This is a genomic window from Novosphingobium sp. G106 (assembly GCF_019075875.1).
Classification (GTDB): Bacteria; Pseudomonadota; Alphaproteobacteria; order Sphingomonadales; family Sphingomonadaceae; genus Novosphingobium.
The window spans coordinates 339556-382550 of the sequence record NZ_JAHOOZ010000002.1 but is presented as its reverse complement, the minus strand read 5'-3'; the positions used below and the strand labels follow the sequence as shown (position 1 = coordinate 382550).

The following is a 42995-nucleotide window of genomic DNA, read 5'->3' as shown; positions in this document are numbered from 1 at the left end:
AAGCCTACAAGCGATCCGTCTGGGCTGGTAAGAACGAATACCCGAATGTTGCCAGCTTGGGTGAGCTTGTTTGCAGTTTTTTTGAAATAATTGTCGACTTGCTCGACCCGACACGAAAAAAGCCGCTCGATCATGTTTGGATGGATCGAGCGGCTCGATGGTGGATTTTCCACCCGCCTGATTATCTGTCACTTGCTTTCGATCGTCCTTTGTGACGCGCGAAGGCGGCGCGAAGGTTCTCAGTGGGAGCAGCGGGGCGATCCAGGGCGGCAAAGAAGGCCTCGTGATCGACTGGCTCGAGCATCGTATGCTCATGAGCGGAAATCGTTTCCATGGCAGCCTTGTAGGCCGCGTTCATCGTGAATACCGAATCGTCTACACCTGAAAGAGCAGCTGCCTTTTGGATGGTTTCCTTGATGCGCGGCTTGGTCCGAAACGACATTCGTTCAGAACTGCGCTCTTCAATCCCACCTATGCTGTCGTGGTAGGTCAACATGGAAATTCCTTCTATTTCGACAAATATGTACGCCATAGAGGCGCACCTTGCAAGGTCATGTACGCCACGCCGGCGCACATTCAGCTAAGGTGAGCAATTCGCCTATGAGCCGCGTTCGGGCCGAGCCATTGATGTGCCCAAGCGCCGTAGTCGCGTGTCTGCTTGTCAGCCGGCCGTGAGCCAGCAACTGCGCCTCTTGGGGCTGGAGCGCGATCGAACCCGGAGCTAGCCGAAACAGCCTCCGGGATCCCTCGTTCCAAACTAGCCGAGGCCTCAATTTGATGCGCGCGTGGAGGTAGCCGAGCAGAGCCTCGACGCTCAGACCCCGCCGAACCGATCGGTCAACCGGACACTCGCGTCAAACCCGCTCGCGCGAAGAGGCTCCAGAATGTCGAACGCTTCCTCTTTCGAATGCGCAACGATGCCAATCCGTTTCTAGGAACGAGCTCTCTTTGTGATCATTCCGCAGCCCTCCGCGAATAGAATCAAGCAGCGCCTTCGGTGTAGAGGCAGGATTTGGGGTTTTTGCGGAAATGGTGAGCCCGATAATGGCTTCAGCAGTCACATCGATCACCATCGTAGCTAGCGGCCGCCGCGGTGTGCCGTCTCCGAAGTTCACCGGCATATCGAGAACGGTGTGGTCGACCAGAAGCTCGAAGCCGGCCTTTATGTCATCGGTGAGCAGGCTGGGTCGGGTCCGTCGGACGTGAAGCCCGATCGTGCAGCGATCAGGCATCGCAATACCGAGAGTATGAGCCTTTGCCATGATCCGATCGACAATCAGATTAGGCCGCGCGCGACCACTGTCGGAGATAATGTCGGCCATGAGTTTGAGTTGGTCCTGTTTGAAGCGCGTAGGCTTGGGACGCGAGGCTCCTGCGCCAGCGACTACTTCTGGGCGAGGACTCGCTCGCCAAGCGCGGACCATATTGTAGAACTGGGCATGGCGTAGGCCCAATTTGGCAGCTTCTGCTTCGGCCGCGGCTCGACCAGGCTTCGCGATAAAACGTTCGATGGCTTCGATTCTGCGCGAAACCTCGGCACGCCGTGCTGGCTCCACGAAGGTCAAATCGTGGTCAGTGGGCATAAAGCCTCCTCATTTCGGGATCTGGGGGTGTTTGGATTGGTGTTGATGCAGCGTGACGTGGCAATGCCGTGATTGGGGCATTTCAAGCCTGTCGGCCGGTCAGTGCAAAACTGTCCGCGCGATGCCGCCCGTCTTGCCTTCATACGCCGGACAGCGACCTCGGCTTTAGCCTGGAAGAGAGTAGGGCACTGCTCGACCTAGCAGCCCAGCGCGAACGCGATTGCGGCGAGATCGACGCACTCGCCAGCCGTCACCTTGTCGAGGTTGATCGAAAGATCGCCGCCGTCAAACAGGAGAGCAAGATTGCCGGTGGCGCTTCTTCGAATGGGCCTCAGTCATTTAGTGTTCAGGCGAGCGGGATAGTATTTGCCTAGGATCAACCGGAGGATTCTTGATGCCTAAGCTCCGTACTGCCCTGATCGCCGGCGGCGCCTCGCTGCTATTCGCCGGAGCTGCCTTTGCTGCTGCCGAAAAGCTTCACACTATGAGTGTCGCCCTGCCTGATGGCTCGGTCGCGCATATTACCTACGTCGGTGATACCGCGCCCAGGGTCGCGATCGACCCGGTGGATTCACGCCAAGCAATCGCCTACGACCCCTTCATGCAGATGGAGCGTGACATGGCAGCGATGCAGCAGCGCAGCGCCCAGCTCATGCAGCGGACCGCAGAGATGCAGCGCAGCGCCGATACGCAGCATCCCGAACAGATCCTGGTCTCGGGCAACCTACCGGCGGGAAACACTTACAGCTATACCTCGATCACGTCGTCGAATGGCAAGAATTTCTGCACTCAGACCGTTCAGTGGAGCTCTGACGGCAAGAACGCTGAGCCCAAGATAACCCGCGCTAGCTCCGGTGATTGCGATTCGGCGAAAATGAAAACCCCGGTTCCTGCCGCAGCAGCATCGGGTGAAGCACCCGTGAAGCCCGACCCGCATTCGATCTAGCCCCCCGGCGACCGAGCAGAGCATAGCAGAGCTGGTTCAGAGCATTAGGAAAGCGAAGAGGTGTCCGGCCACCGCGAGATCTTGCTCGTTAGGAGTGAGATCGAGGGTGGTCGTGCCGCCATTCGAGGCCGAGTGGCCACAGAACGACCGCGACCAGCGCAGCAACGGCGAGCGTCATACGCAGGAATTCACTGGCCGCGAGTTCCTCCCGCTCCAGGAGCAAAAGCAGGGCCAAGCCGAAGGGAACCCCCGAGTTCAGGGTGGCGGACAAATTTTAGAACAGTCCAGCAAAACCAGCTAAACAGCGCCGCAGCCATGAGACTGCCAAAAACCAAGCCGAGCTTGAGCGATGATCGAAAGCATCATCATGGCGGGCATTCTCACAAATCGGGTCCTGCACGCCTCTTACATATGTCGTATTACGATATATTCAAGGCCAAAGTCGCTGATTTCACAGGTGCATTCACAGCGCCAGATAGCGATCGCTGCATCAGGCCTCGAGTTGCTCGAAAATCGTTGCCAGCAGCGGTTTGAGCCTTTTAATCTCGTCGCGATGAACGCCAGAGAGTTCGTCCAGGATCGTGTAGGCCCGCTCGGTGAGACGAAGAAGAGCGCGGCGCCGATCATTCTCAGCCGTCTGCCGTCTCACCAGCCCCAAGCCTTCCAACCGATCGATGAGCCCGGTCGCACTATGCGGCTTTAGAATCAGGCGCTCGGCGACGTAGCCGACCGTCGCTTTGGCTGGGTCGACGGCGCGGATCGCCAACAAGGCCTGATGCTGTCGCGGTGTCAGGCCAATGCCACTGGCACATTCCTCGCTGAAGGCCTGAAACCGCCGGATCGCATAGCGGAAGTTGGAGAGCGCAACATAATCCTCGTCGGTTAGTGGCCGGTTCCGCCCTTTCATAAATCGCCTCCGGATTGAATTGTATCGCATTGCGATATAGTGGCCCTACATCTTCCGCAACAGGACCGAGCCAGCCCTATGCCATCTTCTTCTGCCCATTCTATCGAGAGCCATCGGCTCGCGGACCATAGCGTTGATCTGCGGATGCCGCTTCTAGCTATGATGGCGCTGGTTGTTGGCACGGGCGGCGCCGTCGGGGCGTGGATTCTTGTAAAACTCATCGCAGTGGCCACCAATCTATTTTGGTTTGGGCGGCTATCAGCAGACAATGTCGTCATCACCGATGCCTCAGTCGGACTTCTGGTAGTCGCGATCCCAGTCCTGGGCAGCCTTATTGTTGGCCTGATGGCGCGGTTCGGTTCCGACAAGATCCGGGGGCACGGTATCCCGGAAGCCATTGAGACAATCCTGTTTGGACAAAGTCGCCTGTCGCTGAAGGTCGCGCTGCTCAAGCCCCTCTCGTCAGCGGTTTCGATCGGTAGCGGCGGACCGTTCGGCGCGGAAGGGCCAATCATCATGACGGGCGGTGCGATCGGATCGCTGTTCGCGCAATGCTTCCATCTGAGTGCTGCCGAGCGCAAAACGTTGCTAGTCGCCGGCGCCGCCGCGGGCATGACCGCGATATTTGGGACGCCGCTAGCGGCTATTCTTCTCGCCGTCGAAGTGCTGCTTTTCGAGTGGAAGCCCCGCAGCTTCGTGCCGGTAGTCGTAGCGGCTATGGTGGCCTATGCATGGCGCCCCTACTTCATCGGATCAGGCCCTATGTTTCCGACGACCGCCGGCCTGGTGGATGGCGGTTTGGGTCTCGTGGCCTCCGCTGGGATCGGGGTCGCTGTTGGGCTCGAAGCGACGCTACTCTCGACGATGCTCTACCGCATCGAAGATCTGTTCCATAAGCTCCCTGTCCATTGGATGTGGTGGCCGGCGATCGGCGCGATCGTCGTCGGCATCGGTGGCCTCATCGACGCCCATGTGCTGGGCGCGGGGTATGCCAGTATCGAGGGCGCTCCTCACGGCCTCACTGTCGTTGAGAGTCGTTGTCGCTCTGCTTGTCGTGAAGGCTGCCGTCTGGCTGGTGGCATTGGGATCGGGCACGTCAGGCGGCGTGCTCGCTCCATTGCTCATACTTGGCGGTGCCGCAGGTTTTCTGATCGGTCAGTTCCTGCCGGGCGATGCCGGCTTCTGGGCGATGATCGGCATGGCCGGCATTATGAGCGGCGCGATGCGTGCGCCAATGACAGGAGCAATATTCGCGGCCGAACTCACCGGACATTTCCAGGCCCTTCCCTACACCATCGTGGCCGCGACGGCCGCCTATGCCATCAGCGTGCTGTTGATGCGGCGCTCGATCCTGACGGAAAAGATCGCTCGGCGCGGACGTCACATCCTGCAGGAATACACGGTCGATCCGCTCGAACTACTCCAGGCAGACCAGATCATGACCCGAGCGCCGGAAACGCTGCCTGGGACAATGACCATTTCGGAGGCCTTGGCCTTTTTCACATCGGAGGCGCGGCACCGCAGCTATCCCGTCGTCGACGGCAACGGCCGTCTGGTAGGGCTCGTTTCACGAACCGATGCGCTACAGTGGCAAACAGATCGGCGTCAGGCCGATAGCACCCTCGCCGACGCCGTCTCCGATGCAGCCCAACCGGTAGCGTACCCCGACACACCATCGGGCGTCGTTGCGGACCTGATCATTGAAACGGGAATTGGCCGCATTCCGATTGTCGCGCGGCACACTCATCAGGTTGTAGGCATTCTGTCGCGCCAGGACCTTCTCAAGGCGCGCGGCGCGAACAGAATGGCCGAAACGGACCGCGATCGCTTCGTGCGGCTCGGCACCGAGCGTCCCGCTTAGCGCTGACAACTCCGATATCTCGGTCGTCCAAAGCTGGCCCGAGAAGGGTGGAGAACGAGTCATTTATTCATTAAAGTGTAAGGACCATTTGAGCCGGGCATCAACGTGATAGGATGGGGACTTGCTTCGACGATAACTTGCCAGAGCGCGCTGCCGCGATTTTCAAAAACCGCCGGAACGAGGGGCATTCCATGTGGCTCGGTGCAGGACAGATGGCGGCGTGCTCCAGGCCATTTTTTCAACGCGTTGAGTTGTCTGATCGTCCGGTCAAGCTCGGCCGCCTTGTCCGACAGCGGCACACGGTCGATCTGCGCCGAAGGCCCGCTGCCGAACATCGCGCTGATCTGATCGAGCGAAAATCCTGCCAGGCGACCAAGTGTGACCAGCGAGAGCCGGCCGAAGACATCTTGGCCATAGGTGCGCCTGAGACCGCGACGCCCCAGCGATTCTATCAGGCCCTTCTCCTCGTAGAACCGCAGGGTCGAGGCCGTGATTCCCGATCGCTTCGCCACCTCGGAAATTTCGATCAGTTTCACGCTTGACCTCAAGTCGGCTTGAAGTGGCATCGTGCTGCGATCCGTCATTCGACACAAGGACAATCGCTATACAACAGGCCCCGAGCGCGACGCGCCAATCATCAACGGGAGGGCGTTGGCCGGCCTTTCCCTGACGACGCTGATGTCGTCGCTCGCCACCGGTACCGCCAATGTTGCGCTGCCGAGTTTGGCGCGTATGTTCGCGGTGTCGTTTCAGGCGGCGCAGTGGATCGTGCTAGCCTATCTGCTGACCGTTGCCGCAATGGACGTCATCGCCGGGCGCGTCGGAGATGTCGTAGGACGGCGCCGGCTGTTACTGGCCGGCACGACGGTTTTCGCGGGCGGATCATTGCTGTGCGGCCTCGCGCGAAGCTTCGAATTAGGCGCGGTGATCGGGCTCGATCCCGCGAGCGCCGGCCTCGCGCTTTTTGCCTTTGGTTTATCCGAGTTGCCGGATGGGCCTCACCGCGAACTCGTGAAGCTTCTAAGTTCAACCCTTGAGCTCACGCCGCGTCCAGTCGCCGTAAGCGCGGCGAATATGGCTGTGCCACATTCGCGAGTTCCGCGAGAATGCTCGAGATTTTACCCTAGGGTATGTTCTCGACGTCGATCAGCAGCGCTATACGGCCATCAGGCGCCCTGCTGGCTAATTGTTCCGTGACCATGGGTCCCCCTGCCGAAAATGAAATGAATGTCTGCGCATCCGCAGCAGCCTACGGTCGCTTCGACAGTCTTCCAATAGAAGACCCTTCCCGGTCACTTAGGAGAAGTGCCTGAGAGTGGCCGAGGCCTTCCGACCGCTGACACCATCACGGCCGAAATGGCGTCTAGCATTTGCTCTGGTACATAGGGCTTGGGAACCAGAATGCTCTGCGGGACTCCGAATGCGGGCCAATCCGGAGCACTGTCTCCCGTCGCGTAAACCACAGGGATATCCGGTCGCAATTCCCGAGCTCGCCTCGAAACCTGCCATCCGTTCGGCCCCGAACCAAGACGCACGTCCGTGATTATACCGGCTATCTCTCTGTGACGGTTGTCCAAAACCGTGATGGCTTCTGCCCCGCTGGTCGTCGGCAACACCACATATCCACTCGCTTCCAGTGCGTCCTGGATTGCCATGAGAATGAGCGGCTCGTCTTCCACGACCAACAACACCATTACTTCAAACACCAGATTGCCCCCCGGCCCCGCCGCCGTTTCTCGCAGTTCGGATTTATATCGGATTACGACCTATTTCGGCGCCGTTGGTTCCCAAGTCAAGGCCGTCAGAGCGGTCGCGACCGCAAACTGAACAATAGCGGAGGCTCGTGGAGGAAACGCGGCCGAGACGATTGTGCCCGCAGCAATTCGTCATCGGCCCCCGGATTCGAGCACTTTTGCTCAATCTTTGACGTCGCGGGAGACTTGGCGCGTGATCTGCAGCTCCGGCCGCGCATATCGCAAGGCTGCGCGCTCTGCCGCCAACTCGCCCTCTGCATAGTTGTGGCCGGCGAGAATCAACGACATTAGGTTTTGCGGCAGAAAGACCTGATCGAGACGCCGCGCCCCAAGGCTTGCCCAACAGGGCACAGCGTGCAGAAGCGTAAAATAGCGCGCGGTTTCAAACCCCTCTTCAAGTGCCACGCAGGGAGACTCTCCTCCCTCCCACTTGCCATGCCCCCTTCCCCGGCCGGCCCGGCATGAGTTTCATGCTGTAATTGCCAGTCTTTGGATTAAGAAAAATGCGCTGAACCGCGGTCAGTCGGTTCCCTTAGCGCACCGCTACGAGCAACGCGGGATGAAACGTATTCCAGGGTTTTAAGGCGGTAGGGACGACGCGCATGGAAGCGTAGGTCATCGATGGCCGGTTAGAGATGCCGCAATGTCAGACGGCGCTCGGCGATTGTCCCTGTGATGGAAATCCCCTCCTCCCATAGCCGCGCCACGTTACCGGCTCCATGCACGGCCGCGTCACGGTAAGAGAAGTGTTGCTGATTGGAATCCGACACAGCTCGCGCAGGATTTTTTTGCGGTTGCAACCGGCAATGCATGCAACAAAAATGCCGCGATCGCCCTGGCGTATCGATGGACTTGGCGTGCTATCAGCGTGCGCTTGGCACAAACACCTCGCTGTCCGGCCGTGCCACGGCCCGCCCAGAGCAACTACGGGATCGATGAGTACCTGAGTTTGTCGTCTGGCTGTAAGCGGAATGATCTCTCTCCTGCTTACCAGATCTCACCCATCACCCTTTTCCTGCTTGCAGCCCGACTGACATCTGGTCGCGTATCGATGACCCGCAATCTTCCAGGCGTGAGCGTAGGTAAACCAGACGAAGCCCGCATGCGGAAACGACTTCTCGCGAGCACGCACGGGTCTTTTGGTCGCTGTGGATCTTGTCGCCTGCGCTTCAATTGCACTTTAGGAGCATCTGGAGGCGCTGGTTAAGCCAGCGGACCGCTTGTAGCCCCCCGCCAATTTGCATACGACTGGGGATGAATATGAGGCCCCTACTCGATGTGGCTCAAGACCGATCTATACTTGTGCGGATTTTGCGGCGCTGCTTGATTCGCCTTGATCAGTCCGCGATCCCAGGGATGGTCCGGGACTCTCGGCTCAGGGGCAGCACTGTCCCTGCTTGATGGCGAAAGAAGCCGCTCATTTGACTAACCACGTGTGTTTTGGCATAGCTGTCCAGGATTAGGGGGCGTTTTTCGGCCTTTTTCACGAACCGTGGCCAATTTGGGTTGAAAAGGGGGACATTTCCCATGCTGTCGGGTCAGATTCTCGATGCGATGATCACCTCCTGCGAAAACGCGAAGACTGTCCTGCGGCAAGCTGCCATCGACCCGTCCGACAGGAAAACTCTCAATATTTCAATGGGTGCATCGGTCGCCGCCGAGTTTCTGGGGCGAACACCCGAAGCCCTTTCCAAGGCAGAGGCTCGTGGACGCCTTCCAACACCTAAGACCTCCGCCAATGGACGCCGATATTACACCGTCGATGATTTGATCGCGATTCGCGAGGCGCTCGGCATCAAGATGGGCAAATTGCCGTCCGAGCGAGCCGTCGTCGTTGCAGTACAGAATTTTAAAGGCGGCGTGAGCAAGTCGACCACCGGCAAGCACCTTGCCGATTATCTAGCCCTGCGTGGTTACCGGGTGCTCGTCGTGGACTGCGACCCCCAAGCCTCGATGAGCGTTATGTTCGACGTCAATCTCGAGGCGTTGGTCGAAGAAACCCATACGCTGTCGAACTTCCTGTCGCCGCGCATTGATGAGGCGGATTCGCTCCGCAAAACAATCCAGAGGACTGCCTGGCCCAATATCGACATCTGTCCGGCGAACCTGGGCCTTCAGGACACCGAGTGGGAACTGACCGCGACGATCGAAGAAGGACCAACGGCAATCGCCGGCGCCTTCCGCATGCTGCGGATCGGATTGGAAGAAATCCGCCAAGATTACGACGTCGTCATTCTCGACCCACCGCCTGCCATGGGGTTCCTCGGCGTCAACACTCTGACAGCGGCCGATGGCTTGCTGATTCCCGTCCCCGCCAGGCAGCTCGACTATCTCTCCACGATCCATTTCATGCAAACCTGCCGAGAGGCGATGGATCTCGTCTCCAAGTTCGACACGTCGATCGATTACGGCTTCATTCGGGTCGTCTGCACGATGTTTCAGCCGAGCCGCACGAACGAGGCGCAGATGCTCCAAGTCATGGAGAAGACTTACGCCGGACAAATGATCTCAACGCCCATTCTACTCTCCGAAGAGATCAAGAATGCCGGCCTTTCGATGTCGTCGGTTTACGAAATCAACAAGCCATATGGCTCGCACCAGACCTATGTCCGTTGCCGAGACAATCTCAACATGGTTTTTCGGGAGATCGAGAAAGACATCTGCAAGCAGTGGCCGTCGCGGATGGCGCAGCTAGGCACCGATAGGTTGACGGAGGCGGCATGACAAGCGCGGGGGGCAGACGGCGTAGTCTTTTGGCGAACGCCATTGAAAGCATCGGCACGACACCTGCCCCGACACCGCCGGCGGATGCGCCCGTCGCGGCAGAACTCGTTGTGCGAGAGAAGCCCGCAGACGAAGCGGCTACCTCATCGTTTCTAGAACGGCGTGGGATTGCGTTCGACGAGATCGCACGGACAGTGAAGCGGCTGACCATCCGTCTCAAACCATCGGAATGCTCAATTTGGCCCGGCAATGCGCGGGATCATGCCGCGCTCAGCTATGATCGCTGCGCCTCTCTTATCGAATCCATCAGAGAGGAAGGGACCAATCGTGAGCCTGTGGTCGTTCGGCGCACTCCGAACGCCGAGCAGCCTTACGAGTTGATCGTCGGCACACGCCGGCATTTCTCGGTTTCTTGGCTGCATGCCAACAACCACACCGAAATCGAGCTCGTCGCCCGGATTGAAACACTCGACGACGAAGGCGCTTTCCGGCTCGCAGATCTGGAAAATCGGGAACGCGAGGACGTCACCGACCTCGAGCGGGCCCGAAATTATCTGCATGCCGTCGGAGCCTATTACAACGGCGTCAGGACCCAGATGGCTGACCGCCTCGCTATACCGAAACAGAATCTCCACAATTTGTTGCAACTCGCGGAACTTCCCGACGGAGTCGTGAACGCCTTTGCCGAACCTGGTGATCTCAAGGTCCGTCACGGCATGCGCCTTTCGCCGCTCCTCAAGGACGAACGCTATCGCGACGCCATCCTGGCCGAAGCAGCTCTCCTGACGGAGGAGCAAGCGAAGCTACGGGCTGCCGGAGCCGACAAGATCGAAGGCAGCAGGGTCTGTGAGCGCCTGGCGACCGCAGTGACAAGCGCAAGGAGCGCGCCGGCGCCAAAAGCAAAGCCTGCTCTGAGGGCATCTTCAGGCAAGGAAATCGGACAAATTCTCGCCGACACCAAGGCGAAGGGCATTACCATCAATATCAACCCGAAATGCGGCGAGACGGCCGACGAGATTCTGGACGCCCTGCGCCCCGCCATTGAAGGTGCGCGGTTTGCCCAGAAAAAGGGATAAATCCACTTTTACGTCTTATTTTCAAATACTTATCTTGTAGTAAAACGCGTTTTACCCGCGTTGCAGGACGTGAGATGTCACAGGAATTCCGTGAAGATGGTCAAGTCGATCTCTTTCTGCCGCAGCTCACGGCACTGCCCCTTCGCGACCAGCGTGAGACGATGGAGCGGCCATTCTTCTCTCTGTCGAAACGCAAGCGCCTGAAGCCGATCGACTATATCAGTCCCGATCGAAAGATTACGGTCCACGTCTCGGCCAACTCCGAATATGGCCTTGCAACGATCTATGACCTCGACATCCTCATCTACTGCGCGTCGGTCCTCATCGAGCACAAACGTCGTGGTACCAACGACATTCCGCAAACCTTAAACGTCGTACCTTACGACATGCTCAAAACACTGAAGCGCGAGGTTGGCGGTAGAGCCTATGACTTGCTGGGCAATGCCCTCGATCGGCTTCAGTCGACCACAGTGAAGACCAATATTCGTTCTGGTGACGCCGTGGAGACCACGTTCTCCTGGATTGACAGCTACAGCCAGCTCAAGGATCGCGCCGGCAACGTACGCGGCATGCGCATCACCCTCGCAAAATGGTTTTACGACGGCGTCCTCATGGAAGGCGGCGTGCTTGCCATCGACCCTGCCTACTTCTCGTTGACAGGAGGAAGAGAGCGCTGGCTGTACCGCGTCGCGCGCAAGCACGCCGGCGGTGCCGGTACGGATGGTTTCGCGATCTCCATGCCCACACTATTCGAGAAATCGGGCGCGGAGGGCGATTACCGCCGCTTCAAGTTCGAGATGACGAAGATCGCAAAGGAGAATGCGCTCCCTGGCTACGCCTTGGAGATTGAACTGCGCGGCGAGGCCGAGCCCTTGTTGCGCATGATCAGGCGCGACATCCCGGCAGGAGCCCCCTCCCCTGCCCCGCCCTCCGCTTTACGCGAAAAGCCCATCGCCTCCGCGCAGAGCAAGATGGACGCCTCGCCCGTGGTTGGGTTTCCGGAATATGGTCATATAGCGCACAGCGCCTTTAGCGCGATCGCGCGGGCAAACCTACCCGAGCCACAGCGTGATCACGGGCTCGTAGCCGACGACTTTCGTTCGTTCCTGAGGCAACGCGGGATTGCATACGACACGAAGAACATCACCCAAATCTTCGCGACGTTCTGCTCAAAACAACGCGCCGCGACCTGACAGAGGCTCAGTACTTCGGGAACGTACGAACCGCGTCCAAACCAGGTTCAGGATCACGTTCCTGAAGTACCGTCTTTCGATGAGTCCGACGTTGTACGCGCCGAACCTACGAATGCCACAGTGGCCGAGGCTCGGCACTCTCAAATCCAGCTAGTCAGCGCCGCACTTATCCTGGAGATGCCTCCGCCGGGGATTCTCACATAGTCATGTTGGTCTTGATCGCCGCCGTAAGCACGCGGCCGACGCGCAGGATGCGGTATCATCGAAAAAGCTTCCAAATCGGCCACATGTCAATAACCGGGTACATTAGGAACGGGCATCCGAGCAGAGCGCGCGCCGACAATTCCAGACATGAATTGAAGCGTCCCAAATGGACCACCGATGTCGGCATCGCCGCTGGTCGGGCAGGGGAGGGCGGTTGCGCTATTGCCAGGCCCATCCGAATCGCCTCATCCAAGCAGCGGCGTTCCTGAAGTACCGAGACAAAGCCAGACCTCACCCGATCAACAAAGCTGGGTCGCGGCTCGATGCCGCAAGATCTCCCCACTCGATCGAAAGCAGCATGTCGCCCGACCCTCCATCGTTGGGCAGCGAAACGGCGTAATAGCCATAGAAATTGCGAGCTCGGACTATGTCAGACCGGCCGGAAGGCCGTGCCGGCGGTACCGATGTTATGGATACCTCCTATCCATACAGACGACCCGTTCCCAAAGTACCGTGAGGGAATCGTCGTAATGCCCTAATTGCCCATTTACGACTATCAATGCCGCCATATCCGCGGCCTGACAGGACGCCTGCTGCCCGGATGAGATGGAGCGCTGAAAATACCCAAAACCCCCGCAATTCCGCGACTTCTAGCAGAGTAAAACGCGTTTTACCGCGGCTCGTACCCCGTCTGATGAGCGCAAAGCGGCACGGTATTTCAGGAACGGATCACGGTACTTCAGGAACCGAATCACGGTCCAACAGGAACGCTACATTGGGTATTTCAGGAACGCTAAGACGGTATTTCAGGAACAGCCATGTTGCCTCGACTCGCGATGATCCCGTGAGTCGCTCTAGCTGCGTCCACAGCTTAACCTTGTATCCTATCTTCTAAAGGAATTAACGGCGCCTACGGCGAATCCTCTCTATTGAAGATATTGGGATAGGGAGAAGGGCGCTTGACCGGGGAAGTTGGATCCCATCTTTCGATCCTTCCCCAAAGCCAGTGAACCACAGCTAAGGTCAGAGGGCTGATGTATGCCACAGAAACGGCTCTACGGCTTGCTCAGGCGATCGAGGACGCCCCTACCGCCACGCCTGCCCTAAGTGTCGCGAAGCGACGTAGCACCTTCCGGAGTGCCGCCAATCCCGAAGTCATGAAAAGACTCTGTCAGCACAGAGCGGTTGATCGAACGCAAACCACATCGCCCAAAGATCGGGTCATCGCGCTCAAGCCCAGCATCGCCGCTTGCCACCGACCGCGGCGACGGACGCATTCGATCACTACTTTCTGGGCCAGCTCACGGGCGCGAAGAATAGAGGTCTGCGGGGAAGCCAAACGGCCTACCGCGCCCGGTTTGTCGCCAACCCGTTCCGTCTGGCACCGTGCGCTGCTGGTGTTGGCACACAGCGAGCGACAGAGCACCTCGGATCGCTTCGAGCGTCTTGTTGCCTTGCCGGCGTTAGCTTTGCTCGGGTCGAGCCCGAATGTGCTGAAGGCGAAGGCTCGTTGCCCCGAGGCAACCGTACCATAGTCTGTACCCGTGGGCCTGGTCATGCGACGGGTCGCTCGTTGAGAGGCCGCGCTCGGAACCACAAAAGGACGTTTTTGCCGAATTTTGCCCTCAGAATCCCGTAGAGCGCGTTGGCGAGGTCGCCGCACCCTTGCCCATCTGAGGCTGCGTTTTCGCGCTGTAAGGGGCCTTTCCGGGAACGTCTAAAATAGATTTATAAATCAAATTGTTAGGGTGATTTTCGGGCTGTTCCGCTGTTTGGACGCGAATTGCTGCTCCTAGCGGCGTCGGCAGGCCGCAAGGTTAGTCGTCTTCCTCGGCATCAGCCAGGGGCACGCCGCTGCGATTCAGCAGCGCCTCGATGCCCGCCATCGCGGCATCGTACTCACCCAATGCCGCGGACGAGAAAGCAAAGCCAGCTGCTGGCTCGCTGACATCGGGTGCCGGGTGAGCACTGAGGTTGACTGAATAGAGGCACACGCCCGCGAGGGTGGTGCGCTCGAGTACACCGATGTCACCCAGCGCGGCGAGCATCGTGCGGACGCCAAGTCGGGTGGCGCCCAGCAACGTTTCGATCTGCGCCGAGCGCAGCGGCCCAAAGCCTGCCAGCAGTTCAAGCAGCGCCGGTGCGCGCGAGGTGCGCCGGCGACCAGGTTGGAGGTCATCGATGCGCCGACTAAGCTGGCCCGCTTTGACCAGGCTACCGCCCAGGCTTTGCGCGACCTCGCGCAGTGCGCCCGCCACGATGATGCGCGCTTCGCCCGGCCCGGCCGCATCTGGCGAAGCATCAAGGCGGATGAGGCCGGGGAAGGGGAGGGCGTGGGCGAGGAGCCCAGCGGCGCGCCAGTGTTCGCCCCAGAGCATTTCGAGAGCCCAGCGCGGGGAGGGCAGCGCTGCGCGCTCGACGGTCAGCCGCATTGCGCCGAGGCTGATCGGCACGAGGGCGCGTTCGGGCGGCGCGAAGCGGATATGCGCAGCGACCGCGCGGTGAAGCTGCGCCAGCGCGGGCAGTGGTAGCGGCGAGGGTTCAAGCGCTTCGATCAGGTTGCGTGCCCCGGTGACCAGGCTGTGAGCGGCGGCGTGCCCGGTCTCTGCGTCTGGCACGCTGTCCTCATGATCCTGGGGCGCCAGCAGCGCCGCGGAGAACTTGGCGGCGAGCGCGGCGAGGGGCTCCCAGCTGCTGTGCGCGAGCTCGGTGAGGATCGCCTCGCACACCGCCCGGGGCGCGCGGAGGTGGCGCGGCGGGGCATCGGACAGCGTCGCGAGGCCGGCGCACCAGGCGTGGAAGCGCTGATCGGTGAAGCTATGCCCCTCCTGGCGCAGCGCGGTGATGAGCAGGGTCCGCAACTGCTGGCCGGCGAGCAGGCGCAGCGTCCGCGGCCGCGCCGCGCCGAGCGCGCCATCGAGGCGGCCGAGCGCGAGCAGTGCCTCCGTCTCGAGCGTGGGAACATCGCCGGGGTAGGCCATGGCTGTCCTGTCCGATAAAACGCTGGAAAATCAATGCATCGCTACGGATGTATAGCGAACATCAGAAAGCTATACAACAACAGGAACTACGGAATTCATGCACTATCGCTAATGGGATATTATCGATAGTGACGTCGCCACAGCAATTGCGTATCAGACGTCCATGCCCGTGAATTCTCCCTCTTCTCGATCCGTCACCACCATGCCGGGAATCGCTGGCGAGCTGGTGATGGTCCGTACCGCCGCTGAAGCGCCGCTGCCGCGCCGGCATGGGGATCGGGCTGCGAACCGCGTCGCGCAACTGACCGCGCTGCTTGTTGGCCTCATCGGCCAGGGCGGAGCAATCGACCGCCTCGCCTTCCGCAAGAGCCTCGAGGCGCGCGCACCGGCGAGCGTCAAGGCGCTCGCCAACGATCTTGCCTGCTATGCGGCGTTTTGTACGCGCGCGCGGGGGATCGGCCTGCCCGCGAACGAGGCGCGAATCGTCGCTTACCTCGAAGATTGCGAAAGCCGGAAGCTTAAGCCGGCGACGGTTGGCCGCAGGCTCGCCAGCTTGGCGGTCATCCACGGGCTGCTCGGCGTGACGAGCCCGACGCGCGGGAGCATCGTGCGCGATGCGCTGCGCGGGTTTCGGCGCCGGGTGGGGGTGGCTCAGCGGCAGGCGGGGCCATTGCGATTTGGTGAGGGTATCGGCGCCGAGCCCGCCAAGGGGTTCACCTTGAGCGCATTGCTGCAGGCCTGCCCGGGAACGCTACCCGGGTTGCGCGATGCGGCGCTGCTCTCGCTTGCCTACGACACCGGGCTGCGCGTCTCGGAACTGGTGCGGGTGACGTGCGACCATCTCGCCACCCAGAGCGATGGCTCCGCGGTACTCACCGTGCCGCGCTCAAAGACCGACCAGGAAGGGCAGGGGGCCTACGCTTGGCTGTCGCCCGACACGATGCGGCGCGTTGCAGCATGGTGCAATGCCAGCGCGATTCGTGAAGGGCCGCTGTTCCGTCGCATCGGCGTGGTACGGACGAAAGCGCGCGAAGCCGAGCCACCCCGGTCGTTACCGGCGCCGCCAGGCTTTCAGTGGCGGCTGTCTGTCGGCGCGCGAGTGGGCGCTGAAGCGAAATCCGTGCTGGCGTCGACAACCTATATCATCGGCGAGGAAGCGTTGACGCCGGCGGCGGTGCGACTGATCATCAAGCGCACCGCCATGCGCGCCGCCGACGAGCATCTGGTCAATCTCGTCGGCAAGGAACTCGTCGCGGCGATTGAGGCGCTGAGTACGCATTCGCTCAGGGTCGGCCTCACGCAAGATCTCTTCGCCAGCGGCGAGGATGCTGGCCCTATCGCCCAGGCACTGCGGTGGACATCGACGTCCACCGCACTGCGATACGGCCGAAAGCTTGCACCGGCTTCCAATGCGACCGCGCGGATGCTGCGCGAGGTTAGGGGATGACGGCCACCATTCCGGCCGGGACTTGCCCTAGGAAGGCACTCACGGTCATCTTCCTCGACTGACGAGGGCAGGGGAGCGCCCTCCAGACTCCAGACCTCTCGGAGGGTGTGAGGGAAGACAAGTGTGAGTCCCACAAGTGGATAGCCCCGAAGTACCGCGTCAGCGTTAAGTGCCACCTACACTTTGCCACTTCCCGAACGCATCGGCAACATCCCGCCTGCCGAGGCCGAAGAACAATATTATGCTGCCGCGGACAACATCGATATGACAGCGTGCCTCACAACCCAATGCCTCCGGCAAACCCGGCGCGGTTCACTTTGCGGTGATTGGCCGCAGCATTGAACTCGGCCATAAGCGCTGAAAGCCGCAAATCGGACGCAAGCTTCCAGAGGGCGTGGAGCGGCGCATCGGATGCGAGCTCCTTGCCGATCCGGACCCGACGCTTCATTGCAGCGCGATCGAATACGCCCAGGAACAGATTGTCCGTCGTTTTGAAGTAGTAGTGGACCAACGCCGGCTTGATCGAAGCCTGCGACGTCACGCGACGGGTGCTGACCGACGCATATCCTCCGTCGACCATCAGATGCTCGGCGCTCAATTGCCTGCTGGTGGGCAATGCGATCTCCGATTTGTCCATCCTCGCCGTAGCATTCCGCTTACGAGCCGCTTCACCGGTTCAAGCGACTCCGTGGGGGAACGCATCTGTTCCTCGGGCTTCCGATCCCCGATCATAGCTGGAAGCGCTAACGATCAGGGACCTGGCCTCTGTCGCCGGTCAGCTCCCGAAGCGATACTTGATCCGGATACCCCACATCCTGGGCGCGCCGAATATCGCCGTTTCGTAACCTTGTGAGAGAGTGCTGCCGGTAGCGACCGGGTAGATCTGGTTGGTCACGTTGGTTACGAACGCCGACAGGTCGATCGGCTGGCCCAGGAACTCGTTCCAGTTCAGGTTGAGGTTGACGAGGTTGGTCGCCGGCAGGCGGCCGAGGTTGGCGTCCCACAGCGGGATGTTCGCGGTACGAAGCTGAACCGAGTTGGTGCCATCCAGAAATGGAACGAACGCATCGTCGGCGCGGCTGAAGTACTGGGCGCTGGTGTAGACGTAGGTCGCGCTCAGGGAAATCCTGCCCAGGTGTTCGCTGACCGGCAGCGTATAGGTTCCCGTCAGGGTCACGCGGTGCTTTGGCGAGAGCGATAGAGGTCCGCCGACGATCTGGTTCTGCGTGAAACCTGCGAAGACGGATGAGAGCGCCGGCGGGATCGTGGGTGGGACGAAAGACTTGAGTTCGGTGTCGAGATAGGCGTAGCCGAGATCGAAGCGCAGGCTGTCGAAGAAGGTTGCGGACGAATCCACCTCGATGCCGCTCAGCCGCGACTTGCCGGCATTGACCACCGCGGTCGAGCCCGCGAAGCCGCTCCCCAGCACCGGGCTCACCCCGACCGAGAGTTGCTGATTGCTGAAATCGTTGTAGAAGCCGGTGATATTGAAGTAGCCGCTGACAGCGCCATGGAAGCTGGCTTTAGCGCCCAGTTCGTACGTGTCGACCTTCTCGGGATCCCAGGCTTCGAACCCGAAGTTGTTCGGGTTGATGCCGCCGGTGCGGTAGCCGCGTGCGTACTTCGCGTAGAACAGCAGGTCCGAAGCGGGCTTGTATTCAAGGTCGACCATCCAGGTCGGCGCATGCGACTTGTTCAGCGGATAGGTGTACAGGCACTGGTTGATATCCGTCACCACCTTGCCCGTGCCCGGCGTGGCGCCCGGGTTGTTCAGCGGATCCGAGCAGCGCAGGATCTGCGGGACGCCCGCCGCCGGAACGGCTAGATTGAGGCGGGAACTGCGCGCGCTCACCTTGGTAGTGTCCCACGTGTAGCGCAGGCCTGCGGTCATGCTCAATTGATCGGTGAGCTTGTAGGTACCCTGAGCATAGAGCCCCTTGCTGTCGAACGATGCCTTCTGGGACGCCTGGGTGATCGAGCCGAAGCCCAGCGGGTTGGTGCAGGCGATATCGCGAATCGAGGTGCAGTTGACGTATGCCCCCGTCCGACCCTGGTTCCAGCCCAGCGGCCGGCTGAGCTCGACGTAGGCGCCGAGCTGCCAGTCGAACCGACCGTCTCCCGTCTTGCCGTGGAGCTGGAGCTCCTCGGTGAAGCCGGATTCGGCCGCCTGGTTGGAGGTCGTATCAAAAACATCCTGGAACGTGACCTGGAATGGCGTCGTTCCAAGGAAGAAATTGTCGCCGTTGAGATTGTTGCTCAGCCTTTCCCGGAACTCTGAATAGCTGGCGATGTTCTTGACCGTCAGATCGTCGCTGGCTTGCCACGTCGTGGTGTTGATCACCTGCCAGGTGCGCTGGTTGACGAAGGGGTTCGGATTGGAAATGTCGGAATCCAATGGGCCGTCGCCCCTCGCGTTTTGCCGGGCGATCTGAGCGCAGGCCGCCTGGGCGTTGATGCCCAGGATGCCGGTGGTCTGCCGCTGGTCGCAGGCGATCAGGCGGCTGCCATATCCGCGGCCGAAGGAATGGCTGTAGGTCGCGACCGTATAGTTCTCGAGGTCCGGGGTTAGATCGGCGACGATGCTGAGGCGCGCGGCGAAATAGTTGACGTTGGCGAAGTCGTCCGCACCCGTTCCCGAGTGGTTCTTGACGTAGCCGTCACGCTTGTTTCGGTCTACCGTGACGCGGACCTTGAATGTATCGGCGAGAGGCACGTTGAGCACCATCTGCCCGCGCATCAGATTGTATCCGCCGGCCGAACCCTCGACCCAGCCCTCCAACCTGTCGGTGGGCTTCTGCGGCACCAGGAGCACCGCACCGCCCGTGGTATTGCGGCGAACAGGGTGCCCTGAGGTCCCTTGAGCACCTGGACGTTCTGCAGGTCCATGAAAGAGCCCACGGGAGCGGTCGCGCCGGAGGTCGTGCCGCCCTGGACGCGGGTGGACACCACGTCGGCGAAATAGACGCCGACCGATGGCGCGGTGCCGCTGTCCTGGACGAAACCGCGGATCGAGAATGCGGCCTTCTCAGGGCCGAACCGCTGATTGACCGATAGCGACGGGGTATAGATGGCAAGGTCGGTCGCGGTCACGACGTTGCGATTGGAAATCTGCTGCTGGTTGAAGACCGTGATCGAGATGGGCACGTCCTGTAGGCGTTCCTCCGAGCGCCGGGCAGTGACGACGATGTCACCGAGATTGCCCGCCGACTCATCCTGGGCCGCCGCTGGCGCGCTCGCGGCGATGACGATGGCGGACGCAGCGCCTGCAAGGCTCGCCTTGGTACGGTTGATACGCATAGTGATCCTCCCCCTTGTCGATGGTGTTCCCGGCGTGGCGTCAGGGCCCGGCGGGTTTGTCGAAGTTCACGGAAACGTGCGTCACGTCGCCTTCGATCGCGCCGCGCGGCGTAGTGTAGTCCGTGACCGGCACACCGGTGTCCCGCCCGATATCGACCGTTTCGCCGAGACCCGATGGGCTTAGGAAGAGGCTTCCGACATGCCCGGCCGCGATGCTCTTGCCGTTGGCGAGAAGGGTGACATCGGCGCCCTTCGCGAAGCCCCGGAAATCGAACCGCATGCGTAGAGTACCGGCGCCCTGAGGCAGCGGATCGGTGGCAGCGATGCGGGTGGTCTGCGCCGGATCGGTCGTGGCGGCATAGACGAAGGTCGGCCTTCCTTTTTCGAGGAACAGGCTCCAACCGCCGAAATGGCTGCCCACGGCGATCACCACGCCGGATGCGTCGGGCTTGGCGGTCGCCACGTCGGCATCGAGCGTGAAGCTGCGGCCGGTCCAGGCAGGATTGCCGCCTGCGGGCGCGCTGACGTCCTTGCCCCAGTAGTCGTAGCGGTCGCGGCCCACCGGGCGCTCGTTCTTGTCGAAGCGTGCGATGCCGAACCTGTGGTCAAGCGGGAACACGTGGTTCTTCTCGGCTTCCTGGCGCCAAAGCGCGATCATGTCGCGAAGGCGGCCGGGATTGCGTTGTGAAATGTCCTCGCCCTGGGAGAAGTCCTTGGTGAGATCGTAGAGTGACCAGCGGGTTTCCGGACGAGGCCCCGCCGGGGGCAGGTTCTCCCAAGTCAGGCGGCCATCGTCCCCGGAGAGGAACCAGCCGTCGTGATACAGGCCGATCTTGCCGCCGACTTCGAAATATTGCGTGCGGGGGTGCGCCACATCGCAAGTGGCGAGGCTCGGCAGCAGGCTCTGCCCGTCCATCGGTTTCTGCGCCACGCCGTAGACACTGCGCGGCGCCGGCAGGTGCGCGGCTTCCAGGATGGTCGGCGCGATGTCAATCAAATGGCCGAACTGGCCGCATATGGCGCCGGGACGGGAGACATGCCCCTTCCACGACATCACCATGCCGTTACGCACTGCGCCGAGCACGGAGGTATACATCTTGCCCCAGCGCAGCGGCGTGTCCATCGCCCAGGCCCAGCCGACGGGATAGTTGCCATAGACCATCGGTCCGCCGAGCTTGTCGGTGTTGGAGACGAGCCATTCTGTGGACTCGACGCCGCCGGTCATCGAGTAGGTCTCGTTGACGGTGCCCTTGGGGCCGGCCTCCATGCTGGCGCCGTTGTCGCCGATGATCAGCGTGACGAGCGTATTATCGAGCTTGCCCATCCGCTGGAGTTCGTTGAGCACCCGACCGAACTGCTCGTCCTGATAGACCAGTTGGGCGGCCGCGACCTCCATCGACCGCGCGGCGAAGGCCTTTTCGCCGGCCGACAGGCTGTCCCATGCTGGGATGGGATCGGGACGCGGCGTGAGCTTCGTGCCTTTGGGGATAAGGCCGGCGACGAGTTGCCGGCGCCAGGTTTCCTCGCGCATCCGATCCCAGCCCTGATCGAACTTTCCCTTGAAGCGGGCGATATACTCCGGCGGAGCCTGGTGTGGTACGTGAGTCGATCCCGGCGCGTAATAGATGAAGAACGGCTTGTCGGACGCAACTGCCTCGTGGTTGTGGAGCCAGCTGAGCGCGTCCGTCGCTAGCCGCTTATCGAGCAGCGCGCCTTTGCCTTCGTCGGGATCGACCCGATTCGTCCCGCGATAGAGATGCGGATCGTACTGGTCACTGTCGGCCGTGATGAAGCCGTAGAAGTATTCGAAGCCGAGGCCTGTCGGCCAGTTGTCGAAGGGCCCGGCTCCGGAATCCTCGCCCGGCGGCACGTTGTGATGCTTGCCGAACATGGCTGTGCTGTAGCCATTCAACTTCAATACCTGCGCGATGGTCGCGGCCTCCGGGGTGATGCGGCCCGTATAGCCAGGATAGCCCGAAGCCAGGTCGCTGACGTGTCCCATGCCGACGTTGTGATGGTTGCGCCCAGTCAACAGCGCTGCGCGCGAGGGCGAGCAGACGCCGGTCGTATGGAAGCGGTTGTAGCGTTGTCCCTGCGCGGCCAGCCGCTCGAAATTGGGCGTGGGCACCGGTCCGCCAAATGCGCTCGACATGGCGAAGCCGACATCGTCGCTCATGAAAAGGAGCACGTTCGGTGCCCCATGGGGCGCACGGACCGGGACCTGCGGCGACGGTGTGGAATCGAGGATGTTGTCGGCGATAACGCCGCTGAAGGGCGAGGGTGGGACGGGCAGGACACTCCGCTCGCTCTGAGCGTGAACCTCGATGCTGCTTGCCCAGGCCAGCACTGTTAGGCAGGCACCCGCCCATTTGCGCATATCAACCATCCTCTGGATCCGCTCGGCGGTTTGCCGACCCTGTCAGGAAAGGATTGCAAAAGGCCGGGAGTACGTCCAATTCATCAGACTACAAATTTGATGAATTGGATTCATCATGTTCGACCTACGTCATCTGCGATATCTCACCGTGCTGGCAAAGCGCCTGAACTACGCACGCGCCGCCGACGAGCTGGGCATTACTCAGTCCGCCCTGAGCCGCTCGGTCCAGTCGCTGGAGCAGGACTACGGCATCCGCCTCTTCGAGCGGGGCCGGGGCGGTGTCTCCGCAACCCTGGCGGGCCGCCAGATCATCGACCGCGCTCTGGGGCTCTTGGCAAATGCGGACGATCTCGAGAGTCACCTTCGCAATACCGCGCAAGGCGATGTCGGCGAGCTGAGCTTCGGCATCGCGCCAGTGCCGGCTCGGGCGCTGCTGGCCAGAAGCCTGCAGGAAAGACTTCGTCAAGCGCCGAAGATCCGGAACAACGTGTTCATCAGAAGCTTCGATGCTCTGCTGCCGATGCTGCTCGCCGGGGAGATTGAGTTCATCGTCTCTCCGATTGTCCTGGTGCCGGACTTCCCTCCTCTGCGTTGCGAGAAGCTGGGGGATTTTCCGGTCAACCTAATCGTGCGGCCTGGCCATCCGCTGCTCAGCGGTGCGAGCTTGGACAACCATTTTCCGTTCCTGCTTTCGGGCCAGAGCGTCATGCCGCATAGCGCGCCCGCCGAGCTGCTCGATGAGAGCGGCGGCGTCATCAACCTCATCGAGGATTTCGACACATTGATCCACGTGACGCGCAATTCCGATGCCGTCTGGCTCACGTCGACCTATGCCGTGGCCGACGAGATCGCCCAGGGCACACTCGCGAAGCTCTCGAAACCAGCTGCCGTGTATGAGGGCCATTTCACCGCCGCCATCTTTTCCCTCGATCGGAGTTCGCCGTCTCCGCTCGCCAAGCTCATGAAGCAGTCGCTTCGCCATAGATTTAACAGCTTGGTCAGGGACCATGCTGCCGGTTGATCGGCGTCGCTGCTCCTTCCAGGTCGCGCTCGGCGCGGAGGACCGGTCCAAAACGTCTCGGTCGACTTTCGCGTTACTTCATATCGGCAGGGGGCTCACTCTAGATCCATCCCGACATGCGGGACGTCACTTTCGATCGCTCCGGTCGCGTAGGAATAATGGGGAACGTCTACGCTGAAGTGCTCCTGTTGGGAGCCGTGCATTCACGCACAGGGGGGACGCGTGAGATATGGTCCACGCCATTCCGATCGGCGGTGCAACGCCCGTTAATTTACGGCACGACCATTACATTTGTCATGTCCTAACGCTATATGAGTGGGATGGGCGATATCCCAATCTTCCTTCGTCTCCAAGCGCACGGTGGTAGTCTCATGACGCGCCTGACCGCCTCGGGACGTGAAAGCCGCTAGAGCGGCGCGTCTCCGAGGCGGAAAGCCGGCCCCCCGGTTGGGCCGCAGATCATTCACCACCATCGACGGATGCCTGCGAACGGAGCAGTTGTGTCCACGGAGAAATCGTATGAATGAACCGCAGGAAAGCGATCTCGCGACGGCTGTTATTTCCAGCCGCAAAGAGATCGAGGGCGCGATGAAGCGATATTTCGCGAAGGAAATTGGCTCGAATCCAGCCTCGCATGCTTACGCAGCAGGGCGGCTGGTCGACATTCTCATAGGATCGCTGGGCCCCAGAACGGATGGCGGTGCAAACGCCGTCGCGAGTGCAATTCCGCCGGCGTACTATACAATGTTCGGCGACGCTCTGATCCCAGTCTTAAAAGACGTCATAGGAAATGTGGCGTCTCCGACGATTATCTCGAAATCTATCGACAGCTATTGGCGCGCAGTTCGGTGTCATCAGATAGCCTGAAGGTCGGAACTTTTAGAAACCTTCGGCCGTTGCCTCCAGCACTAGCTTTTCACGTAGCTAAAAATGAGAAGGGAATTGACTGGTGCTCACCGTCTTGCTTCTAGCCTCGGTTTTTACTGCGCTTGAGGTTGCTCCATCGTTCTTTTCTGATCAAGTTATTGAAGCTAAATCTGCCTACCGTGATTGCATCGCCGATACCTTTGGCAACCGCCCCAGGGATGAGGCCGCGGAGACGACCCTCGCAGTCGCTCTTGAAAATTGCCGCGATATCGAGCTTGCATTGCGGGCGGCGTCTAAGGCCGTTCCCTATGCAAATCAAGGGGATACACTCGCGCTTGTTCTCGATACCCGGATCGAGGGTGAGGAGGCAGGTTTAAGGCAGCGCGAGTTTCGTTGAGATGCTTGTCGCGTTTCTACTATTCAGGCGATGATACTTGAGTTAATAATACATAGTGACCCAAAGACTCTGCACTCTCAGGGTTTTTACTCAGGGGCGACCTAGCAATGGGTCGTCCTTTCTTTCGTCGAACGATTTCAGGCGGCCGTCCTGCCGCCTAAGCAAGCCCCGGTGTAACCTGCTTCTTGACTGAAGCATCGAGGCGATGGCGTTTTGACTAACGCATGCACATACCTGGGGTAAGGTGACCATCGGCGAAGCATTTACTTTGCTCGGGTAAGCGAAAACCGGCTTGGTAAGCTACCGCCCACGCTTCGCTGAACTCACTCCAAACAGCCGTGGAGTAGAGGCTATATGCGGTCAAATTGATCTGGAGGTTCTAGCGCCTTGAACGGCGGAATCGTCTAAGTAAATGATTCATAATTAAATTTAATGTTCAGAGTCTTCGGGGCTGGGCGGGGTTGGTAGGCCGGGGTCCCCGCATGGGAACGCCGGCCATTTGGTTACCTCCGAGACTTTTTTCGCATCATTGCGAACAGGCGGTCTTTAACAGCGAGGCGAAGCTTCTTGAGGCGAAGGAGCTTCAGGCTATCGGGGAGCCTGGCTCGCGTTTCTCTCGTGATCTCCTCGTCCAGGCGACGGTGGATTTCAGTAAGCCGGAAGGCTGCGGATGACATAGTTATCTCCAGCAAGTTGGCCCGCAATAAGCGGAAGCAGAATGTGACTGAGCCGCATCGCGACGTCAGACTGACGGTGGGGCTCGCGCACGATAATCGGGAAGGCGAGATATTCGCATCTCGGTCGAGCTTGACTTGGTAACGGGTGGAAACGGCCTCGTGGAGCCGGCCTCAAAAACTATCTCAAGAGAGGGATGCGAGCACAATCCCGCTGAGATCTCTGCGAGCGTCTCGCCAGAATGTGACTTTCCGACAGATCGGATTTTAGATGTCGCGCCAATTGCTCGAACAGAGCCGAGCCTAGTAATTGCATCGCGTACCGCCTGCGGCGCACCCGTCGCAGGGGCTGCGCTGGTGACAAGGCCAAATAGGATAATGAGTGCCGCGAACGGTCCTCGCGTATCCCACAATTGCGTCATGTTAGGCACTCAAGCACCTTTTCTTTGTTTGATTGAAGCAGCGGGCCATAGGCAAATTTGAACCGTGCAACGGCGTGGTTGGAACCCCCTAACCCCCTCCTTGCCATTTTGAGCGGGGCGCCCTTGATGAAGGTGCTGCCTTCGAATGATGCGTTGCGTACCGGGGCGAGGGGGCTGGTCTCAGTGAAACGCCAGCTTCTCGCAAAATGCCTCGTCAAGGCGCCCGACACCCTTCTTCTGCGCAAGCTTGCCCACGGTCCGCGCCAGTTGCTTGCCCCGGCGGAAAATTTGACCGTCCAGACCACTAAAGCGTGGGTCAGAATAGAAGAAGCGGAAACCTCCGGGCACGCGCACTGCGACCCCGACGGTCTCCTTGTTCGCCTCCACAACGAATTGATTTAACACAATACCTCCTTGCATGCGAACTCCCGGAGATCATTCGACCGCCGGTTTAACGCACACAGCAAGATCTACCGCGCCAACTGGCGCCACTTGGCTTGTTGAGAGGAGCCCTAGGCGAAGGCTTGAGGCACTAAGCGCCTAGGGCATGCAGTCGTGCGGTACTGCTGCCGGGATGGATTTCGGAATTTCGTCTTATGCACATCATAATGTATCTAATATGGGGCTTCTAAATATAAATGCAAACTCAGAGATCCACTGACGTGATGTCGTGGACGACCTCCGCACCAGCGTAGCTGTGCAATGATGTGGTCGTTGTAGGTCCACTTCTAGGAGTCGTTCCATGGAGCAGGAGGTTGTCACCGTCGGATTGGATCTGGCGAAGAATGTGTTTCAGGTGCACGCTATCGCAGCCGATGGCGTAGTGCTGATCCGGCGCAAGCTGCGTCGGTCCGAGGTCATTGGGTTCTTCGCGGAGCTATCCCCTTGCCTGGTCGGCATGGAAGCCTGCGCTTCGGCGCATCACTGGGCGCGCGAGTCGATGGCGATCGGGCGTGAGGTGCGCCTGATGTCGCCGGCTTGTGTTAAGCCTTATGTGAAGCGCGGGAAGACCGATGCGGCGGATGCCGAAGCGATCTGCGAAGCAGTAACGCGCCCGACGATGCGCTTCGTCGCTGTGAAGTCGGTCGAGCAGCAGGCGGTGCTGATGCTTCATAATAGCCGCGATCTCATGGTTCGGCAGCGCACCATGCTGATCAACGCGCTTCGGGGTCACTTGGCTGAGTACGGGATCGTGACGTGCTCTACGCAGAGACGCTGATCGGACGCGACACGATCAGCACTATGCCGCTCAAGACTATGGAGGGCTTTCTTGATCATGGCGTGACGAGCCAGTCTCTGGCTGCGGACGTCGAGGGCGCGGGTCAGATCCTCTCGACGCCCAAGGATCTCGGCATCGATCTTGCAAGTGTGGCAGCTGCTCTGGTCGTCGAGGGCATCGAGAAATTTTGTGGCGCCGCCGGCACGCTTTTTGATGCTATCGCAAGGACATGCCGCGAAATTCATGGTCGAACGGAGCGCGCTGACGAAGCTAAGCCCTTGTTATGTGGGGCAGGTCACCAGCGAGCGCAGTTCATCGAACTAGTCTGGTCACGTGCAGCCGTTCGGTAGCCTTTTCCCGCGAGAATCGCTGCGGAGGTGGTCGATATCTGAAGTACCCATGTGCCGGATGAGATCTAACAGGGAGCGTTCGGTTGGTCGCGTAGCAATTGCTACCCGTGTGTCAACGGGCACCGAACTTTCCCCAGATGTGGGCGCCCAAAATTCCCTACGTTGGCGGTTTTGGACGGAGCGGTGATCAGCCGTATTCGTGATCGGGCTTTCCTTTCATCGGTGGTCGCCCGCGGCGCTTTGGCGGGTGCGGATTGAACGGGGCGCCGTTGCGGACGTTTTCGGGCACGAGCGCCGCGTGCTCACGCATGCGGTAGCTGGAGCCTTCGATCTGGATGACGACGGCGTGGTGCAGCAGCCTGTCGAGCAGCGCGGTGGCGACGACAGGATCGCCGAAGACCTCTCCCCATTCGGCGAAGCCGCGATTGGAAGTGAGGATCATGGCGCCCTTTTCGTAGCGGGCGTTGACGAGCTGGAAGAACAGGTTGGCGCCGCCGGGCGTGACCGGCAGGTAACCGATCTCGTCGACGACCAGCAGCGATGCCCTGGTGAGGAAGCGGATCTTCTCCCTCAGTGTGCCTTCACGCTCGGCTTTGGCAAGCTGCGCGATCAGATCGGCGAGCGGGATGAAGTAGACTGCTTTGCCGGCGCGGACGGCCTCGACGGCAAGTGCTGTAGCGATGTGGCTTTTGCCGGTGCCGGGAGGGCCGAGCAGATGGACGACCTCGGCTCGTTCGATAAAGTCGAGGCCGGCGAGCGCCAGGATGCGGTTCTTATCGAGCGATGGCTGGAAGGAGAAGTCGTAGCCGGCCAGGGTCTTGACCACAGGGAGCCGCGCCATGCGCAGGGCAGCCTTGATCCGGCGGTTCTCGCGCAGCGAGAGCTCTTCGCCCAGCAGCTCATCAAGCGCTTCGATGCCATCGATCTGACCCTGCTCGATGCGCCGCAGGGTGGCATCGAGGATCTCGAGTGCGCGCGGCATCTTGAGCATGACGAGGCTGCGGCGGATGGAGTCGACGCGCGAGGATGGTGCCGCACCGTTCATGGCCGCCCCTCCATCGCCAGGCTCGCGCCGATCGCCTCATAGACCGCCAGCGAACGCAGTGGCACATGGTCGCCGATCCGGCCGATCATTGTCATGGGCCTCTCCGGCGTTCGCGGCTGCGGCCGTCCGGTGCGATGGCGCCGGTCGATACGATATTGCCGGCGCCCTTCGAGCACGGGATGCTCGGCGACGACGATGCCGCGGTCGATGATGCGCACCAGATCCGGCAGCTGCTCGATCTCGACGAGCCGGCGGGTCCGGTCGGGCACGCTGTAGAAGTTGCCGCCAACCGCGACGAAGCCATCATGGGTAACCCGCCGCTCGAGCTTCAGGACGGCGTTGAAGCGATGGTCGGGGAGCCGCTGAAGTTCCCCCTGTTCCTCGGCTAGGGCCTCGGCCACCACGCGTTGGGTCGTCCCGTGCACGCGTGCATTGGCGACCGTATCGAGCCAGTCGATGAGCTGGACATTGAGGTCCTCCATGTTGCGGAAGGATCGCCCCAGGAAGAAGTCCTCGCGGATATAGCGGAAGGGCCGCTCAACCTTGCCCTTCGTTTTTGCGCGATAGGGACGGCAGGCCCTGGGCTGGAAGCGGTAATGCTTCGCCAGCGCCAGCAGCGAGGTGTTGTAGACAATGTGGCCCTGATCATCCTCGCCGGTCACCGCCGTCTTCATGCGGTCGTAGAGGATCTCGATCGGCACGCCGCCCAGCGCCTCGAAGGCCTGCATGTGACAGCGCAGCAGCGTCTGCAGGTCCTGGTGCAGCACATAGCGGGCAAACAGGAACCGCGAGTAGCCCAGCACCAGGCTGAACAACCAGACGATGCGCACCACCCCCGGCTCGTCGGTGAACTCGACGACGAAGCGGGCGAAGTCGACCTGGCCCTGCACACCGGCCTTGGTCTCGAAGCGGACCTCGTAGGGCTTGGGATCGTGCTCGGGCCGGATCGCGGCGAGGTATCGCTTCACGGCGGTATAGGCGCCGGCGTAGCCCATCTCCCGGATCTCGCGGGTCAGCCGCGAGGCCGTGAGTTCGGGAAACGCGGTGACCCGCTCGCGCAGGAACTCCATGTACGGCGCGATCTTGCACGGACGCCCCAACTGGCGCGGGCCGTACGCCGGCACCTCGACGCCGCGCTCGATGTATTTGCGAATGGTCTTGGGATCGCGGCCCGTCCGACGGGCGATGGCGGTCACCGACAGCCCCTGCCGGTGCAGCTCCAGTATCATCATGGCTTCTCCAAGTCGGATCATCGGCGGGCCTCCCGCAGGAGGTCATCGCGCCGATTTTGGCGTTGCCCAATGAGCCGGGGTTAACCCCGGCTCATTGGGCAACCAGGTCCAACAATCAGGGAATTTTCAAAGCCCACTTTTGCGGAGAATTACACGCCCACTGACACCCGTGCTATGCCTTTATTTTTAAACGGTTCGGAGGCTGCTGGCGAAATGCAATAAATGATACCCGACCAATTCATTCGTCGCTCTTCAAGCCATTGGGCGACATGCCATCCTGCGCGGGGCGAATGAATAAGGATCGTCCCGATCAAAGAGAGATTCGCCGCCACCCCCTCGAGATCGGAAAAATTCGTCTCCATCGTCTTATAAACACTGCGGCGCCTGGCTTGGTAACCGTCGTCGCTGAGCATGCCAACAAGATCTCCAGCGGGCTGAGCAGCACTTAGATGCATTATCGTCGCGCCGAAGGGCATCTCAGCGCATATGAGTTTCCGAAGGTCATGCACATCACCCCAAGCGGAAGTGACTTTTTTATATCCGCGAAGGCGCGCCATCCGGGCGGTATGGCCGCCCACCGCGAACACCGGTAGATGAGCGAGTGAAGGGAGGAAGGGGTGATGCCGAACGCCCTGCAGGCTTGTGAATACCAGGGCATCGGGGACAATCATTGGTCCGTTCGCTCGAAGCGGAACTACCTGAAGCGCGGGCGCCAGCAATGGATTGAGGCCTGCGTTCTTGAGATGTCGCGCCGTTAACTGATTGAATGGAGCGGTCCTTGTCACCCAAATTTGATTATCGGGAGCGAACAGCACGAACTGCTCCCCAGAAACAATCGACGGCTTTGGCCACGAAAGATTGCGAGGCGGAATCCCCTAGAACGTCTCTGAGAATCGGAGAAAGTGCATCGCCAAATCGGCTGTAGTAAGTTGCTGAGAATGCATCCGGGGATTCTACGGCTGATATGCCATCCTTGCCATTCAGTACAGCGATCAACAACTCGTATATGTCGCGAACTGCTTGACGATCCTGAACTGATGGAACGGCTTCTGGAGATCCGGCAAAATTCTGTGCCATAGCCTCCTCGAATTCCGCACGTCGTTCGATTAGTAATACTTCGGGAAGAATCTGAATATCATCGGTCTTCATATCAATCTCCAGGCGCTTCGCGGGCCGAAAGAAGGGATACACTGAGAGTGTGGGAGCGGAGAGCGAACTGAGCGCCCTCGGACGCGATGCGACCGCTACCTCTTAGCGGCTGCTACGCACCGAGGGGGAGGAGCCGGATCATAAGGCTACCCCCGTAAGCTTGAAGCCGAACAAAAGATGAATGCCGCATCATGGCAGTGAGCCTATCATCAATACAATGGGAAGGGAACGCACGACCGGATACGCCACCGATTGGACGGCCCCCTGAACTGCTGAACGACCAAAATCTTTGGAGACGTTCGCATGGTCGACGGCGGTGGCTCAAGGCGTAATCAGCAGAAAGAATGTCACTAGCAGGACAACGAATATGCCTTGCCCCAGGCAGCCAAATTGATACGGCGGGGCGTCGTTGGACGATCCTCCCGTCACAAGCTTGCTCCATTGAGCAGGGGGGGCAGGTTCATCAAACGGATTGGCCCGATCGTGGAGAAATGTCACCATGAACAACATCACCCGTCGGGCGTGAGCGCTGGCACCTATGCGTGGATCGCACCAGAAGTCCGCATAGAAAGCGGCCCATCGGGCAAGCTCCTGCGATGCATCTCTGCCACCGCTAACTATGTCCCGTTCTATGGTGCCGGCGGCAGCCTCGGCCTGAGCAATCGGTAGCGGAGTTTGCCGGTTTGTCCTCCAAATAGTCTGCCGCTGGGCTTCCGTCTCGAGCGAAGAGGCCGGGGTCTCCATATATCTCCTGAGACTTTCTTCGAGGTCACCTCGCATTGATCTCGACCCCGCTAGCCGCAGCGCCACAGCTACCAGTTGGTCCTCGGCAAAGGGAGAAGTCTCCAGCCGTCCAATCTCACTGAGATCGTCCGATCCGACCTGACGTAGCCTTGCAGCAGCCCCCGGGGCGGAAGATATCTCTTTGGCGCGGGCAGCTGCAGTCTGCATCAAATCATCTAATAGATCAGGCCGCCTGGACTGACGCCTATTCATTTCGAGCTCCTTAACTTATAGATTTCTGTCAAGCCGCACTTGGGGGCTCCGTCGGTCTTGGCCTCCACGCTGAACCGCCCTTCGAAAGCGGGCGCCCTGTCGGCGTTGCGAACGGAATAACTTTTCCCGTCGCAGAACCGGGGTGATCGATCATCTCCCTCGCTCTCGCAGGGAAAGGGGCATCATCATTCAAAGTAATACTCCTTTTGATAGACTGTTGATCGAACGTTAGGGCCACATTTCCCACGGCGCTCTTATAATCAGAGGCAAACGACGACCTCGCCGACATCGCTTGCTGAAGACAATCGATGCGGCCATGTACTTCGGCAGCGGTTCGTCAAAATTTTGGCCTTTTCCCTTTTCCCATCACCACTCGCGCTGCCTCGAGACACATTACTGCTTAGCTGCTGACCCGGAATGCAGTCGCTGTAGTCAGTGAGGCATTCATCGCGAGCTGCGCGCTGCGGGCGCGAAGAACCGTCGCCATAGCTAACATGATTCTCCTCGTCGGAGCGCGCGCACCTATCCTCGGATCGCTCCAAATCTCCTCGTAAACCGAAGCATAGGCCCAGAGCGTATCCCCCAAATCCTCGGGGGAGACGGTGAGTCGGCGTTCTAGGGTATTTGCATAATCCATCGCCAGTTCCATAGGCAGCCCCTTCGCCTTCACCTCGCTGATGATTGCTCGTCGCTGCGCATCGATCGCTACGGTTGGGGCGGGATTTTGGAACCGATTGAATAAACTATTCCGGACACCGCTCGAGAGACCTAGGTCGCCGGCGACTCGAAGTGCGGTGGCCAGTAACTGCTTGTCAAGAAGAGGGGATATTTCTAAATCAGAGATTCTACGCTCCAATGAAATAGCGCTTATTTCTCCATCGCTAAGAATGCTATCGGCCTGGTTGCCGGCAACATTTAGGAGGGTTTTCATTAGGCGTGATTGCGCAATGAGATTCATTATATGATCCTTTAATGATCCTTGCTGTCTGGCGTCGATATTATTATGAAAGAATTTCGGTGAACATCATCAGTGATGTCGCGGCTAATAGAAACGCGAGGGAGGTAACGGCCCAATATATCCGCGGACGGCGGGTGACCACAAAGGCAGCGCAATATATAGATGATAATATCATAACGAAGATTATGTTCATACCGCTTATTCTTTAAATGAATAACCAATATATCATAAGGTTAGGCGCGTCGTCTATGTTATAGCAGCGCTGCGAAAACTGATATAATTACTATAGAAATAGTTCCCAGGGCCGACGCTAGCATAACTCTGCGGATTTCGCCTCCGTGGAATTCGTTGTTTACGAAGCGGTGAAATTGTTTGCGAGTTTTTGCATCCCCAAAAGCTAAGGCATACTCGATATGGCCTGCCTGCGTGTCGAAGAGGGCATTACTGGCCATATTATCGTGAAAGGCATTCGGGCGATCGGGCGAATTATATGAGAGTCGAATTGTTTGTTGAGTTCTACTCTTGGACAACAATCTATGGCTGTGCATTTCAAAATCCTCGGGAATAAGCGGTTGGAGCGCGGACGAGCCAATTGTCCTGTGAGGTTTCACAGCGCAATCTAAACGAGGATTGCGTGTGAACTCTGCCTCAGGTTTCCTTCGGCTTCGATAGAAGTACCATCGCAGGCGATGCTCTGTTCGCTGATCAATCGTGGGGCAGGCCTCGCATACTCGGCGCTCCCAGTGCACAGGCTTGTGAACTCGGAGGATCCCATTGGCACTCATGTCATTCAGATTTTCAGACCTGAAGCACGGGATGCATTGGGCGCGCGAGCTTGAGCGCGAAGGCCGCTATTCGATCGATTAAGGGCCCTAGACGGAAGGCGTTAGCCTTCGCCGGCTAGGGCGTGCATCCGTGCCGTACTGCTACCCGGATGAATTTCAGAATGGGTTATCGGTGCCATCATGATGTTACGAATATGGGTATTCGAAGTCTGAATGTCAAATTGTGTGGTTTGGCAAGAAAAATATGGGCGTTCAGCTGTTATTCAGACCATGTTATCGCCTACTAGTTTTAGTAAAGACCGATAATTTACTTTGATTGGCGAAAGCATCTGGGTTGTACTGTGAATGACGGTGTGCCTGCAGGGTGTATTGCGCCACGCAAAGGACTCAGGGACGATTGGGCCGTCTGTTCCCATAGGCCTTATTCGATAGCCCGCGCCAGTTCTCTGTCCAGCACGAGCGCTGCAAGTGTTTCGATGGCACCAGATGGGAGATAGGCGCTGGCCGAAATTGGCCCAATGATCGGCCCCCCCCGAGTGGTCCAGTGCGATTGGTGGAGCGAAGCGGAACCGGAGGCGGCAATGGCGGTGTCGCTGTTTTGGATATCGTGCTCGCAGGCCGAGCATCGCCCGCACCCGACCGGTCAGGCCGCCGACGCACAAGAGGAGTCGGTGACAGCATCGAAGCAAACCCTGGCGATCGCCCGACTGAAGCCTGGTGGTTTCTCAGGCGAGCGTTCCGCGCCCCGCACTTTCGATGTGGCCAAAGGCCTGTCGCCACACGATCTCGACGTCTCCGGGGGCTTCCGATTGCGATTGAATGGTCGAACAGGCGCCAATCTGCATCGTTGTAATGTCTCCAGAGGCGTTGAGTATTGAACGCGCCGACGCATCGTCTCCCCTCGCGACCTGGGCGCTTGGCGGGACCTGATTGGTTCCGTTGCTGATCGAAAGTAGATCTGCAGGCGTTTCCCGCTCACGGGAATGGGCGGGAGCGATCGGAAGCGTTGCCCCTCCCGCTTAGCTTGGGTCATTCCTCGTTCAGCGTTGTGATGTCCGCCAGTCGGGGAGCTTGGGCTCCATCGCCATGTACTTGTCGATTGCCTTCTGGAAGTGGCGGATGCGGATTTCCTGGTAGTCACCCAGTGTGATCCCCGGCTTGGCGCTGGCTTCGAGGCCTTCCTGCTGGGCGTGCAGATTTCGAGTATCCTGATTGAGGATCACCCCGAAGACCGGATCCATGCCCTTTGCCTCGGCGAAGGACTGGTGGTCCTCGAGGATCTCGACCTCGGCGGTCTCGGGAACCGAGCCGTCCTTGGGGCACGGGCGCATGAACATCACTTCGTAGATCGTGCGGCGATGGTCGCGCGCATCGGGCCGGAAGCGATAGATCATCGGCAGCGAGATGCCCGGGAACAGGAACAGGTTCGGGAAGAACGTGTAGCTGTAGGTGTCGAGCAGTTCGGTGTCCGAAACGTGGCTGAGATCGGTGTTGGTCGCACTCTCGAACATGCCGCGGAACATGTCGGCCATGACCTGGCGGGCGCGCTCGCCGTCCTTGAGCTGCGGCTTGCTGCCGCCCAGCGACGAGCTGTCACCCAGGGTGAAGTGCTCGACGATGTCCTGCTCGCTGTACTTGTTGTATAACTTAGGGCTGACCACGCCGAGCGTCGAGATGAAGCGGTTAACATGCTCGTCGTACCAGTCGTACTGCGAGTTCACGTCGCCGTTCGCCGGCGCCACCTGCGGGTGCGTGTCGCCGACGTGATAGGCCTCCATGAAGGCCTCCATCGTCAGCTTCCAGTTGGCCGGGTAGCTTTTCTGGACGTGCAGGTAGATGTAGCGGTCTTCCAGCTTCCAGGCGTTCATGTGCGCCATGACTTCCTTGCCCAGGTAGTCGGCCAGGCTCGGCGCTTCGGGATCCATGTTGATCCAGACGAAGCCGCCCAGTCGCTCGACACGGGCTTCGGGCAGGCACATCTTCTTGCCCTGGGTATGGCTGAAGTCCCACTTCTCGGGGATTTCCTTGAGGCTGCCGTCGAGGTTCCAGGTCCAGCCGTGGAACGGGCACTTGAGGTTGTTCGAGAAGCCCGTGGTGCCCGAGGGCTTGAGCTTGGTGCCGCGGTGCAGGCACGAATTGAAATGGGCCTGGATCTCGTCCTCGCCGCTGCGCGTGACGACGAAGCTGTAGGGCCCGAGGTCATAGACGTAATAGTCGCCGACGTCGGGGATATGCTCCTCGCGGCAAGCCATCTGCCAGGTGCGCGTCCACAGCCGGTCGAACTCACCTTGGGCGAATTCGGCGGTGGTGTAGCGGTCCTTCGAGATGTCCTCGCTGCCGAGGTATTCGTAGCTTTCGCTGGCGGCCCAGGCAGGCGCGGCGACCTTGTCGCGCGCGATGATTTCCTGCGTAGTCTCGGCCGGGCAGCGCGCCTCTCCGGGTTTCAACGTGCCGGTTTCGACGTTCATGTGCATGATCCCTGATCGGTTTTCGTGGAAGCATGAAGCTTGCGACAGCTGGCTAAGCCGCGAGATCGGCGCTCCTAGGTCGGAGCTGGCCACGAAAAAATGAAAACCTGGCGCAGATCAACCGATCACGCCCAACAGCGATGCCCTAGGTCCGGCGGGCGTAAACCCGCGGATCTAGGGCAAGCAGGCGTGCAGTGCCGCTACCCGCATGAGGCGTTGGGTGCTCAAAAGCCATCCGATCGATAGTATCTTGCACCGAGGGGATGTCAAATAATCGCAGAACGCGAACTCCGGGCGTTACCGCTGCCTGGAGAAGCGAATGATTCCTCGAACGTCGGGAGCAGGCCAATTGATGGCCACCGACGGATCCCACTTATGATTAATGATTGCGCAGCAATCCTGATTGGATTTGGCGACTTAGCCTTCGTGACATTCATATTGCTGTTTTGGAGCCTATGCTGAAGACGAAGTGGATAGCACAGGGTGAGCATGAGCCCAGGGAAGGGCTTGCTCGAGCGCACGCGCGACGCGCAGCAATGTCAGCTCGGCCCCTGGGCGGCCGATTGCCTGAAGTCCGACTGGCATACCGTCAACGAAGCCGCAGGGGATGGATACGGCGCAGCACCCCGCAAGGTTCGCGCGCATGGTATACTTAACATACTGACGAACGGACTCACCAGCACCTGCTTCGGGAGCTGCATAGGGGTAGATCCACTCTTTTGGAACGATCGGTGCAATCTGATCGATGGTCGGTGTCAGCAATACCTCCCAGCGTGTGAGTAGGGCACCCATCTGCTCGACGACGCGCCGACGGCGTTGCTCTGCCGTCTCGTCGAAAGGCATGGCTTCAACACCTGACACACCGCCTGCCCGGGCGTTGGGGGCAAGCAGCTGCTCCCAACCCGGTTCAGCGACTATGCGCTGAATCTCAGGGAGGTGCCAAGGGCGCAGGCCTCCGTATGTAGGCCACTCGGCAAAGGGGCTGACGGGTGCGCTCCCCATGCTGTCGATTAGTGCCGTTCGAGGTTCCTCCACTGCCGCCCCCGCCACTTGCGCTAACACGAGCGCTCCAGCCCGGGCACAGTCTACTACGCGCAGGTCATTGATTGCTATGCCCTCCACGTCGCTTATCCAAGCCATGCGAAGATCCTTTATGCCGGCATCCAGGCCGCGATCAAATTCCTTGTTGGGCATCATTGCGTCGAGAAACAGAGCGGCGTCTCGAACATTACGAGTGAGAGGTCCTGCCGCAGAGACAGCGCCTCCGATCACGACGCCGTCGAGCGGTACCCGACCTGGGCTGGGCATCAATCCGAGAACGCCGTTGAGGGCGGCTGGCAGGCGGATCGAACCACCATCGTCGGTGCCGATCGACATTGGAACCAGTCCCGCGGCCACACCGGCGCCCGATCCGCCGCTGGAGCCGCCGGAGGTCCGACGGACATCCCAAGGATTACGACATTCCTGCGCTACAAGGTTTCCAGACCTCGCCCACATCGAAAATTCCGGCAGGTTCGCCTTGCCTAGGAGCACGCCGCCGGCTGCATTGAGATTTTCGACAACGGCCGCGTCATTTGCCGGTTGGAAGGTCTCGAGAAGTCGCGAGGCCATCGTCGTTCGCACCCCCGCGGTAAGGATGTTGTCCTTGGCGGAGAAGGGAACGCCAATCAGCCCGCCCCGCTTTTCAGCGGATGGTAGGTGGTCGATCTTTTCGGCCCGGTCTCGCGCGTGGTCCGCAGCGATCGTAATAAAGGAATGGATCAGCGGCTCGACCGCGTCGGCGCGATCCAGGAAACTTTCCACTACCTCGCTGGCGGTCAAGGTGCCACCGCGGATATTAGCCGCGATCTCATGACCCGATGACCAGCACAGCGCCTCAATTTTGCTCATCGCCGTTACCTCTTCCCATAATATTATCCAATATCGTCAATATTTTTAGTCTATTTGAATGGATTCGTAACTACTTAATCCCACGAACGGAGCTCATTCAATCCAAATCACATTATAATTAGCCAAAGCAGGCAAGCTGCGAGGATTCCGGGCAGGGCAAGGATAGTCAACAGACGCGTCCTTGGCGCTTTTAATCTGCTCCCATGATCTTTCAGGAAGACTGCAAGCTTCGGCGCTAGCTGATCGTTCGTGGTTAGCAGGGCCTGATCCAAGACAGGCAGATACACGAACAGCTCGATGAGCCGTTCCAGTTCGGCCTCTTCGAGCCGAGGATAACGCTTAAGCATAGATTCGATCTGCAAAGCGGCTCTCGATCGCGGTCTTATCCGGTCAGAGGAGGTTGCCATTTACACAGGTCCTTTTCCATCGGACGCATTGGCTGCGAGCGCAGGTCGCCGTCCGTGATGAATGGGAATTTGCTTGGCATCAGAGCTTGTTAAAGGGTCTCGCGCAGGATCGCGCCAGCGCGTCCGATGCCTTACCGGACACTCGCCGATAGCTCGGCGGGCGCCCGGCTAAGAGCCGAATATGAGGCGCTGAGGCTCTCGGCAAACACAAGGCAATTGAACAGTCATCGTACTTATATGGGCTGACTTGCCCATCAATTCAAATCCTCCCTATCGCGGCGGTCTGGTGAGAGGCGCTCCCTGCCTTGAGCAAGATTCACCGAGCCCGCGTCAGCTTCGGCGCCGTGGTTTCCAATGCCAACCTGGGAATTCTCTCGCTTTGATCACGCGGCAAATTCGAAATGGTCTGCCCCGGCGAGCCGCCACGCGGCGCTATAAAAGTCCCGATCGTGAACTTCATGCGGTGAGGTTCCAATGCCGCCCTCTGCGCAATCGACGACGATAAAATCGAGAAGAATGGCCGTCTTCCGCATAGGCTTGAAAGTGGGCATTTGAAGGCTCCTCGTCTTATCGCGCCGGTGTATGAGGACCTCATGCCCCGGTGGACTGTCGAGCACCGATCGCCACAGGAGCCAAACCCCTGGGAGCTTATTCTCATCAGTCGCCGCTTGCCCAATTTTACGTGGTGGAACGCCCCCTCATTTGCTCGACAAGCGTCGCTCGAACGTGTTTGAGAGCCCCGGGATCGCACGTCTTTGGTAAATGTGCGCGACCCGAATGAAGGAGTGGATCATGGACGACAGCCTTCGGCGCGCGGCGCTTGATTACCACCGTCTCCCGCGCCCGGGAAAGCTGGCAATTGAACCCACGAAACGAATGGTAAACCAGCGCGATCTCGCGCTTGCTTATTCGCCCGGCGTGGCGGCCCCTTGCATTGAAATTGCGGCGGATCCGGCCAAAGCGCTCGAATACACCGCTCGCGGCAATCTTGTCGCAGTAATCTCAAACGGAACTGCTGTTCTGGGCTTGGGGGCGATCGGGGCCTTGGCCTCTAAGCCGGTGATGGAGGGCAAGGCCGTTCTGTTCAAGAAATTCGCGGGTATCGACGTCTTTGACATAGAGGTGGACACAGGCGACCCGCAACAGTTCGTTGAGGCTGTCGCGCTGCTCGAACCCACCTTTGGCGGCATCAACCTGGAGGACATCAAGGCACCCGAGTGCTTCGCCATCGAGGCAGCGCTCAAAGGGCGCATGAACATTCCCGTGTTCCATGATGACCAGCATGGCACCGCAATCGTCGTCGCCGCGGCGGTTCGGAATGCGCTGGTTTTGCAGGGCATAGCACTGTCTGACGCTCGGCTGGTTACCTCCGGCGCAGGGGCCGCGGCGCTCGCCTGTGTTGACCTGCTCGTATCGATGGGACTGCCGGTTGAAAACGTCACCATGACGGACAAGGAGGGAGTCATCCATTCGCGGCGACTTGGAATGCTGCCGAACATGGCGCGTTACGCGCGCGAGACGGATGCACGCACTTTGCCGGAGGTGTTGCCTGGTGCAAACGTCTTCCTAGGTCTCTCCGCACCGGGCGTACTCAAAAGCGAGTGGCTGCCTTTGCTCGCGGAAAATCCTCTGATTTTCGCGCTTGCCAACCCAGAACCCGAGATCAGACCCGAGCTCGTCAATGCCGTGCGGAAAGACGCGATAGTTGCTACCGGTCGTTCGGACTATCCTAACCAGGTCAACAACGTACTCTGTTTTCCTTATATTTTCCGTGGGGCGCTCGATGTTGGCGCCACGCAGATTAACGAGGAAATGAAGGTAGCTGCGGCCGAGGCGATCGCGGCCCTTGCACGTGTCGCTGCACATGACAGCGTGACGCAGGCGCACGGTGGGCGCAAACTTGTCTTCGGGCCGGAATACATCATCCCAACTCCGTTCGATCCACGTCTCATTACTGAGGTCGCACCCGCTGTCGCAAAGGCAGCTATGGATAGCGGCGTCGCCACCCGCGCGCTGGATCTCGACGAATACCGACGGTCGCTGGCGAACGTGAATGCTCGAACCGCTCAAGTTATGTTGCCGGTTTTTGAGGCCGCGCGGGGCGCCGGGCGGCGCGTCGCATACGGTGAGGGCGAGGACGGCCGCGTGCTGCGCGCTGTGCAGGACGCTCTGCAGGAAGGTATGGTGCGCCCGACGTTAGTGGCGCGGCGTCGCATATTGGAACGGAAGCTACCCGAACTCGGTCTGCAAATCGATATCGACCGTGATCTTGATTTGGTGGATACTGAGACGGATCACGAGCTGTTGGGGAAACTCGCGGATGCTTACCTTGCCGTTTCCGCTCGCAAGGGCGTCCCTGCAACGCAGGTTCACCGTCACGTTCAGCGGTCGCCCACCGTGACCGCGGCAATGCTTTTGAAGACGGGCCAAGTGGACGCGGCCCTGGTCGGGGGCAACTCGGAATATTGGGGCGAGATTGAGCATGTGCTGCGCATCATTGATCGAGTGCAGGGGAGGGTATACGCCCTTTCCGGCCTCATACTCGACGCGGGCGCGCTGTTTTTGGCGGACACGCACATGGTGCCAGATCCAACGGCCGAACAGGTAGCTGAAATGACACTTTTAGCCGCTGAAGCAGTGCGCCGCTTTGGTTTGGAACCGCGGATCGCCATGCTTTCACATTCGAATTTTGGATCGTCACATAGTCCGAGCGCGCGCAAGATGCGCACTGCGACCGCACTGGTGCGAGATGCAGCACCGGATCTTCAGGTAGATGGAGAGATGCATTCTGATGTGGCATTGAGCGAAGCGCTGCGCGACAAGTTGGTGCCCCATTCAAGATTTCGTGGTGCCGCCAACCTGCTTATTATGCCGAATCTCGATGCTGCCAATATCACCCTTACGGCGTTGTCCGCGTCATCCGGTTCACCGACAATAGGTCCGATGCTCCTGGGCCTCGCACAGCCGATCCACGTGTTGACGCCGGGAGTGACTGCTCGCGGCATCCTCAATTTGACGAGTGTCGCGGTCTGTGGTGTCAGCCCAAACTTGGAATGAATGTGAGAATCACTCCGAAATAATGCGCTGCGTATAATTAAGGCGGCTAAGGCCTTGCCTCGGTCATCGCTCTCCGGAGCCCCAACCGCCGCCGAGCGCCAGGAAAAGCGTGATCTGGTCATCATTAATCGCTGCTTGTCCTTCAGCTGCTGCTTGTTCCATTGCCACCAGATCGCGATCGGCCTCGATCGCCGGGAGTTCGCCGATTTTGCCGCCGCGCCGCAACTGCGCCGTGCGGCGGGCAACAAGGGTCGCCTCTGCGCGCGCGGACTCCAGGCGTTGTTGTTGAACAATCCCGGCCTCGTATGAGTTAAGAGCCGTCTCGACTTCGCGCAGCGACCTGAGCACTGCGCCATCAAACGCCGCCAGATCGGCACGGCTTTGGGCATCGGCCGCGTTGATCCGCGCGCGGACGACATGGCGATTAAGCATCCAACTAATCGAAGGGCCGAAGCCGAAGCGGTTGGTCAATGGCGACAGAAAATCGGCTGCAGCGCCGGTCGAACCCGCAGAAGCGCCTAGGCGGATCTCCGGATATAGCTCGGCCGTCGCAACGCCGATGCGCGCGGTCGAGGCGGCTAGGTGGCGTTCGGCGAGCCTGATATCGGGCCGGCGCTTGAGAAGGGCTTGCCCATCACCGACGGGAACGGCCTGCACGATATGGAGCGGGCTATTGCAACGCAAAAGCTCAGTGTCGGCCTCGCCGGGCACGCGCCCCAGCAGCGCAGTGAGCCTGAGAAGGGCATTGCGTTGGCGCGCAGCGAGCCGCGGTAGGCGCGAACGGCTTGTCTCGAGTGCGACCTGGCGCCGATCGATCTCATAAGGCGCGGCGCGACCATGAACGATCAGGATTCGCGTCAGACGGAGAATATTTTCTTGTAGAGCGATTGCGCGGTCAAGCACCTGGATCTGTGAACCGCTGTTGCAGATATCGGAATAGGCACGAGCCGTCTCGGCGGCAACATTGACCCGGACCAAATCCCGCGCGGCGACTGCAGCTTCAGCATCAGCGTTCACCGCCTCGATCCCCCGCTTCAGACCGCCAAAGAGATCGAGATCGTAACTGACTGCAATGCCGGCGTTGTAGATTTGTCGTTCAGGTGGCTTCGCGTGAGACAGCTCGGCCTCGGCGGAGCGCTGCGAATGACTCGTGTCCACATCGACGCGACCTTGGAGTTCCCGGCTGGCGCCTGAGGCATCGAGCAGCGCCAGAGCTCGTTCGAGATTGGCTTGGGCTATCCTGAGGTCGGTATTTGCGGCGAGGGCTTGTGTCACAAGACTATCCAACACCGGATCGTTGTAGAGCTGCCACCACCGATCCGGGAGCGGTTCGGCGACGCTCACAGCCCCGCCCAAGCGGAACGCGCCCTGCGCTGCTGGGATGTGCACCAGCGCGGCATCGGGAACATGATAGTCGGGGCCGACCTTGGCGCAGCCGGAAAGAAGGGCGACGGCAAGAAGAAGGCGCGCTCTCACCACGGTAGGCTCCGATGAACTTCGCGCCCGTCGTTGCGCGGATGGACAACAACTGTCGCAGTCTGGCCGGGGATCAAGCGTACATTGGCCGGGACTTTGTCGATCACAATTCGAACCGGGATGCGCTGCGCTAAGCGCACCCAAGTAAACGAGGGATTCACATTGGCGAGTTGTCCGTCGCTTCCAGCGCGTTCGCGGTCCTCGACGCCGCCCGCGATGCTTTGGACATGAC

The 42995-nt window shown here is 59.9% G+C and carries 37 protein-coding genes and 2 pseudogenes (1 of these 39 running past the window's edge); 16 read left to right on the top strand and 23 right to left on the bottom strand.

Annotated elements, in window-relative coordinates:
- On the top strand, positions 1–215 hold a 215-nt coding region (locus KRR38_RS31975), incomplete at its 5' end, for a hypothetical protein (RefSeq protein WP_217407830.1).
- On the opposite strand, the gene KRR38_RS31970 is transcribed toward KRR38_RS31975, so the two are convergent.
- Entirely contained in the window at positions 182–496 is a 315-nt protein-coding gene (locus KRR38_RS31970; protein WP_217407829.1) for a DUF1778 domain-containing protein, read from the bottom strand. The genes KRR38_RS31975 and KRR38_RS31970 overlap by 34 nt on opposite strands.
- A gap of 358 nt (positions 497–854) precedes the next feature.
- Entirely contained in the window at positions 855–1583 is a 729-nt protein-coding gene (locus KRR38_RS31965; RefSeq protein WP_217407828.1) for a hypothetical protein, read from the bottom strand.
- 68 nt (positions 1584–1651) lie between these two features.
- Here KRR38_RS31965 and KRR38_RS37570 point away from each other — a divergent pair, with 68 nt between their 5' ends.
- Positions 1652–1957 (top strand): MerR family DNA-binding protein, encoded by a 306-nt coding sequence (locus KRR38_RS37570; protein ID WP_309141215.1) that lies wholly within the window; start codon positions 1652–1654, stop codon positions 1955–1957.
- Positions 1958–1977: 20 nt separating this feature from the next.
- Entirely contained in the window at positions 1978–2529 is a 552-nt protein-coding gene (locus KRR38_RS31955) for a hypothetical protein (protein ID WP_217407563.1), read from the top strand.
- A gap of 490 nt (positions 2530–3019) precedes the next feature.
- On the opposite strand, the gene KRR38_RS31950 is transcribed toward KRR38_RS31955, so the two are convergent.
- On the bottom strand, positions 3020–3436 hold the full coding sequence (locus KRR38_RS31950; protein ID WP_217407561.1) for a MarR family winged helix-turn-helix transcriptional regulator: 417 nt from the start codon (positions 3434–3436) through the stop codon (positions 3020–3022).
- A gap of 78 nt (positions 3437–3514) precedes the next feature.
- Here KRR38_RS31950 and KRR38_RS31945 point away from each other — a divergent pair.
- Positions 3515–5297 (top strand): annotated as a pseudogene (locus KRR38_RS31945) (chloride channel protein).
- A 59-nt stretch (positions 5298–5356) separates the two neighbouring features.
- Here the strand turns inward: KRR38_RS31945 and KRR38_RS31940 are convergent.
- On the bottom strand, positions 5357–5833 hold the full coding sequence (locus tag KRR38_RS31940; RefSeq protein ID WP_309141228.1) for a MerR family DNA-binding transcriptional regulator: 477 nt from the start codon (positions 5831–5833) through the stop codon (positions 5357–5359).
- Positions 5834–5864: 31 nt separating this feature from the next.
- Between KRR38_RS31940 and KRR38_RS31935 the strand changes: the two genes are divergently transcribed.
- The gene (locus KRR38_RS31935; protein WP_217407558.1) at positions 5865–6494 is read left to right on the top strand and encodes an MFS transporter; all 630 of its coding nucleotides are present in this window, start codon (positions 5865–5867) and stop codon (positions 6492–6494) included.
- A gap of 95 nt (positions 6495–6589) precedes the next feature.
- On the opposite strand, the gene KRR38_RS31930 is transcribed toward KRR38_RS31935, so the two are convergent.
- Entirely contained in the window at positions 6590–6991 is a 402-nt protein-coding gene (locus KRR38_RS31930; RefSeq protein ID WP_256449647.1) for a response regulator, read from the bottom strand.
- 222 nt (positions 6992–7213) lie between these two features.
- On the bottom strand, positions 7214–7456 hold the full coding sequence (locus tag KRR38_RS36710) for a toprim domain-containing protein (protein ID WP_254515773.1): 243 nt from the start codon (positions 7454–7456) through the stop codon (positions 7214–7216).
- Between the two features lie 1122 nt (positions 7457–8578).
- Here KRR38_RS36710 and KRR38_RS31920 point away from each other — a divergent pair.
- From KRR38_RS31920 to KRR38_RS31910, 3 genes are all read left to right on the top strand, one after another.
- Positions 8579–9775 carry an AAA family ATPase gene (locus tag KRR38_RS31920; protein WP_217407556.1) on the top strand — a complete coding sequence of 399 codons (1197 nt, stop codon included), beginning with the start codon at positions 8579–8581 and terminating at the stop codon, positions 9773–9775.
- The gene (locus KRR38_RS31915; protein WP_217407827.1) at positions 9772–10851 is read left to right on the top strand and encodes a ParB/RepB/Spo0J family partition protein; all 1080 of its coding nucleotides are present in this window, start codon (positions 9772–9774) and stop codon (positions 10849–10851) included. Before KRR38_RS31920 ends, KRR38_RS31915 begins: the two co-directional genes overlap by 4 nt.
- Positions 10852–10925: 74 nt before the next feature.
- Positions 10926–12044, top strand: a complete 1119-nt coding sequence (locus KRR38_RS31910) for a replication initiator protein A (protein ID WP_217407826.1) — start codon at positions 10926–10928, stop codon at positions 12042–12044.
- Positions 12045–14065: 2021 nt separating this feature from the next.
- Here KRR38_RS31910 and KRR38_RS31905 read toward each other — a convergent pair.
- Positions 14066–15229 carry a hypothetical protein gene (locus tag KRR38_RS31905; RefSeq protein ID WP_217407555.1) on the bottom strand — a complete coding sequence of 388 codons (1164 nt, stop codon included), beginning with the start codon at positions 15227–15229 and terminating at the stop codon, positions 14066–14068.
- Positions 15230–15392: 163 nt separating this feature from the next.
- Here KRR38_RS31905 and KRR38_RS31900 point away from each other — a divergent pair, with 163 nt between their 5' ends.
- A complete protein-coding gene (locus KRR38_RS31900; RefSeq protein ID WP_217407825.1) occupies positions 15393–16676 on the top strand; it encodes a tyrosine-type recombinase/integrase in 1284 nt (427 codons plus the stop codon).
- A 277-nt stretch (positions 16677–16953) separates the two neighbouring features.
- On the opposite strand, the gene KRR38_RS31895 is transcribed toward KRR38_RS31900, so the two are convergent.
- The 4 genes from KRR38_RS31895 to KRR38_RS31880 all read right to left on the bottom strand — a co-directional run bounded on the left by KRR38_RS31895 (position 16954) and on the right by KRR38_RS31880 (position 22350).
- Positions 16954–17313 carry a TetR/AcrR family transcriptional regulator gene (locus KRR38_RS31895; protein WP_217407553.1) on the bottom strand — a complete coding sequence of 120 codons (360 nt, stop codon included), beginning with the start codon at positions 17311–17313 and terminating at the stop codon, positions 16954–16956.
- A gap of 138 nt (positions 17314–17451) precedes the next feature.
- On the bottom strand, positions 17452–19479 hold the full coding sequence (locus KRR38_RS31890; RefSeq protein ID WP_217407824.1) for a TonB-dependent receptor domain-containing protein: 2028 nt from the start codon (positions 19477–19479) through the stop codon (positions 17452–17454).
- The gene (locus KRR38_RS31885; protein ID WP_217407551.1) at positions 19413–19973 is read right to left on the bottom strand and encodes a TonB-dependent receptor plug domain-containing protein; all 561 of its coding nucleotides are present in this window, start codon (positions 19971–19973) and stop codon (positions 19413–19415) included. Before KRR38_RS31885 ends, KRR38_RS31890 begins: the two co-directional genes overlap by 67 nt.
- Before the next feature lie 40 nt (positions 19974–20013).
- Positions 20014–22350 (bottom strand): arylsulfatase, encoded by a 2337-nt coding sequence (locus KRR38_RS31880; RefSeq protein ID WP_217407823.1) that lies wholly within the window; start codon positions 22348–22350, stop codon positions 20014–20016.
- Between the two features lie 115 nt (positions 22351–22465).
- On the opposite strand from KRR38_RS31880, the gene KRR38_RS31875 reads away from it, so the two are divergent.
- The 3 genes from KRR38_RS31875 (at position 22466) to KRR38_RS31865 (ending at position 24635) form a co-directional block, all read left to right on the top strand.
- Entirely contained in the window at positions 22466–23371 is a 906-nt protein-coding gene (locus tag KRR38_RS31875; protein ID WP_217407822.1) for a LysR family transcriptional regulator, read from the top strand.
- 519 nt (positions 23372–23890) lie between these two features.
- Complete coding sequence (locus KRR38_RS31870; RefSeq protein WP_217407548.1) at positions 23891–24238, top strand: hypothetical protein; 348 nt, start codon at positions 23891–23893, stop codon at positions 24236–24238.
- Positions 24239–24320: 82 nt separating this feature from the next.
- Positions 24321–24635 (top strand): hypothetical protein, encoded by a 315-nt coding sequence (locus tag KRR38_RS31865; RefSeq protein WP_217407547.1) that lies wholly within the window; start codon positions 24321–24323, stop codon positions 24633–24635.
- 503 nt (positions 24636–25138) lie between these two features.
- Here the strand turns inward: KRR38_RS31865 and KRR38_RS31860 are convergent.
- Both KRR38_RS31860 and KRR38_RS31855 read right to left on the bottom strand, forming a co-directional pair.
- Positions 25139–25312 carry a DUF465 domain-containing protein gene (locus KRR38_RS31860; RefSeq protein ID WP_217407546.1) on the bottom strand — a complete coding sequence of 58 codons (174 nt, stop codon included), beginning with the start codon at positions 25310–25312 and terminating at the stop codon, positions 25139–25141.
- A 599-nt stretch (positions 25313–25911) separates the two neighbouring features.
- On the bottom strand, positions 25912–26151 hold the full coding sequence (locus KRR38_RS31855; protein WP_217407821.1) for a hypothetical protein: 240 nt from the start codon (positions 26149–26151) through the stop codon (positions 25912–25914).
- Positions 26152–26473: 322 nt separating this feature from the next.
- Between KRR38_RS31855 and KRR38_RS31850 the strand changes: the two are divergent.
- Both KRR38_RS31850 and KRR38_RS31845 read left to right on the top strand, forming a co-directional pair.
- Positions 26474–26926, top strand: a pseudogene (locus KRR38_RS31850) (IS110 family transposase); the annotation flags it as partial.
- A gap of 2 nt (positions 26927–26928) precedes the next feature.
- A complete protein-coding gene (locus KRR38_RS31845) occupies positions 26929–27300 on the top strand; it encodes a transaldolase family protein (protein ID WP_217407544.1) in 372 nt (123 codons plus the stop codon).
- Positions 27301–27487: 187 nt separating this feature from the next.
- Here the strand turns inward: KRR38_RS31845 and istB are convergent, their stop codons facing one another.
- The 5 genes from istB to KRR38_RS31820 form a co-directional block, all read right to left on the bottom strand.
- Positions 27488–28345: an IS21-like element helper ATPase IstB gene (istB, locus tag KRR38_RS31840; protein WP_217402002.1), complete on the bottom strand. Its 858-nt coding sequence runs from the start codon at positions 28343–28345 to the stop codon at positions 27488–27490.
- On the bottom strand, positions 28342–29598 hold the full coding sequence (gene istA, locus KRR38_RS31835; RefSeq protein WP_217402005.1) for an IS21 family transposase: 1257 nt from the start codon (positions 29596–29598) through the stop codon (positions 28342–28344). The genes istB and istA overlap by 4 nt, the downstream gene beginning before the upstream one ends.
- 128 nt (positions 29599–29726) lie before the next feature.
- Entirely contained in the window at positions 29727–30392 is a 666-nt protein-coding gene (locus KRR38_RS31830) for a uroporphyrinogen-III synthase (protein ID WP_217407820.1), read from the bottom strand.
- A complete protein-coding gene (locus KRR38_RS31825; RefSeq protein ID WP_217407819.1) occupies positions 30373–30726 on the bottom strand; it encodes a hypothetical protein in 354 nt (117 codons plus the stop codon). Before KRR38_RS31825 ends, KRR38_RS31830 begins: the two co-directional genes overlap by 20 nt.
- Before the next feature lie 1396 nt (positions 30727–32122).
- The gene (locus KRR38_RS31820) at positions 32123–32680 is read right to left on the bottom strand and encodes a hypothetical protein (RefSeq protein WP_217407818.1); all 558 of its coding nucleotides are present in this window, start codon (positions 32678–32680) and stop codon (positions 32123–32125) included.
- 1366 nt (positions 32681–34046) lie between these two features.
- Between KRR38_RS31820 and KRR38_RS31815 the strand changes: the two genes are divergently transcribed.
- Complete coding sequence (locus tag KRR38_RS31815; RefSeq protein WP_217407817.1) at positions 34047–34343, top strand: hypothetical protein; 297 nt, start codon at positions 34047–34049, stop codon at positions 34341–34343.
- Positions 34344–34505: 162 nt separating this feature from the next.
- Here KRR38_RS31815 and KRR38_RS31810 read toward each other — a convergent pair whose 3' ends face one another.
- The 3 genes from KRR38_RS31810 to KRR38_RS31800 all read right to left on the bottom strand — a co-directional run bounded on the left by KRR38_RS31810 (position 34506) and on the right by KRR38_RS31800 (position 38781).
- A complete protein-coding gene (locus KRR38_RS31810) occupies positions 34506–35933 on the bottom strand; it encodes an SRPBCC family protein (RefSeq protein ID WP_217407816.1) in 1428 nt (475 codons plus the stop codon).
- 453 nt (positions 35934–36386) lie between these two features.
- The gene (locus KRR38_RS31805; protein ID WP_217407815.1) at positions 36387–37823 is read right to left on the bottom strand and encodes an amidase; all 1437 of its coding nucleotides are present in this window, start codon (positions 37821–37823) and stop codon (positions 36387–36389) included.
- Between the two features lie 790 nt (positions 37824–38613).
- Positions 38614–38781 carry a hypothetical protein gene (locus tag KRR38_RS31800; protein ID WP_217407814.1) on the bottom strand — a complete coding sequence of 56 codons (168 nt, stop codon included), beginning with the start codon at positions 38779–38781 and terminating at the stop codon, positions 38614–38616.
- A 241-nt stretch (positions 38782–39022) separates the two neighbouring features.
- On the opposite strand from KRR38_RS31800, the gene KRR38_RS31795 reads away from it, so the two are divergent.
- Positions 39023–41287 (top strand): NADP-dependent malic enzyme, encoded by a 2265-nt coding sequence (locus tag KRR38_RS31795; RefSeq protein ID WP_217407813.1) that lies wholly within the window; start codon positions 39023–39025, stop codon positions 41285–41287.
- Positions 41288–41350: 63 nt separating this feature from the next.
- Here KRR38_RS31795 and KRR38_RS31790 read toward each other — a convergent pair whose 3' ends face one another.
- Together KRR38_RS31790 and KRR38_RS31785 are read right to left on the bottom strand one after the other, a co-directional pair.
- A complete protein-coding gene (locus tag KRR38_RS31790) occupies positions 41351–42766 on the bottom strand; it encodes an efflux transporter outer membrane subunit (RefSeq protein WP_217407812.1) in 1416 nt (471 codons plus the stop codon).
- Positions 42760–42995: the final stretch of an efflux RND transporter periplasmic adaptor subunit gene (locus tag KRR38_RS31785; protein WP_217407811.1), read on the bottom strand. It continues 664 nt past the right edge of the window; 236 of the gene's 900 nt are visible here — the last part of the coding sequence; the start codon falls outside the window, past its right edge; it ends in the stop codon at positions 42760–42762. Before KRR38_RS31785 ends, KRR38_RS31790 begins: the two co-directional genes overlap by 7 nt.

Bases quoted from the DNA above. Each gene is read 5' to 3' on its own strand.
- KRR38_RS31870 (WP_217407548.1), top strand. From the start codon at position 23,891: ATGAATGAACCGCAGGAAAGCGATCTCGCGACGGCTGTTATTTCCAGC.
- KRR38_RS31800 (WP_217407814.1), bottom strand. From the start codon at position 38,781: ATGCCCACTTTCAAGCCTATGCGGAAGACGGCCATTCTTCTCGATTTT.
- KRR38_RS31900 (WP_217407825.1), top strand. From the start codon at position 15,393: ATGCCCGTGAATTCTCCCTCTTCTCGATCCGTCACCACCATGCCGGGA.
- istB (WP_217402002.1), bottom strand. From the start codon at position 28,345: ATGAACGGTGCGGCACCATCCTCGCGCGTCGACTCCATCCGCCGCAGC.
- KRR38_RS31815 (WP_217407817.1), top strand. From the start codon at position 34,047: ATGGCGGTGTCGCTGTTTTGGATATCGTGCTCGCAGGCCGAGCATCGC.
- KRR38_RS31880 (WP_217407823.1), bottom strand. From the start codon at position 22,350: ATGCGCAAATGGGCGGGTGCCTGCCTAACAGTGCTGGCCTGGGCAAGC.
- KRR38_RS31950 (WP_217407561.1), bottom strand. From the start codon at position 3,436: ATGAAAGGGCGGAACCGGCCACTAACCGACGAGGATTATGTTGCGCTC.
- KRR38_RS31805 (WP_217407815.1), bottom strand. From the start codon at position 37,823: ATGAGCAAAATTGAGGCGCTGTGCTGGTCATCGGGTCATGAGATCGCG.
- KRR38_RS31910 (WP_217407826.1), top strand. From the start codon at position 10,926: ATGTCACAGGAATTCCGTGAAGATGGTCAAGTCGATCTCTTTCTGCCG.
- KRR38_RS31920 (WP_217407556.1), top strand. From the start codon at position 8,579: ATGCTGTCGGGTCAGATTCTCGATGCGATGATCACCTCCTGCGAAAAC.
- KRR38_RS31825 (WP_217407819.1), bottom strand. From the start codon at position 30,726: ATGAAGACCGATGATATTCAGATTCTTCCCGAAGTATTACTAATCGAA.
- KRR38_RS31955 (WP_217407563.1), top strand. From the start codon at position 1,978: ATGCCTAAGCTCCGTACTGCCCTGATCGCCGGCGGCGCCTCGCTGCTA.
- KRR38_RS31895 (WP_217407553.1), bottom strand. From the start codon at position 17,313: ATGGACAAATCGGAGATCGCATTGCCCACCAGCAGGCAATTGAGCGCC.
- KRR38_RS31885 (WP_217407551.1), bottom strand. From the start codon at position 19,973: ATGCGTATCAACCGTACCAAGGCGAGCCTTGCAGGCGCTGCGTCCGCC.
- KRR38_RS31930 (WP_256449647.1), bottom strand. From the start codon at position 6,991: ATGGTGTTGTTGGTCGTGGAAGACGAGCCGCTCATTCTCATGGCAATC.
- KRR38_RS31915 (WP_217407827.1), top strand. From the start codon at position 9,772: ATGACAAGCGCGGGGGGCAGACGGCGTAGTCTTTTGGCGAACGCCATT.
- KRR38_RS31875 (WP_217407822.1), top strand. From the start codon at position 22,466: ATGTTCGACCTACGTCATCTGCGATATCTCACCGTGCTGGCAAAGCGC.
- KRR38_RS31855 (WP_217407821.1), bottom strand. From the start codon at position 26,151: ATGCAAGGAGGTATTGTGTTAAATCAATTCGTTGTGGAGGCGAACAAG.
- KRR38_RS31810 (WP_217407816.1), bottom strand. From the start codon at position 35,933: ATGAACGTCGAAACCGGCACGTTGAAACCCGGAGAGGCGCGCTGCCCG.
- KRR38_RS31970 (WP_217407829.1), bottom strand. From the start codon at position 496: ATGTTGACCTACCACGACAGCATAGGTGGGATTGAAGAGCGCAGTTCT.
- KRR38_RS31860 (WP_217407546.1), bottom strand. From the start codon at position 25,312: ATGTCATCCGCAGCCTTCCGGCTTACTGAAATCCACCGTCGCCTGGAC.
- KRR38_RS31820 (WP_217407818.1), bottom strand. From the start codon at position 32,680: ATGAATCTCATTGCGCAATCACGCCTAATGAAAACCCTCCTAAATGTT.
- KRR38_RS31795 (WP_217407813.1), top strand. From the start codon at position 39,023: ATGGACGACAGCCTTCGGCGCGCGGCGCTTGATTACCACCGTCTCCCG.
- KRR38_RS31965 (WP_217407828.1), bottom strand. From the start codon at position 1,583: ATGCCCACTGACCACGATTTGACCTTCGTGGAGCCAGCACGGCGTGCC.
- KRR38_RS31905 (WP_217407555.1), bottom strand. From the start codon at position 15,229: ATGGCCTACCCCGGCGATGTTCCCACGCTCGAGACGGAGGCACTGCTC.
- istA (WP_217402005.1), bottom strand. From the start codon at position 29,598: ATGATCCGACTTGGAGAAGCCATGATGATACTGGAGCTGCACCGGCAG.